Origin of the sequence: Streptomyces sp. NBC_00096 (assembly GCF_045041305.1) — a bacterium.
In the GTDB taxonomy this organism is placed as follows: Bacteria; Actinomycetota; Actinomycetes; order Streptomycetales; family Streptomycetaceae; genus Streptomyces.
In genome coordinates this window covers 1-56,282 of record NZ_CP108221.1, presented here as the reverse complement: position 1 = coordinate 56,282, position 56,282 = coordinate 1, and the positions used below count along the sequence as shown (strand labels likewise).

The following is a 56,282-nucleotide window of genomic DNA, read 5'->3' as shown; positions in this document are numbered from 1 at the left end:
GCGGCCGATGTGGGTGCGTGTCAGCGCCTGCACCGTGCGGACCCGGCCGAACAGCTCGTGCAGCAGGTACTCCCAGTGCGGGAACATGTCGGCGACGATGCCCCCGCCGTCCTGAGTCCGGTAGTTCCACGAAGGGCGCTGCGCGGGCTGCCAGTCGCCTTCGAAGACCCAGTACCCGAACTCGCCGCGCACGGACAGGATCTCGCCGAAGAAGCCGCCGTCGATGAGCCGCTTCAGCTTCAGCAGACCCGGCAGGAACAGCTTGTCCTGCACCACTCCGTGCTTGATCCCGGCCGCGTCGGCCAGCCGGGCCAGCTCCAGGGAGGACTCGAAGGTGAGGGCGGTGGGCTTCTCGCAGTACACGTGCTTGCCGGCCGCTATGGCCTGCCGCACGGCAGCCTCGCGGGCTCTGGTGACCTGGGCGTCGAAGTAGATCTCGACCTCGGGGTCGGCCAGCACCGCCGGCAGGTCCGTGCTCACGTGCTCCAGCCCGTGCTCTTCGGCGATGGCCCGAAGGGCCGCCTCGCGGCGGCCGACCAGCACCGGCTCCGGCCACAGCACCGTGCCGTCGCCGAGGTCGAGCCCGCCCTGCTCGCGCAGTGCGAGCAGGGAGCGGACCAGGTGCTGGCGGTATCCCATCCGCCCGGTGACGCCGTTCATGGCGATCTTGATCGTCCTGCGCTGCACGGTGTCCCCCTCCTTCGTCTTGTGCGGTGTCGCTTGTGCGGTATTGCCCGTGGGGTGTTGCTCGTGTGGTGTTGCAGGGAAAGCAGGATAGAAAGCGCTTTCACTGCCATCAGGCTAGGGCCGGGCAACATGACGGTGCAAGACTCGTACGGGTGATAGAAAGCGCTTTCTCCATCGGCGACTATGGAGATCCACACGCCGGATGAGACGATGACCCGGGACGGATCGGAAGGAGGGGACGATGGCGGTCACACTCGCCGAAGTGGCGGCGCACGCGGGCGTATCGCCCGCCACGGTCTCGCGCGTGATGAACGGCGGATACCCGGTGGCAGGCGCCACCCGTACCCGCGTGGAGCAAGCGGTCGAGGACCTCGGCTACATCGCCAACGGCCCCGCGAGGGCTCTCGCCGCCGCGACCTCCGACCTCGTCGGCGTCCTCGTCCACGACGTCGCCGACAGCTTCTTCGGGATCCTCGCCGGATCCCTGCAGAGCGCCCTCACCTCCGGCGGCCAGGGCGACGCGCGCCGGCTCGCCGTCGTCTGCAACACCGAGGGAGCCCCGGCCGCCGAGCTCGACTACCTCGCCCTCCTGGAGGGCCAGCGGGCCGGCGGGGTCGTCCTGACCGGCGGCGCCGTCGAGGAACCGGACCACACCCGGGCGCTCACCGCCCGGCTCGCGCGCATCGCGGCCACCGGCGCCCCGGTGGTGCTGTGCGGACGCCCGCCGCTGCCCCTGCCCGCGGGACTTCCCGTCGCCACCGTCATGTTCGACGACCGGGGCGGCGCCTTCCGGCTCACCGAGCACCTGCTGACGCTCGGCCACCGGCACATCGCCTACGTCGCCGGCCCGCCCGGACTGAGCACCACCCGGGAACGCCTCGCCGGACACCGGGACGCCCTGCGCCACCACGACCCCGAACTGCCCGGGCGATGCGCCGACCTCACCGTGCACGCGGGGTTCGAGCGCTCCGCCGGATACGACGCCACCCGTGAACTGCTCCGCCGGGGCGCCCCCGTCACCGCCGTGGCCGCCGCCAACGACACCGTCGCCACCGGGGTCGCCGCCGCCCTGCGCGAGGCGGGCCTGCGGATACCCGAGGACGTCTCCGTCGCCGGCTTCGACGACCTGCCCGTCTGCATCGACACCGCGCCCACCCTCACCACCGTGCGGATCCCGCTGCGCGAGGCGGGCGTGCTCGCCGCCCAGTACGTCACGGGTCGCAGAGCCCTGCCCCCCGGCGGCATCACCACGCTCCCCGCCGAGCTGATGGTGCGCGCCTCCACCGCACCGCCGCCCGCCGGGCCGCCCGCCGCGACCGGAGGGACCCGCCCGTGAGGTACGCCTTCTCCACCCTCGGTCTGCCCGGCACCCCGCTGGAGCGCAGCGCCGCCCTCGCCGCCGCCCACGGCTACCAAGGCCTCGAACTGCGGGCCCATCCCGAGGAGCCCCTGCACCCCGGCAGTTCCGCCGCCGACCGAGCGGCCGGCCTGCGCACCCTGGCCTCCGCCGGTGTCACCGTGCTCGGCGTCGCGGGGTACGCCCAGGTGGCCGCCGCCGGCGCCGACGAGCCCGTACTCACCGAGATCCATGCCCTGGTCCGGCTCGCCGCCGATCTCGAAGCCCCGTACGTCCGGGTCTTCCCCGGCGGTGGTGAACTGCCCCCGGCGGCCGCCGATGCCCATGCGGTCCGCCGGCTCCGGGCGGCCGCGCCCTTCGCCGAGCAGCACGGGGTGCGGATCCTGCTGGAGACCCACGACTCCCATCGCACCGGGGCCGCGACGGCCCGGGTGCTCGACCGGGTCGGGCATCCGGGCGCGGGCGCGCTGTGGGACGTACTGCACACCTGGCTCGGGGGCGAAACCTCCGCCGAGTCGGTCCGGGCCCTCGCCGGGCATCTGGGATACACGCAGGTCAAGGACGTGCGGTCCGCGCAGGAGCTGACCCCGCTCGGGCTGGGCGCGGGAGCGCTGCCGCTCGCCGAGGCCGTGGCCCTCGTGCCGGAACAGGGCTGGCTCTGCTGGGAGTACGAAAAGCGCTGGTATCCGGGCGCCGCCGAACTGCCGGGGCAGCTCGCGCGGGGCCGGGAACATTTGGAGGCACTGACCCGGGCGGCCTCGGCCGGGTAGGGGAGGGTGAGTCGTCCGGTCAGGCGGCAGGGCAGGCTGGGTAGGCCGGGTAGGGCAAGGCCGATCCGGGCCGGGCAGGGCCGGGCAGGGTCGAGCCGCGCAGGGCCGGGCAGGGCCGGGCGAGGTCGAGCCGCGCAGGGCCGGGCCGGGCGTGGGAGAGCAAGGTCGGGTCGAGCCGGGCGTGGCCGCTGTGGTTGCGTCATCTTGTGGGCGCGTTCAGGGGTCGGTGGCCGATCGGGTCCTCGTCGACGGTGAACGGCCACCGCCACCCCTCTTGCATGTTCTATGGCATACCCCATAAGTTACCGCCAGGTAGACCGCTCGGCGGGTCACATCGTCGTCGGGAAGGGGTGGGGCGGATGAGTCCGCGCAAGACTGACAGCCGCGACCGGATGGTCCTCAGCGCCGCCGTCCTCCTACGTGAGTACGGGGCGAGCGGAACCAGCATCGACCGGGTGCTCGCCCACAGCGGAGCCCCTCGGGGCTCGGTGTACCACCACTTCCCCGGCGGGCGGACACAGCTCATCGACGAGGCGGTGGCGCTGGCAGGGGACTTCATCGCGGGTCTGCTCGACGCCATCACACAGGCCGATGATCCGGTGGACGCCATCGACGCCTTCTTCGTGCTGTGGCGCGACCGGCTCGTGGAGAGCGGCTTTCGGGCCGGCTGCCCGATCGTGGCGGTGGCCGTGGAGACCAACGACGACGCACCCCAGCTCGCCCGCTCCGCCGCCGCGGTCTTCGCCCGCTGGCAGGATGCCCTCGCCGCCCTGTTCGTCCGGCACGGTCTGACCGGGGAACGCAGCCGGAGGCTGGGTTCCTTCATCATCGCCGCGGTCGAAGGCGCGGTGATCATGTGCCGGGCCGAGCAGAGCACCGCCCCGATCGAGGCGGCCGCCGCCGAGATCCACGATCTGCTCCGGTATGCCCTGCGGGACCGCCGCGAGGCCGGCCCCCTGCCCAGGCCGTAGCCCGCACCCGCTTCAGCTGCACCGTCCGAAGGAGTCGTCATGCCCTCGCTCGACCGCCAGGCCAACGGGCCGGACCTGGACTGGTTGTGCGCCCATGCCGACCAGCACCAGGACGACCACGTCGCCGCTGTCCCCTGCACCCCCGGCGTGGCCGCCCCCATCGGGACCCGGCCGCCGCCGCAGACCGCGTACGACGGCGTGCTCGCCAGCCGCCGCTACGGCGGCGCCGACACCGAGTCCACCGGCATCGTCGACCGGGCGCTCCCCAAGGGCGCCGTGCTCTCCACCACCGGCGAACTCGCCAAGGCACAGCGGGACAAGGCCGGCGACACCGCGGGCGGCATCAAGGCCCGCATCTACGCCCCCGCGCCGGTTGCCCCGGCCGCCCTGCGCGACACCGCGCGGCAGCCCCTCCCGGCCTGACGGACACCCCCGCACGACCATCCACCCAAGGAGAACGACCATGACCACCACTGACCTCGCCGCCATGACGGGCCTGGAACTGATGCGCTGGGTGCAGACCGAACGCCCCACCGACATCCCCTCCATCGGCCGGCTGCTCGGCATGCGTTTCGACGAGGTGGAGCACGGCCGCGTCGTCGTCTCCCTCGACACCCGCCCCGACTTCGCCAACCCCCTCGGCACCGTCCACGGCGGCATCGCCGCCACCCTCCTCGATTCCGCCATGGGCTGCGCCGTCCACACCACCCTTCCCGCCGGCACCGGCTACACCACCCTCGAACTCAAGGTCAACTACATCCGCGCCGCCCGCACCGACGGACAGGTGCTCACGGCCGAGGGCGCCGTCATCCACGCCGGCCGCCGTACGGCCACCGCCGAGGGCAAGGTGGTGGACGAGCGGGGCAAGCTGATTGCCCACGCCACCACCACGTGCATGATCTTTTAAGCGCCTGGCGGTTCCGGGTCAGGCCGAGTAGGGGAGCCGGGCCCGGTCGACGGGGTGGCGGAAGGCCAGGCCCCGGGCATAGCGCTCCAGTTCCTCGACGGCGGTCACCGCCAGTCGGTCCAGCTCCCCGCCCAGCGAACCCGCCACATGCGGGGTGAGCAGTACGTTCGGCAGGTTGTAGAGCGGGGAGACGGCAGGCAGCACTTCCGGTTCGGTGTGGTCGAGTACGGCGCACAGCCTGCCGGAGAGCAGCTCCGCGGTCAGCGCCGCGGTGTCGACGAGCGAGCCGCGCGCGGTGTTCACGAGGGTGGCGCCGTCCGGCATCAGGGCCAGCCGGGAGGCGTCCAGCAGGCGGCGGGTCTGCGGCAGCTCGGGCGCGTGCAGGCTCACCACGTCGCTGCGGGACAGCAGTTCGTCCAGCGGGACGGCCTCGGCGCCCAAGTCGGCGAGCTCAGCCGGATCCGCGTACGGATCGTGCACGAGTACCCGCAGGTCGAAGGGGCGCAGCAGTTCCAGTACGCGGCGGCCGATGAGGGAGGCGCCGACCAGGCCGACGGTGCGCCGGTAGTTGCCGACGGCGGGGTAACGGCCCAGCAGGTCCATGGGGCCGCGGGTCGCCCGGTAGGCGTGTGCGGACTCCAGAACGCGCTTGTTGGAGAAGAGGATCGCGGCGAGCGTGTACTCCGCCACCGGCAGGGCGTTCACAGCGGCGGCGCTGGAGACCAGCAGTCCGCGATCCCAGCAGGCCGGGGTGACATGGTGCTTGACGCTGCCGGCGGCGTGCACGACGGCCCGGAGCCGCGGCATCAGACCCAGGGCCTCCGCGTCCAGCGGAGGGCACCCCCACCCGGTGAACAGCACCTCGGCCGCGGCCAGCCGGTGGCGCAGGGCGTCCCCGGTGGAAGCGGAGCCGAAGTCCGTGACGAGCAGACCGGGATCCACGTCGGCGACCCGCAGCAGCTCGGGCAGGATCCGGCCGCCGAGTACGGCGTCCCGGGTGCCGGGGCTCATGGCCAGCACGGTGACGGGCCGGCGGGGAGCGGAGGCCGGGAGGCCAGGGGAGCCCGGGGAGTCGGGCGAGGGGGAAACGGAGCAGGAATCAGGGGCGGCGGACAAGGAGGAAGAAGAGGAGGAAGAGGAAGAGGAAGAGGAAGAGGCGGGGTGGGTCACGTGACGGCTCCTGCGGTGAGATCCGAAGTCCTGCCAGGCGGCCCGCGGCGGTGAGGCGGGGATGAACAGGAAGATGGTCACAAACCCCGGCCGCGGCGCCGGGAACGACACGTGGGCGAAGGCGCGCCGCCCCCGCGGGACGGGATGGGGCCCCGGGGCCGCCGCTCCCCAAAGAGGCGGCCCCGGTGCTGTTCAGGAGCCCCATCCTTGGCACGCATGATCATGTCGTCAAGAGCGAGTCGGCAATTCGATCGAAACGCTCATTCGGAGCCGGACGCTCCGCCCTTCTGCGGGCGGATCGTCAGCCGGGGCAGCAGCTCGAGATGCTGCCGCGGTCCCTCCCGCCCGGCCCCGGAACCCACGGCCTCCAGCCGGTCGAGCAGCAGACCTGCCGCCCTTGCCCCGACCTCGCGCTTTGCCGGAGCCACGGCCGACAGCGGTACGTCGGCCAGTCCGGCCACCTCGTCGTCGTACGTGATCACCGCCAGGTCCTCAGGGACCCGCACCCCCCGCGCCTGGAGCCGTGGGATCAGCATGATGGCGTCCGTGTCGCTGTGGATCAGGGCGGCGGTCACCCCGCCCTCCGTCACCGCCGCGCACAAGTAGTCCAGCGTCCGCACGAACGCCTCCGCCTCCGAGCCCGGCCCCGGCCCGAAGGCGCTGCCCGCCCCCGAGTCCGGGTCCCGGTCGGAGTTCCGGTCCGGGTCCCGGTCCGAGTCCGCACCCGGCCCGGCCGCGGGCCACGGCGGCGCCGGCTCGAGCCCGAGCGCGCTCACGGCCGCCGCGAACCCGGCCCGCAGCCGCCCCGAGGTCGGCGTCTCCCGACTGGCCAGCGCGATCCGCCGGTGCCCCTGCTCCGCCAGGTGCTGCACGGCCCGCGCCGCGCCGTGCGCGTGGTCGGAGGCGACCCGGTCCAGGGCCGCGGCCGGGTGTCCCGGCGGAGCCCAGCGTTCCACCAGGACGGTCGGCACCGGCAGTTCCGCCGTCCACGCCCCCTCGCCGGGCCCGGGCGACCCGGCGTTCCAGTTCGGGGTCAGCAGCAGCCCGTCCGCCCCCGTGGACAGCAGCCGGTCCGCCTGCGTCCGGTCCTCGCCCGCCAGATACCGGGTCAGCCCCACGGTGAGCCGCGCGCCCCGCGCTTCGACCACCTCGCGGGCGCCCCGCACGACGTCGGCGTAGTAGTACTCGGTGGTCGGCACGACCATCCCGATCACCAGCCCGCCGCCGCCCCGGGCACCCGCGCCGCCGCCCCGGGCACCCGCGCCGCCGCCCCGGGCACCCGCGACGCCACCCCGGCCACCGCCGTCACCCGCACGGTCCGCGCCGCCCGCTCCCGCCCACGCCCCGGTCGACAGGACACCGGCACCGGCGGCCGGAGCGGCATCCAGCCTGCTGATCACCCCGTGCATCCGCAGGATCTCGCCGCGCGCCGCCATCGCCTCCACGTCCCTGCGCAGGGTCACGGGGGAGACGCCCAGTTCCCGGGCGAGATCCGCCACGCGCACACTGCCCCGTGCCCGGACGAGCTCCAGCACCCGGGCCTGGCGCCGGTCGACATGTGGTCTCAAGGATCCCCCTGCGGTCTGCGAGGCGCGGTGCTCCCATCATAGGAGCCGGGTGGAGCCGGATCCGATCGATTCGATCGAATCCGATCAGCCGGTCATTGACGGCGCGGACCGCACGTTCATATATTCGGCCACGTCCCGCACCTCACGGCAGCATCTCGACCTCTCCCGGGGAGTCAGCGCATGCTCACGCACGACCAGGACGGCTTCCGGCGCGCAGACCGCCCCCACCGGATCGTTTCGGGGGCACTGCACTACTTCCGGGTCCACCCCGAACTGTGGGAGGACCGCCTCACCCGGCTGCGTGCCATGGGCGTCAACACCGTTGACACCCATGGCACGCAGCCGGGTGAGGCGGTCCTCCCACAGTTCGGGGTGGACCCGGAAGTAGTGCAGTGCCCCCGAAACGATCCGGTGGGGGCGGTCTGCGCGCCGGAAGCCGTCCTGGTCGTGCGTGAGCATGCGCTGACTCCCCGGGAGAGGTCGAGATGCTGCCGTGAGGTGCGGGACGTGGCCGAATATATGAACGTGCGGTCCGCGCCGTCAATGACCGGCTGATCGGATTCGATCGAATCGATCGGATCCGGCTCCACCCGGCTCCTATGATGGGAGCACCGCGCCTCGCAGACCGCAGGGGGATCCTTGAGACCACATGTCGACCGGCGCCAGGCCCGGGTGCTGGAGCTCGTCCGGGCACGGGGCAGTGTGCGCGTGGCGGATCTCGCCCGGGAACTGGGCGTCTCCCCCGTGACCCTGCGCAGGGACGTGGAGGCGATGGCGGCGCGCGGCGAGATCCTGCGGATGCACGGGGTGATCAGCAGGCTGGATGCCGCTCCGGCCGCCGGTGCCGGTGTCCTGTCGACCGGGGCGTGGGCGGGAGCGGGCGGCGCGGACCGTGCGGGTGACGGCGGTGGCCGGGGTGGCGTCGCGGGTGCCCGGGGCGGCGGCGCGGGTGCCCGGGGCGGCGGCGCGGGTGCCCGGGGCGGCGGCGGGCTGGTGATCGGGATGGTCGTGCCGACCACCGAGTACTACTACGCCGACGTCGTGCGGGGCGCCCGCGAGGTGGTCGAAGCGCGGGGCGCGCGGCTCACCGTGGGGCTGACCCGGTATCTGGCGGGCGAGGACCGGACGCAGGCGGACCGGCTGCTGTCCACGGGGGCGGACGGGCTGCTGCTGACCCCGAACTGGAACGCCGGGTCGCCCGGGCCCGGCGAGGGGGCGTGGACGGCGGAACTGCCGGTGCCGACCGTCCTGGTGGAACGCTGGGCTCCGCCGGGACACCCGGCCGCGGCCCTGGACCGGGTCGCCTCCGACCACGCGCACGGCGCGGCGCGGGCCGTGCAGCACCTGGCGGAGCAGGGGCACCGGCGGATCGCGCTGGCCAGTCGGGAGACGCCGACCTCGGGGCGGCTGCGGGCCGGGTTCGCGGCGGCCGTGAGCGCGCTCGGGCTCGAGCCGGCGCCGCCGTGGCCCGCGGCCGGGCCGGGTGCGGACTCGGACCGGGACCCGGACCGGAACTCCGACCGGGACCCGGACTCGGGGGCGGGCAGCGCCTTCGGGCCGGGGCCGGGCTCGGAGGCGGAGGCGTTCGTGCGGACGCTGGACTACTTGTGCGCGGCGGTGACGGAGGGCGGGGTGACCGCCGCCCTGATCCACAGCGACACGGACGCCATCATGCTGATCCCACGGCTCCAGGCGCGGGGGGTGCGGGTCCCTGAGGACCTGGCGGTGATCACGTACGACGACGAGGTGGCCGGACTGGCCGACGTACCGCTGTCGGCCGTGGCTCCGGCAAAGCGCGAGGTCGGGGCAAGGGCGGCAGGTCTGCTGCTCGACCGGCTGGAGGCCGTGGGTTCCGGGGCCGGGCGGGAGGGACCGCGGCAGCATCTCGAGCTGCTGCCCCGGCTGACGATCCGCCCGCAGAAGGGCGGAGCGTCCGGCTCCGAATGAGCGTTTCGATCGAATTGCCGACTCGCTCTTGACGACATGATCATGCGTGCCAAGGATGGGGCTCCTGAACAGCACCGGGGCCGCCTCTTTGGGGAGCGGCGGCCCCGGGGCCCCATCCCGTCCCGCGGGGGCGGCGCGCCTTCGCCCACGTGTCGTTCCCGGCGCCGCGGCCGGGGTTTGTGACCATCTTCCTGTTCATCCCCGCCTCACCGCCGCGGGCCGCCTGGCAGGACTTCGGATCTCACCGCAGGAGCCGTCACGTGACCCACCCCGCCTCTTCCTCTTCCTCTTCCTCTTCCTCCTCTTCTTCCTCCTTGTCCGCCGCCCCTGATTCCTGCTCCGTTTCCCCCTCGCCCGACTCCCCGGGCTCCCCTGGCCTCCCGGCCTCCGCTCCCCGCCGGCCCGTCACCGTGCTGGCCATGAGCCCCGGCACCCGGGACGCCGTACTCGGCGGCCGGATCCTGCCCGAGCTGCTGCGGGTCGCCGACGTGGATCCCGGTCTGCTCGTCACGGACTTCGGCTCCGCTTCCACCGGGGACGCCCTGCGCCACCGGCTGGCCGCGGCCGAGGTGCTGTTCACCGGGTGGGGGTGCCCTCCGCTGGACGCGGAGGCCCTGGGTCTGATGCCGCGGCTCCGGGCCGTCGTGCACGCCGCCGGCAGCGTCAAGCACCATGTCACCCCGGCCTGCTGGGATCGCGGACTGCTGGTCTCCAGCGCCGCCGCTGTGAACGCCCTGCCGGTGGCGGAGTACACGCTCGCCGCGATCCTCTTCTCCAACAAGCGCGTTCTGGAGTCCGCACACGCCTACCGGGCGACCCGCGGCCCCATGGACCTGCTGGGCCGTTACCCCGCCGTCGGCAACTACCGGCGCACCGTCGGCCTGGTCGGCGCCTCCCTCATCGGCCGCCGCGTACTGGAACTGCTGCGCCCCTTCGACCTGCGGGTACTCGTGCACGATCCGTACGCGGATCCGGCTGAGCTCGCCGACTTGGGCGCCGAGGCCGTCCCGCTGGACGAACTGCTGTCCCGCAGCGACGTGGTGAGCCTGCACGCGCCCGAGCTGCCGCAGACCCGCCGCCTGCTGGACGCCTCCCGGCTGGCCCTGATGCCGGACGGCGCCACCCTCGTGAACACCGCGCGCGGCTCGCTCGTCGACACCGCGGCGCTGACCGCGGAGCTGCTCTCCGGCAGGCTGTGCGCCGTACTCGACCACACCGAACCGGAAGTGCTGCCTGCCGTCTCCCCGCTCTACAACCTGCCGAACGTACTGCTCACCCCGCATGTGGCGGGTTCGCTGGGCGGGGAGCTGGACCGACTGGCGGTGACCGCCGTCGAGGAACTGGAGCGCTATGCCCGGGGCCTGGCCTTCCGCCACCCCGTCGACCGGGCCCGGCTCCCCTACTCGGCCTGACCCGGAACCGCCAGGCGCTTAAAAGATCATGCACGTGGTGGTGGCGTGGGCAATCAGCTTGCCCCGCTCGTCCACCACCTTGCCCTCGGCGGTGGCCGTACGGCGGCCGGCGTGGATGACGGCGCCCTCGGCCGTGAGCACCTGTCCGTCGGTGCGGGCGGCGCGGATGTAGTTGACCTTGAGTTCGAGGGTGGTGTAGCCGGTGCCGGCGGGAAGGGTGGTGTGGACGGCGCAGCCCATGGCGGAATCGAGGAGGGTGGCGGCGATGCCGCCGTGGACGGTGCCGAGGGGGTTGGCGAAGTCGGGGCGGGTGTCGAGGGAGACGACGACGCGGCCGTGCTCCACCTCGTCGAAACGCATGCCGAGCAGCCGGCCGATGGAGGGGATGTCGGTGGGGCGTTCGGTCTGCACCCAGCGCATCAGTTCCAGGCCCGTCATGGCGGCGAGGTCAGTGGTGGTCATGGTCGTTCTCCTTGGGTGGATGGTCGTGCGGGGGTGTCCGTCAGGCCGGGAGGGGCTGCCGCGCGGTGTCGCGCAGGGCGGCCGGGGCAACCGGCGCGGGGGCGTAGATGCGGGCCTTGATGCCGCCCGCGGTGTCGCCGGCCTTGTCCCGCTGTGCCTTGGCGAGTTCGCCGGTGGTGGAGAGCACGGCGCCCTTGGGGAGCGCCCGGTCGACGATGCCGGTGGACTCGGTGTCGGCGCCGCCGTAGCGGCGGCTGGCGAGCACGCCGTCGTACGCGGTCTGCGGCGGCGGCCGGGTCCCGATGGGGGCGGCCACGCCGGGGGTGCAGGGGACAGCGGCGACGTGGTCGTCCTGGTGCTGGTCGGCATGGGCGCACAACCAGTCCAGGTCCGGCCCGTTGGCCTGGCGGTCGAGCGAGGGCATGACGACTCCTTCGGACGGTGCAGCTGAAGCGGGTGCGGGCTACGGCCTGGGCAGGGGGCCGGCCTCGCGGCGGTCCCGCAGGGCATACCGGAGCAGATCGTGGATCTCGGCGGCGGCCGCCTCGATCGGGGCGGTGCTCTGCTCGGCCCGGCACATGATCACCGCGCCTTCGACCGCGGCGATGATGAAGGAACCCAGCCTCCGGCTGCGTTCCCCGGTCAGACCGTGCCGGACGAACAGGGCGGCGAGGGCATCCTGCCAGCGGGCGAAGACCGCGGCGGCGGAGCGGGCGAGCTGGGGTGCGTCGTCGTTGGTCTCCACGGCCACCGCCACGATCGGGCAGCCGGCCCGAAAGCCGCTCTCCACGAGCCGGTCGCGCCACAGCACGAAGAAGGCGTCGATGGCGTCCACCGGATCATCGGCCTGTGTGATGGCGTCGAGCAGACCCGCGATGAAGTCCCCTGCCAGCGCCACCGCCTCGTCGATGAGCTGTGTCCGCCCGCCGGGGAAGTGGTGGTACACCGAGCCCCGAGGGGCTCCGCTGTGGGCGAGCACCCGGTCGATGCTGGTTCCGCTCGCCCCGTACTCACGTAGGAGGACGGCGGCGCTGAGGACCATCCGGTCGCGGCTGTCAGTCTTGCGCGGACTCATCCGCCCCACCCCTTCCCGACGACGATGTGACCCGCCGAGCGGTCTACCTGGCGGTAACTTATGGGGTATGCCATAGAACATGCAAGAGGGGTGGCGGTGGCCGTTCACCGTCGACGAGGACCCGATCGGCCACCGACCCCTGAACGCGCCCACAAGATGACGCAACCACAGCGGCCACGCCCGGCTCGACCCGACCTTGCTCTCCCACGCCCGGCCCGGCCCTGCGCGGCTCGACCTCGCCCGGCCCTGCCCGGCCCTGCGCGGCTCGACCCTGCCCGGCCCTGCCCGGCCCGGATCGGCCTTGCCCTACCCGGCCTACCCAGCCTGCCCTGCCGCCTGACCGGACGACTCACCCTCCCCTACCCGGCCGAGGCCGCCCGGGTCAGTGCCTCCAAATGTTCCCGGCCCCGCGCGAGCTGCCCCGGCAGTTCGGCGGCGCCCGGATACCAGCGCTTTTCGTACTCCCAGCAGAGCCAGCCCTGTTCCGGCACGAGGGCCACGGCCTCGGCGAGCGGCAGCGCTCCCGCGCCCAGCCCGAGCGGGGTCAGCTCCTGCGCGGACCGCACGTCCTTGACCTGCGTGTATCCCAGATGCCCGGCGAGGGCCCGGACCGACTCGGCGGAGGTTTCGCCCCCGAGCCAGGTGTGCAGTACGTCCCACAGCGCGCCCGCGCCCGGATGCCCGACCCGGTCGAGCACCCGGGCCGTCGCGGCCCCGGTGCGATGGGAGTCGTGGGTCTCCAGCAGGATCCGCACCCCGTGCTGCTCGGCGAAGGGCGCGGCCGCCCGGAGCCGGCGGACCGCATGGGCATCGGCGGCCGCCGGGGGCAGTTCACCACCGCCGGGGAAGACCCGGACGTACGGGGCTTCGAGATCGGCGGCGAGCCGGACCAGGGCATGGATCTCGGTGAGTACGGGCTCGTCGGCGCCGGCGGCGGCCACCTGGGCGTACCCCGCGACGCCGAGCACGGTGACACCGGCGGAGGCCAGGGTGCGCAGGCCGGCCGCTCGGTCGGCGGCGGAACTGCCGGGGTGCAGGGGCTCCTCGGGATGGGCCCGCAGTTCGAGGCCTTGGTAGCCGTGGGCGGCGGCGAGGGCGGCGCTGCGCTCCAGCGGGGTGCCGGGCAGACCGAGGGTGGAGAAGGCGTACCTCACGGGCGGGTCCCTCCGGTCGCGGCGGGCGGCCCGGCGGGCGGCGGTGCGGTGGAGGCGCGCACCATCAGCTCGGCGGGGAGCGTGGTGATGCCGCCGGGGGCAGGGGCTCTGCGACCCGTGACGTACTGGGCGGCGAGCACGCCCGCCTCGCGCAGCGGGATCCGCACGGTGGTGAGGGTGGGCGCGGTGTCGATGCAGACGGGCAGGTCGTCGAAGCCGGCGACGGAGACGTCCTCGGGTATCCGCAGGCCCGCCTCGCGCAGGGCGGCGGCGACCCCGGTGGCGACGGTGTCGTTGGCGGCGGCCACGGCGGTGACGGGGGCGCCCCGGCGGAGCAGTTCACGGGTGGCGTCGTATCCGGCGGAGCGCTCGAACCCCGCGTGCACGGTGAGGTCGGCGCATCGCCCGGGCAGTTCGGGGTCGTGGTGGCGCAGGGCGTCCCGGTGTCCGGCGAGGCGTTCCCGGGTGGTGCTCAGTCCGGGCGGGCCGGCGACGTAGGCGATGTGCCGGTGGCCGAGCGTCAGCAGGTGCTCGGTGAGCCGGAAGGCGCCGCCCCGGTCGTCGAACATGACGGTGGCGACGGGAAGTCCCGCGGGCAGGGGCAGCGGCGGGCGTCCGCACAGCACCACCGGGGCGCCGGTGGCCGCGATGCGCGCGAGCCGGGCGGTGAGCGCCCGGGTGTGGTCCGGTTCCTCGACGGCGCCGCCGGTCAGGACGACCCCGCCGGCCCGCTGGCCCTCCAGGAGGGCGAGGTAGTCGAGCTCGGCGGCCGGGGCTCCCTCGGTGTTGCAGACGACGGCGAGCCGGCGCGCGTCGCCCTGGCCGCCGGAGGTGAGGGCGCTCTGCAGGGATCCGGCGAGGATCCCGAAGAAGCTGTCGGCGACGTCGTGGACGAGGACGCCGACGAGGTCGGAGGTCGCGGCGGCGAGAGCCCTCGCGGGGCCGTTGGCGATGTAGCCGAGGTCCTCGACCGCTTGCTCCACGCGGGTACGGGTGGCGCCTGCCACCGGGTATCCGCCGTTCATCACGCGCGAGACCGTGGCGGGCGATACGCCCGCGTGCGCCGCCACTTCGGCGAGTGTGACCGCCATCGTCCCCTCCTTCCGATCCGTCCCGGGTCATCGTCTCATCCGGCGTGTGGATCTCCATAGTCGCCGATGGAGAAAGCGCTTTCTATCACCCGTACGAGTCTTGCACCGTCATGTTGCCCGGCCCTAGCCTGATGGCAGTGAAAGCGCTTTCTATCCTGCTTTCCCTGCAACACCACACGAGCAACACCCCACGGGCAATACCGCACAAGCGACACCGCACAAGACGAAGGAGGGGGACACCGTGCAGCGCAGGACGATCAAGATCGCCATGAACGGCGTCACCGGGCGGATGGGATACCGCCAGCACCTGGTCCGCTCCCTGCTCGCACTGCGCGAGCAGGGCGGGCTCGACCTCGGCGACGGCACGGTGCTGTGGCCGGAGCCGGTGCTGGTCGGCCGCCGCGAGGCGGCCCTTCGGGCCATCGCCGAAGAGCACGGGCTGGAGCACGTGAGCACGGACCTGCCGGCGGTGCTGGCCGACCCCGAGGTCGAGATCTACTTCGACGCCCAGGTCACCAGAGCCCGCGAGGCTGCCGTGCGGCAGGCCATAGCGGCCGGCAAGCACGTGTACTGCGAGAAGCCCACCGCCCTCACCTTCGAGTCCTCCCTGGAGCTGGCCCGGCTGGCCGACGCGGCCGGGATCAAGCACGGAGTGGTGCAGGACAAGCTGTTCCTGCCGGGTCTGCTGAAGCTGAAGCGGCTCATCGACGGCGGCTTCTTCGGCGAGATCCTGTCCGTGCGCGGCGAGTTCGGGTACTGGGTCTTCGAAGGCGACTGGCAGCCCGCGCAGCGCCCTTCGTGGAACTACCGGACTCAGGACGGCGGGGGCATCGTCGCCGACATGTTCCCGCACTGGGAGTACCTGCTGCACGAGCTGTTCGGCCGGGTCCGCACGGTGCAGGCGCTGACACGCACCCACATCGGCCGCCGCTGGGACGAGGAGGGCAAGCCGTACGAGGCCACCGCGGACGACGCGGCGTACGGGATCTTCGAGCTGGAGGGCGGCGCGGTCGCTCAGATCAACTCCTCCTGGGCGGTCCGGGTCAACCGCGACGAGCTGGTGGAGTTCCAGGTCGACGGCACGCACGGCTCGGCCGTCGCGGGGCTGCGCGGCTGCCGGATCCAGCACCGTGCGGCGACTCCGAAGCCGGTGTGGAATCCGGACCTGCCGCTGACCGAGCGGTTCCGGGACCAGTGGCAGGAGGTTCCGGACAACAGCCCTGCCGACAACGGTTTCAAAGCCCAGTGGGAGCTGTTCCTGCGCCACGTCGTCCTGGACGAGCCCTGGCAGTGGGACCTGCTGGCCGGGGCCCGCGGGGTGCAGCTCGCCGATCTCGGGCTCCGCTCCTCCGCCGAGGGCCGGCGGCTCGTGGTACCGGAGGTGGCGTTGTGAGCATCCGACTGCCCTCGGTGGACGGCGGATTCCGGCTCCACTCGCCGGTCGCCGCCCCGCTGGCGCCGCTGGCCTGCGGCCCGGCCCGCAGCCGCACCTTCTATTCGGCCGCGCACGTGGTCGCCGACCCGCTGTTCGCCTCGTCCGAAGCGGAGCCGGTGATCGACTGGGAGAGCACGCTGGCCTTCCGGCACCGGCTGTGGGCCCAGGGCCTCGGGGTCGCCGAGGCCATGGACACGGCGCAGCGCGGGATGGGCCTGGACTGGCCGGTCGCGGCGGAGCTGATCCGCCGGTCGACCGCCGAGGCCCGCTCGGTGGACGGCCGGATCGTCTGCGGGGCGGGGACCGATCAGCTGGCTCCGGACACCGCGCATTCCCTGGCCGCCGTGACCGCGGCGTACGAGGAGCAGCTGGCGCACGTGGAGGCCTGCGGGGCACCGGCGGTGCTCATGGCCTCGCGGGCCCTGGCCACGGCGGCGCGCGGCCCGGAGGACTACCTGGAGGTGTACGGGCGGCTGCTGAGGCAGAGTTCCCGGCCGGTCGTCCTGCACTGGCTGGGGCCGATGTTCGACCCCGCGCTGGAGGGGTACTGGGGCCACGAGGACCTGGACGAGGCCACGGACGTCTTCCTGAAGATCATTTCGGAGTATCCGGAAAAGGTCGACGGGATCAAGGTCTCGCTGCTCAACGCGGGGCGCGAAGTGGAGATCCGGCGGCGGCTGCCGGCGGGCGTGCGCTGCTACACGGGCGACGACTACCACTATCCGGAGCTGATCGCCGGGGACGGGGAGCTGGCCAGCGACGCCCTTCTGGGCATCTTCGATCCGATCGCCCCGATCGCGGCGCGGGCCGCGCTCGCCCTCGACCAGGACGACGCCGCGGGGTTCCGCGAGCTGCTGGATCCGACGGTGGCGCTGTCCCGGCACCTGTTCGCGCCGCCCACCCGCTACTACAAGACGGGCGTGGTGCTGCTGGCCTGGCTGGCGGGATACCAGGGGCACTTCGCGATGGTGGGCGGACTGCACTCGGCCCGCTCCCTTCCCCATCTGTGCACCGCGTACGAACTGGCCGACGACCTGGGCCTGTTCCCGGACCCTGAGCTCGCCGAGGGCCGGATGCGGCAGCTGCTGGCCCTGCACGGGGTGACCTCGTGAGCCCGGCGCCGGCGCCCGACCGGTTCAGCCTGAACCAGGAGACGGTCCGGCAGTGGTCGCTGCCCGAGCTGGTCGCCGGCTGCACGGCGGCCGGGGTCCGCGCGGTCGGGCTGTGGCGCGATCCGGTACGGCGGTTCGGGGTGCGGGAGACCGCGAAACTGATTGCCGGGGCCGGCCTGCGGGTCAGCTCACTGTGCCGGGGCGGCTTCTTCACTGCCGCCGATCCGGTGGGACGGGCAGCCGCTCTGGAAGACAACCGCCGGGCCGTGGAGGAAGCCGCCGAGCTGGGCGCCGACACGCTGGTCCTGGTCTCGGGCGGGCTGCCGGACGGGGACCGGGACCTGAGCGGAGCCCGGGAGCGGATCGTCGGCATCCTGGGCGACCTGGCCCCGTACGCCGCCGCGCACGGGGTGCGTCTGGGGATCGAGCCGCTGCACCCGATGTACGCGGCGGACCGCTGCGTGGTCTCCACCCTGGGCCAGGCCCTGGACATCGCCGAGCGGTTCCCGGCGCGGCAGGTGGGCGTGGTCGTCGACGCCTACCACCTGTGGTGGGACGAGCGCTTCCCCTCCGAGGTGCTGCGGGCCGGCGAGGCCGGACGGATCGTGTCGGTCCAGGTGGCCGACTGGGTGACCCCGCTTCCCGAGGGCGTGCTGCTGGGCCGGGGGCAGCTGGGCGACGGCTCGATCGACCTGCGGGCCTTCCGTGAACTGACCGACGCAGCCGGGTATCTGGGGCCGGTGGAGGTGGAGATCTTCAATCCGGGGCTGTGGGCCCGGGACGGTGGGGAGGTGCTCCAGGAGGTGATCGACCGCTACCGCGAGCACGTCGCGTGAGGTAGCGGGGGGGGCGGACAACCCGGGGGGCCGGAGCGTTTCAGTCAAAGGAGACTGCGATGACAGATGTGTGGAGCCGCCGTGCCTTCCTCACGGCGGTGGGCGGAAGTGTGGTGCTGCTCGGCACTCCGGCCTTCCAGGCGGCCGCCGGGACGGTGACATCGGTCCACGAGGCCATGCGCACGGTGTGGCAGGGGCTCGTCCTGGGGGCTCCGTTCTCCCCCACAGCGGAGCCGTTCCGCACCCGGCTGGCGGCACTGGGCGCGCAGGCGGGGCAGTGGCGCTCCGCCATGGCCCCGGCCACCGGATCGCTCTGGCCCGACCAGGTGTTCACCACGGACCCCGAATGGCTGGCACAGAGCTACTACCGGCTGCGCGGCATGGCGGAGGCCTACGTCCGGCCCGGGACGGGGCTCACCGGCGACGCCGCACTGCGCACGGCCGTACTGACGGGGCTGGATCATCTCCACGCCCAGGCCTACAACGCCGGCCAGACGCGGTACGGCAACTGGTGGTGCTGGCAGATCGGCGCCCCACAGGCGCTGCTCGACACCGTCGTCCTGATGTACGGCCAGTTGTCCGCCTCCCAGCTCGCGGACTACTGCGCCGCCGTGGACCATTTCGTGCCCGATTCCTCGGTCGGCGCGTACACGGGGACGAGTACCGGAGCGAACCGGGTGGACCTGTGCCGGGTGCTCGCGCTGCGCGGCGTGGTCGGCGGGGACGACGCGAAGATCGCCCTGGCCCGGGACGCGCTCTCACCGGTCTTCCCGTACGTCACCACCGGTGACGGGCTCTACCGGGACGGATCCTTCGTCCAGCACTTCTACGTCGCGTACACCGGCTCGTACGGGGCGGTGATGCTCGGCGGACTGGGCATGCTTTTCGGCCTGTTGAAGGGGACGGCGTGGGAGGTCACGGACCCCGGCGCGCAGACCGTCTTCGACGCGGTCGAGCACGCGTGGGCGCCGTTCCTCTTCAACGGGCTGATCATGGACGCGGTGTCGGGGCGGGCGCCCAGCCGCGGCGTCCAGGTAGCCGATCCCCTCCGGATCCAGACGGACGACCACACCCGCGGGCACGCCGTACTCGCCGCGATCCTGCTCCTCGCCGAAGGCGCGAGCAGTGCCGAACGGGCCTGCTGGCGGGCCCTGGTGAAGGGCTGGGTGGCACGGGACTACTACAGTCCCCCGTCGGCGGATGCCACGCAGACCCTGTCGGCCCTGGCCAGGCTCTCCGAGGTCGCGGCGGACACCGCGGTGACGGCCGCGCCTGAACCGGTGGCGCACCGGCTGTTCCCCTCGATGGACCGGGCGGCGCACCGGCGGCCGGGCTGGGCGGCCTCCCTGTCCATGTCCTCGAAGCGGATCACGCACTACGAGACGGGCAACGGCGAGAACCTGCGCGGCTGGCACACCGGCAGCGGCATGCTCTGCTGGTGGGGCTCCAGCTACGGGAACGGCCAGTACTCGGACGCGTTCTGGCCCACGGTCGATCCGTACCGGCTGCCGGGGACGACCGTGTCGCGCAAGGTGCTCGCCGACGGCGCGGGCGGCGACTGGGGGGCCTCCCGGCCGGACGCCACCTGGGTGGGGGGTACGACGGACGGAGAGTTCGCCTCGGTGGGCCAGCACCTCAAGGGGCTGGGGAGCACCCTCACGGCCCGCAAATCGTGGTTCTTCCTGGACGACACGGTGGTCTGCCTGGGCGCGGGGATCAGTGCCACCGACGGCACCGCGGTCGATACGGTCATCGACAACCGGAATCTGGGCGCGGCCGGGAGTCACGCACTGACCGTCGGCGGCACGGTCCAGCCGGCCGCCCTGGGCTGGACCGCTTCCTTCCCCGGGCCCGGATGGGCGCACCTGGCGGGCTTCGGCGGGTACGTGATGTCGGGGTCTGGCACCTTCAGGGCGCTGCGGGAGGCCCGCACCGGCCGGTGGAGCGATATCAACCGGAGCTCCTCCACCACGGCCCTGACCCGGCGGTACCTGACCCTCTGGTACGACCACGGGACGGATCCGGCCGGCGGCAGTTACGTCTACCAGCTGATGCCCGGCGCCTCGGCCGCCCAGACCTCGGCGCGGTCCGCCGCCACGGGATGGCTCACGGTGCTCTCCAACAACGTGACCGCCCAGGGTGTGGCGGTGGGCTCGCTCGGCTTCACGGGGGTCAACTTCTGGCAGGCCGCGACGGTCGGCACCCTGTGGGCGAGCGCGCCGTGTTCGGTGACGGTGCGGGAGCCCGGCGACGGCACGGCAGCGCTCCGCGTCTCGGACCCGACCCGCACCCTGACGGCGCTGACCTTGGTGTGGAACCGGCCCGTGGCCCAGGTGCTGACCCGGGCGGCGAGCGTGGTCTCGGCAACCACCGGGGCCACGCTCCAGCTGGGCTTCGGCAGCCTCACCGCGCTGGAAGGGGCCGGCCAGGAGGTGGTGGTCCGGTTGGGGTGACTTCCAGGCTCCGGGCGCGCTCTCCTGACCGGATCCCCGGCCGAGCGCGGGGCGGTAGATGTGTAGGCCACACGGTGACATAGCGTGCCCTTCATGGATCAGGAGCACATAGCCGGGGACGGCGAAGGCGCGGGCAGGCGGCGGTTCCTCGCCCTGGCGACGGGGGCGGCGGCCACCGCCGCCGGGCTGGGGGCCGTGGCCGGCTGCGCGAACGGGGACGCCGGGGAGGCGGAGGGGGCGGGGCCCGGCCCGAGCCCCAAGCCTGCCGGCTCTCCGGAGAAGGACGGGCCGCACGGCTTCGACGTCAAGGCCGAGAACGCCCGCCCGGGGAACGCCGACTGGCAGGTCACCAAGGCCGGGCCGGCGCGGGCCATCGAGGGCTTCGCCGACAGGGTCAGCGTCCTGCCCGGCGAGCCCTTCGGCCTGCACGTCTCCACCACCGCGCCCCGGTTCACCGTCTCCGCCTACCGCATGGGCTGGTACGGCGGGGCCCGGGCCCGGCTGGTCTGGCGGTCCGAAGCCCTGCCCGGGGTGCGTCAGCCCGACCACACGGTGGATTCCGGGACCCGCATGGTCCGCACCCGGTGGACCCGTAGCGCCACCGTCGAGACGAAGGACTGGCCCGAAGGCTGCTACCTGCTCCGCCTCGACGCGCAGGGCGGAGAGGGCCAGCGCTTCGTCCCCGTCACCGTGCGGTCCGCCGGCGCGTCAGGACGTACCGTCGTCGTCAACGCGGTGGCGACCTGGCAGGCGTACAACCGGTGGGGCGGCTACGGCAGTTACGACGGCCCCAGCGGCGGCTACGCCTCCCGCTCGCTCGCCGTGACCTTCGACCGGCCCTACGAGTACGACGACGGCGCGGGCCTGTTCCTCGTCTACGAGGCCCCGCTGCTCGCGCTCGCCGAGCGGCTCGGCATCCCCCTGGGCTACACGACGACCACCGACGTGGCCCGGGAGAAGCGGCTGCTGGAAGGCGCTTCGGCGGTCCTGTCCCTCGGGCACGACGAGTACTGGTCGCCCGAGCAGCGCGCGCACTTCACCGCCGCCCGGGACGCCGGCACCAACATCGCGATCCTCGGTGCGAACTGCTGCTACCGCCGGATCCGGCTGGAGGCCTCCGACCTGGGACCGGACCGCACGGTGGTCTGCTACAAGTCCTCCTACGACCAGGACCCCGGTTTCAAACGCGGCCACCCGGCCACCGTCGACTTCCGTTCCCCGCCCGCCGCGGACCCGGAGAGCTCGCTGCTCGGCGTGATCTACGACGGCTACCCGGTGGACGCCCCGTACGTGGTGACCAACCCGGGCCACTGGCTCTTCGAGGGCACCGGCGCCAAGGCGGGCGACACGTTCGCGCACCTGGTCGGCGTGGAGTACGACAAGGTCAACACCGGTTTCACGACCCCCCGCCCGATCGAGATCCTGGCCCACTCCCCCGTGGTCTGCGAGGGCCGTCCCAGCCACCAGGACACGGCGTACTACACGGTGCCGAGCGGCGCCGCCGTCCTCGCGACCGGAACGATGCGCTGGGTCGAGGCCCTCGACGCGAAGGGCGACGGCCGCAGCGGCGCCAACCACGGCCTGGACGCACGCTCGGGCGCCCTGACCACACGGGTGACGGAGAACCTGCTGCGCGCCTTCGCCGCGGGCCCGGCGGGACGGACGCATCCGGCGCAGGACAACGTGAAGGCGGTGTACGGGGGTTCGGGGAGCTGATCCGGAGGCCCGAGGGCCGCTCAGACGGGTGCGGCGCCCGGGCCGGCACCGGCGTCGGGCAGGCCCTCGCCCTCGGGGAGGAAGGACGGATGACCGGCGGCGCCGCCCCCGCACCGGGGCGCCGCACCTCGCCGGGCGGTTCGGAAGGCCTGGACTCCATACGTAAGGGATGTTTAGGATCATGTCGCGGCATCGCGTGTCGGTCACCGGCTGGGTGAGACATGGAGGTGCCGGGACATGCCTTTCGGAGGCATCCACTCATGACGATCCAGCTCAACCACACGATCATCCACTCCCGTGACAACCGGGAGTCCGCGGAATTCCTGGCGTACTTCCTGGGCCTCGAAGTCGGGGCGCCCTGGGGCCCCTTCATCCCCGTCGAAACCGCCAACGGCGTCACCCTGGACTTCGCGACCGTCCCGGACGGGTCCATCACCCCGCAGCACTACGCGTTCCTCGTCTCCGAGACCGAGTTCGACGAGGCCTTCGCGCGGATCCAGCGGGCGAAGATCACCTACTTCGCGGACCCGCACGGCCGGCACCCCGGCGAGATCAACCACAACGACGGCGGCCGCGGCGTGTACTTCCAGGACCCCTCGGGGCACGGCATGGAACTGATCACCCGGCCGTACGGCGGTTTCAAGGAGTAGCACCGGAGCGGGGTCCGCCACCGCCCCGAGCGGATGCGGATGCGGCTCGGCGCCCGGCAGGTCAGCAAGTCGGCAAGTCGGCAAGTCGGCAAGTCGGCAAGTCGGCAAGTCAGTCGAGCATGCGCCGCATGACCCGCTCCGGCAGCGCCGGGTTCCGCGCCGCCGCCCTCGCCGTCTGCTCGTCGCCGAGCAGCCCGGCCAGGGCGGGCACCGGCAGTCGCGGGTGCCGGGCGGCGAGCTGTCGGACGCAGGGGTCCGGGTCGTCGAGCAGTCGCAGCACCGACTCCGCGGAAAGCCGGGGGTCGGTCGCCGCCCGGGCCCGGACCTCCTCGTCCCCGTCCCGGCTGAAGCGTTCCACCAGCTCCGCCGTCGAGTCCGGGTCGTCCAGCGCCAGCTGCCGCAGCCGCCGGTCGGGATCCCCGGCGTAGCGGAGGAGGTCCCGGCCGGGGAAGTTCGGGTGGCCGTAGGGCCGGTCGGGCGTGGACAGGCTCCCGGTCCACCAGTTCCAGACCTCCAGCAGCATGTCCGCCGGGGCGTCTTCGCACTCCTCCGCGAGGAAGAGCCGCACGACCCGGTCCTCGTCCCGGGCCAGCCGCTCCACGACATCGGCCGGCAGCCGCCGGGCCGTCGCCACACTGCTCCGCAGCACGGGATGGACGGAGGCGGCGAGCCGCCGCATCGCCCCGGGGTCGCCGTGCAGGGCCACCACCCACGGGACCGTGCGCCGCATCCCGTCCAGCTCCAAGCCCGCCAGGAGGCCGGCCCGCTGATCTTCCGTCAGCTCGGGCCGCACCGATGCGGCGAGGCGTACGCCGTGCTCCGGATCGGCGGCGAGTACGGCGACCAGGTCCGGGCCCAGGTACGGGTTCTCCGCGAGTCTCCGCCGCACGGAGGGCTCCTCGTCCGCGCAGAGCCGGGCCGCCAGGTCCGGTTCGAGCCGCAGGGCCTCCACCGCGGCGTACTTCCCGTGCAGGGTGTCGAACAGTTCGGCCGTGACCGGGACCTCCTCGTGGCGGGCCACCGCGACGGCCCTGCGCACCGTCTCGTGGGGGTCCGCGGCCAGCCGGTCCCGCACCTCGTCCCCGAGCTCCGCCCAGGCCGCCCCGCAGACCGCCGCGCGTACGGTCGCCGCCGGATCGCGGGCCAGGGCGGCGAGCAGCCGCTCCGGCAGGCCGGGCAGGCTCGCGGCGTCCGCCCTGACCGCGTGGGAGCCGGCAGTGGTCAGCGCCTCGTACGCCTCCTCCGTCAACGGCACCCCGGCGTCGGCCGCCAGGGCAGCCACCAAGTACCTCCGCTGCGAGCCTGCCTCTCCCAGCACGAGCCGGGACCACTGATCGGCGGTCAGCGGGACGCAGGTCCGGGTACCGGTCCTGGAGAACCGCATCGTGGCGCCCCGGTACTCGGCGAGAGCGCCGCGCACGCGCCGGTCCGGATGCCCGATCGCCGCCTCCAGCACCGCCTGCGGCAGGTCCGGCCGGTGCAGCAGCTGCTCGCTGGCGCCGATCAGCCCCACCAGGATCCCGTCGGGCGCGGCACGGTTCATGCTCAGACCCTCGCGACGGGCCCGGCGCAGCCGATCCCCCGCCGCCTCCCCGAACTCCAGCCCGTCCCAGTCCGGCACGTCAGTGCCCTGTTCGCTCCCCATCCTCCGGAAGGTAGACGATGCTCGGCGCGCCCGTCGTCGGGTGGGTGGCGATGCGGGTGCGCACCCCGTACACCTCTGCCAGCAGCGGCTCCGTCAATACCTGCGCCGGGGTGCCCGATGCGGCGACGCGGCCGCCCGCCAGGACGTACAGGCGGTCGCAGTACATCGCCGCCAGGTTGAGGTCGTGCAGGACCAGCAGGCCGGTGGCCGGCAGGGCGCGGACCAGGCCGAGGATCTCCAGCTGGTAGCGGATGTCCAGGTGGTTGGTCGGCTCGTCCAGGGCGAGCAGGCCGGGGTCCTGGACCAGGGCGCGGGCCACCAGGGCGCGCTGGCGCTCGCCGCCGGAGAGCCCGTCGAAACGGCGCCCGGCGAGCGCGGCCGCGCCGACGGTGTCCAGGGCCTCGGCGACGCGCCGTACGTCGTCCGGGCCGTCCTGCTCCCAGAACCTCTTGTGCGGGCTGCGCCCCATGGCCACCACCTCGCGCACGGTCAGCCCGAAGGTGCCGGCCGCGTCCTGGGGCACGACCGCCACCCGCCGGGCACGGTCCTTGACCCCCAGCGTGGCCGCGTCCGTGCCGTCCAGCACCACGCGCCCGCCGCTCGGGCGCAGGGTGCCGTAGACGCAGCGCAGCAGCGTGGTCTTGCCGCTGCCGTTGGGCCCGACCACGCCGACCGTCTCGCCGGGGCGGGCGGTGAGGTCGATCCCGTGCAGCAGCGGCTGCCCGTCGATCTCATAACGCACGTCCTCGACGACGAGTTCCACCGGACCGGAGACCGTACCGGACACCCGACCGGAGACCCGACCGGAGACCCGACCGGATAGCCGCCCCGAGACCGGCCCCGAGACCGGCCGCGCCGCCCCTGCCGCCCTACCCGCCGTCATCCCACGACCCCTTCGCTCCGGCTGGACCCGCGCAGCATCCACAGGAAGAACGGTCCGCCGACGAGAGCCGTGACCACACCGACCGGGATCTCCTCCGGCGCGGCGGCGGTACGGGCCACCAGGTCGGCCAGGGTCAGGAACACCGCCCCGCCCAGGGCGGCCACCGGCAGCAGCGCCCGGTGCCCGGCGCCGACGACCATGCGGGCGGCGTGCGGAACCATCAGCCCCACGAAGCCGATCGCCCCGCTGTAGGCCACCAGCACCCCGATGACCAGCGAGGTGAGGACGAAGACGGCGGCCCGGAACCGGCTGGTGTCCAGGCCGAGCGTGTGGGCGCCCTCCTCCCCCGCGAGCAGCAGGTCGAGCGGCCGGGCGAGGGCGACCAGCAGCCCGGTGCCGAGGAGCAGGGCGCCGGCGGGCAGGGCCAGTTCGCCCCAGCGGGCCCCGCCGAGTCCGCCGAGCGTCCAGAACAGCACGCTGCGGATCTGGTCGGGGTGCGCGGCCAGCACCAGGATGAGGCTGGTCAGGGCGGACAGGACGTACTGCACCGCGACTCCGGCGAGGATCAGCCGGCCGGTGGTCATGGCGCCGCCGCGCCGGGCCATCGCGTAGACGGCGACGAGTGCGCCCATCGACCCGGCGAAGGCGGCGAGCGGTACGGCGGCCCCGCCCGCGAACCCGAGGACCCCGGCGCCGAAGACGATCACCAGCACCGCTCCCGCCGAGGCCCCGGAGGAGGCTCCGAGCAGGAACGGGTCGGCGAGCGGATTGCGTACGAGGGCCTGGAGCACGGTTCCCGCGACGGCCAGTCCCGCGCCGACGACGGCCCCGAGCAGGACGCGCGGCATCCGGACGTCCCACACGATCGCCCCGAAGGCGCCCGCGCCCCCTCCCGGTCCGGGTCCCCCGAGCACGATGTCGAGCACCTGGCCGGGAGGGATCCGTACCGGCCCCAGGGCCAGCCCCGCCACGGCCGACGCGGCCAGCGCGCCGGCGAGTACGGCCAGGACGAGCGGTGTACGGGTGGACGCGCGGGCGAACCGACGCCTCACGCGGCGTCGGGGTGGAGCCCGCCGCCCAGCGACTCCACGGCGTCGGCCACGCGCACGCCGAGTACCGCGGAGGACAGCGGCAGTACGACGAACCGCTGGTTCCTGACGGCGGGAACCTGCGCCAGCGCCGGGTCGTTCAACAGGCGCTGCTTCTTGGCTTCGACGGTGGTGCCGCCGTAGTCGTAGATGAGGACGACCTCGGGCTTGCGCTCGATGACCTTCTCCCACGACACGTCGCCGAAGGTGTCCTCGAGGTCGGCGAACACGTTCGTCCCGCCCGCCAGCGAGACGATCTCGTTGCCGATGCCCTTGCCTCCCGAGGTGAAGGCGGAGGCCTCGCCCGAGTCGTAGACGAAGACGGCGGGCCGGGCCTTGTCCTTCACCCGCCCGCGAACGGCGTCGATGCGGCGCTGTTCGTCCGCGATGAGCTTGTCGCCGCGCTCGGGCACACCGAAGGTCCGCGCCACTTCGGTGATCTCGGTCCTGAGCTGTTCCAGGCCGACCTTCCCGTCGGTGCAGTACTCCACGCTGAGCCGGGAGTTGATGCCGGACTTCGCGAGGCCCTCGCGGTCGCGGCCCTGCGCCTTGTCGAAGGCGCTGGAGTAACCCCCGTACACGAAATCGGGGTTGGCGCCGAGCAGGACCTCCTTGGAGGGGTACTCCTTCGCCAGCACCTTGATCTTGTCGTAGGCGGGTCGGTAGGCGGGCAGCACGGCGTCGTCGAGGTAGGCCGTCCCGGCCATCTTCTCCTCCAGCCCGAGGGCCAGGAGGATCTCGGTGGCGTGCTGGTTCATCGCGACGGCGCGCCGCGGCGGCGCCTGATAGGTGCTGCTGACACCGCAGTTGGTGACGGTGTACGGGTACCCGGGCGCGGCGCCCGCCCCCGCGGCCGCGTCGTTCGCCCCGGCCGGGGATCCCGCCGGGGCCCCGCACGCGGTCAGCGGTATCAGGAGCGGGACGGGCAGGAGCGCGCGCAGAAGTGCGCGGGGGTACGACGGCATGACGAAGCCTCTCCGGGGGATCCGCGTCCCCTGGTCGAACCGAAAAGGCGGTGCGTCAGTGTCTGGCTCCGGTTCCCCTGGGGGTTCCGGTCACAGTGGCGGGACCGCACCGGATTCGCACCGGATTCCTGTCCTGCACCGCCTGGATGACCCGGTCCACTCTGCCATACGGAGTGCGATCATCCGTTCGGGTGCAGCGCGTCGGCCGTCCGGGAGGCGAGCGTCCGCAGGGCCTCTTCGGAGGGGGATCCCGGCTCGGCGGTGTAGAGGTAGAGGGCCTGGTCGGGGTCGTCCGGGAGGGTGAGGGACTCGTACTCCAGGGCCAGTTCACCGACGACGGGGTGGCGGTAGCGCTTGGTGCCGTGGGTGTATTCGAGCACGTCGTGCGCGGCCCACCACTGCCGGAAGTCCTCGTCGCTCTCCGACAGTTCGTCGACGAGGGGGCGCAGCGCGGGGTCGTACGGGTGCCGGCCCGCGTAGAGCCGCAGCGCGGCGACGGCTCCGCGCGCGCCGGTCTCCCAGTCGGCGAGGAGCTCGCGGGCGGCGGGGTCGAGGAAGATGAAGCGGGCGAGGTTGCGGTCCCGGTGGGCCAGTGCGTCGAAGTCGGTGTAGAGGGCCTTGGCGAGCCGGTTCGCGGCCAGGACGTCCAGCCGGTGCCCCATGATCATCGCCGGGGTGCCGTCCAGGGCGTCCAGCACCCGGTACAGCCCGGCCCGCACGCGCTGCGGTACGGCGGCTCCGGTGGATCCGGCGGCGCGGACGGTTCCGGGCGCGGATCCGCGTACGGGGTCGCTTCCCGGCTGGTGTCCGCGCCCATGCCCGAGCCCATGTCCTGGCCCATGTCCTGGCCCATCTCTGAGCCCATCTCCGAGCCCGAGCCCGAGCCCGAGCCCGAGCCCGAGCCCGTGCCCATGTCCGTGGCCGTTTCCGCCTCCGCCTCCGGACCCGCGCCCGTCGGCCCGCTGCGGCCGGGCCAGGTCGAAGAGGTGGCTGCGCTCGGTGGCGTCGAGCCGTAGCGCACGGGCCACCGCGTCGAGCACCTCGGTGGAAACGTGCAGGTTGCGGCCCTGCTCCAGCCGGATGTAGTAGTCGACGCTGACCCCGGCCAGCTGCGCGACCTCCTCGCGGCGGAGCCCTGGCACCCGTCGCCGGCCCGCGTGCGCGGCGGCGCCGATCTCCTCTGGAGCGATCCGGGCGCGCCGGGAGCGCAGGAAGTCCCGCAGGTCGGGATTGGGCTCGCGCCCGGCAGTGACGGTCATCCCTCCAGGCTAGGCCGTCCCTTCCGAATCTTGCCGGGGGCGCCCGGGCAGGAATGGAAGCGGCCGATCCGCTGTAAGGGGGGGGTCTTGCGTACCCCTGGTACGACTCCACCCCCGGGGCGGCCGGTGGAGCCCGCCGGACGGTGCTCTCCTGGAGAGGTAGCCCGCTCGCCCTGCGTCCCCGCTCCACCCCTCCGCCCCTCCACCCCTCCCCCGTCTCCCCTCCCCGCAAAGGATCAAGATCACCATGGCGAAGCCCCTCGTCGTCGTCACCGGCGCCAGCTCCGGCATCGGCGCGGCCACCGCCCGCCTGCTGTCCTCCCAGGGACACCCCCTGCTCCTGCTCGCCCGCCGGCTGGACAAGCTGGAGGAGCTCGGACTGCCCGACACCCTGTGCCTCAAGGTCGACGTCACCGACCGGGCGGCCGTGGAGGCGGCGGTCCGCGCGGCCGAGGAGCGGTTCGGCCCGGTGGACCTGCTGGTCAACAACGCCGGCGCGATGCTGCTGGGGCGGATCGCCGACCAGCCGGTGGACGAGTGGGAGCGGATGATCGACATCAACGTCAAGGGCCTGCTCTACGGAACCCGCGCGGTCCTCCCCGGCATGATCGCGCGCGGCGCAGGCACGATCGTGAACATCAGCTCCGTCGCGGGCCGCAAGACCTTTCCGAACCACGCGGCGTACGTCGGGACGAAGTTCGCCGTCCACGCGATGTCGGAGAACCTGCGCGAGGAGGTGGCCGCGACCGGGGTCCGGGTGGTGACCATCGCACCGGGCGCCGTGGAGACCGAGCTGCTCTCCCACACCAGCGACGAGCGGATCAAGAGCGACTACCAGGCGTGGAAGGAGTCCGCGGGTGGTGCGCTCGCGCCCCAGGTGGTGGCGGAGGCGATCGCGTACGCCTACGGGCAGCCCCGCAACGTCACCATCCGCGAGATCGTGCTCGCCTCCACCGGCCAGCAGGCCTGACCCACCTCTTCCCCGCCCCGCCCCGAACCAGGGGCACGGCCCCCACCCCGCGTAAATGCAATGGACAGGCCTCCGGTTCCGGGCGAGCATCTCCGCGATGAACAACGAACTCCTCCCCACCCCCCGACGCATCCGCTTCCTCGAGCTCAGCGAGAGGGCGCTGCGCGCGCTGGCCGACGGCGACCTCGCCGGCGGCAGCGCCGAGGCCGGGGCCGTCCTTGACGAACACTTCGTGGGTGAACGGGCCCGCTGGATCTTCGGCTACCGTGCCGACCAGCTCGCCAGGGATCCGTCCGCCGCACCGTGGACCGTTCGGGCCGCGGTCTCCGAGCCGGACGGGACCGTGGTCGGCGACGCCGGGTTCCACGGCCCGCCGGACGGGGCCGGCATGGTCGAGGTCGGCTTCACCGTCGTGCCCGGGTACCGCCGCCAGGGCTATGCCCGCGCCATACTGGCCGCGCTGCTCGCCAGGGCCGCCGCCGACCCTGACGTCCGGACCGTGCGGGCCCGTATCAGATCCGACAACACCCCTTCCCTGGCCACCATCGCAGGCTTCGGCTTCACCCGCGTCGGCGAGCAGGGGAACGAACAGGAGGGGATCACGCTCGTCTTCGAGATCCCCGCGGCCACGATCCGGACCGCGTAGCCCCACGCCCCGGCGGACACAGGAAAGCCCCCCGGCCTAGTACGGCCGGGGGGCGAGCAGACTCGCGTCTGCCATCTGATCTTGCAGGGGTGGCAGGAGTCGAACCTGCGACATCTGGTTTTGGAGACCAGCGCTCTGACCAGCTGAGCTACACCCCTTCGGTGGGACCAACCATGTCATGGCGCACGCCGAAGATCCACTGAATTCGGCGATCAGCCGCGAGAAAATTCCTCGCGGGTCCTGGCGCCCGAGGACCGGAGCCAGCCGAGCAGCGGCTCGTCTTCGCTGGTCAGGGCGGCGTCGAGCGGGGTCAGCCCGTCGTAGCCGATCCAGTTGATGTCCGCGCCTTGAGACAACAGGTATTGCGCAATGGACAGTTGACCCCCGTGACACGCCCCCCAGAAGGCGCTGTTGACCTCCCCGGGGGCGGCGCCCGCGGCGACGAACTCCTCGACCGGGGACAGCAGTCCGAGGGTGGCCGCGTCCTGGAGGGTGGGGCGCGCGCCGAGCTCGAGGAGTCTGCGCGCCGCCCGCCACTGTCCGAAGCCGCTCGCGTCGGCCAGTGGGCCGCCGCCGCCCAGCACCGAACCCGGGGCGTCGACGTCCGCACCCGATTCGACGAGGGCGTCGATCGCGGTGACGTCGTCGTTGCTCGCGGCCCAGTGCAGCGGGGTCTCGGCGTGCGCGCCGATGAACGGGGCCCCCGGGTCGGCCCCGGCGGCGGTACGGATCACCTCCGCGGTCCGGGGGCGGTGGCCGGGCCAGTCCACGGCGATGTGCAGCAGGCTCCGCTCACCCTCCGCCTCGCCCCGCTTCACGATCCGGCCCCCGGCGAGCCCGGGGTGTTCTGCCAGCAAGCGCTGGAGTCCGTCCAGGTCGCCGCCGCGGATCGCCGCCGCGACGGCGACGGCGAGCGGGTCGTCCGATGCGAGAGAGAGCATGCCGCCCAGGCTACGAGTTCGCCGGCCGCGGCCGGCGTCGACATCACGGGGCACGGGCCGGTGCCGGTACCGGTGCGGGAGCGGGTGCGGGAGCGGGAGCGGGAGCGGGAGCGGGTGCGGGAGCGGGAGCGGGAGCGGGTGCGGGAGCGGGAGCGGGAGCGGGAGCGGGAGCGGGAGCGGGAGCGGGAGCGGGTGCGGGAGCGGGTACGGGAGCGGGTGCGGGAGCGGGTACGGGTACGGGACGGCCCTGAGGCGGTGTTGCCGGTCAGCAGGTGGTGCGCTGCCCGAAGCGGGCGAGGCAGTGCCAGACCTTCTTGAGGTCCTGAAGCCCGTATCGGCCCGTACGGGCGGCGTCCCCGATGACCTTGGGATCGAGCGAGCCGTCAACGGCGATCTCAGCACCCAGATCGACGCATTCCTGTCCGCGGAAGCTCGGGTGGCGTCGCAGTTCAGCCACGCCGAGCCGGAACCCGGGATGCCATTCGATGGGGCACGGGAGGTCATGAGCCGCAGATTCGACGTCCGTGCCGCGGTAGCTGGGATCCAGCACCAGCGCCTCCACGTCACGGTCGAACCCGACCGGTCCGTGGATCTGCGCCTCGATGTGATCGTCCAGGGCATCCAGGGCGTCGCCCTCGGCAAGCTCGATGAGCGAGCAGCTGTCGGCCGTGCCGAAGTCGGACGGTTCGGTACAACTGTCGGGATAACAGAACGTGGTGCGAGCGAGGGTCCCGGCGTTGAGCCTGAAGTACGAGGAGCCGAACCGCGGTGCGCCACCGACCGGATGGCGGCGGTGGTTCAACGCGCCGTATACGGGGCGCTGATCAGCGGGGACGTCGTCGTACGCGCCGCCGAAGATGCGGCACTCCCAGCGCCATCGGTCACCACCGGGATGAGCGGTCAGCCCACCGTTGCTCGTGCCCGTCACGAACTGTGACCGGTAGAAACCGTCTTCCGCCATCCGGGCCAGGGTCAGCCGGTCCCCCGCGAGGCGATCGGGATGGAAGTGCATCGTGACCCGCAGGTCGCGGGCGAGCGGCCCTCCCCTGCCCGAAGCCGCGACATGCCGCAGAGCCTTCTCCTGGGGCGATACGGCAGTGTCAGCATCCATGCGGGGAGTGTGCACGGACGGCACTGTTCGACGCACGTGGGTTTTCGACGAGCCCGCGGCCCTGGACGCTGCCGTGGACGCAGCCATGCCCGCAGCCGTGGACGCGGCCGCAGACGCCGCCGGCACACGACTCAACGGCACGGCCCCGCCGAGTCGGATCGTGACGGATCGTGGCGGATCGCGCCGCCCCCCTTGACCCACTGTGGTCCAGACCAATAGTTTCCGCATGCACAGCGCACGCGCCCCGGCACCACTCCCCGCATCCGCAAAGGAAGCCCATGCGCCGCAGCATGCTCGGCAGGCTGGCCGTCGCCGCCTGCTCCCTCTCCCTGCTGACCGCCTTCGCGCCCGCCCACGACGGCGTCGGGCACGACGACTCCGGGCACGGCCGCTCGTACAAGAAGGTCGGCTACTTCACCCAATGGGGTGTCTACGGGCGGGACTTCCAGGTCCAGGACCTGGAGAAGAACGGCAGCGCGAGCAAGCTCACGCACATCAACTACGCCTTCGGCAACATCGGCGCGGACGGCAAGTGCTTCACCGGCAACGTCCCCGGTGAGGCCGACGCCTGGGCCGACTACGTCCGCCCGCTGGACGCCGAGAACTCCGTGGACGGGGTCGCCGACGACTGGGTGCAGCCGGTCGCCGGCAACTTCAACCAGCTGCGCGAGCTCAAGGCCAAGCACCCCGGCCTCAAGGTGCTGCTCTCGCTGGGCGGTTGGAGCTGGTCCACGCACTTCTCGGACGCCGCGCTCACCCCGGCCTCCCGCAAGGCCCTGGTGGCCTCCTGCATCGACCTGTACATCAAGGGCAACCTCCCGCAGGACGGCAGCCGCGGTGGCGCGGGTTCGGCCGCCGGGATCTTCGACGGGTTCGACATCGACTGGGAGTGGCCCGGTTCGGCCGGTGACTCCGACACCACCTACCGCCCCGAGGACAAGAAGAACTTCGCGGCCCTGGTCGGCGAGTTCCGCGCGCAGCTCGACGACTACGCCCGGAGCCAGAAGCGGAAATCGAAGTACGAGCTGTCCGCCTTCGTCCCGACCGCCCCCGCCAAGATCGACGCGGGCTTCGACGTCCGCCGGATCATGCGCGACCTCGACTTCGTGACCCTCCAGGGCTACGACTTCCACGTCTCCGGCGAGAAGACCACCGCCCAGCAGTCCGCGCTGTACGCGAGGAACGACTTCAGCGTGGACGGCACCGTGGACGCCTGGCTGCGGCGCGGCGCGCCCGCGGACAAGCTGGTGATGGGCATGCCGTTCTACGGGCAGGGCTGGACCGGTGTCGGCGGCGGCGGGGACGGCATGGGGCAGCCCGCGACGGGTCCGGCGCCGGCCACCTGGTCGGCCGGGTACGAGGACTACAAGGCGCTGAAGAAGCTGGCCGATTCGGGCGCGTACAAGGTCTACCGGGACCGGCGGGCCGGCAGCGCCTGGCTGTTCGACGGCACCACCCTGTGGACGTACGACGACCCGACGGTGCTGCGCACCAAGACCCGGTACATCCGCGAAGAGGGCCTCGGCGGCGCGATGTTCTGGTCCCTGGACGCGGACACCGCCGACGGCGAGCTCATCACCGCGGTCGATCAGGGCCTGCGCGGCCACTGACCAGCCCCCGAACAGCGCCGCCGGGCCGTGGAAAATGACCCGTCCCGGCGGCGCCCCAACCCTTACGCTCCCCCGCATGAAGGCGACAACGGTACGGGCGGTCAACTCACTCACCTCGCGCTGGGCCGGGCACGCGGCCACGGACGGCGCGGGCACGGCGTTCACCGCCGCCGGGGTCTGGCCGCTGCTGGCCCTCCTCGCCGACGGCGCCGGCGGCCCGGCCCGCACCGAGCTGGAGCAAGCCCTCGGCATACCCGCCGGGGAGGCGGCCGGGGCCGCGCGGGAGCTGCTGAGCGCGCTGGACGGCGTACGTGGCCTGCGCGCGGCCACCGGCCTGTGGGCGCGGCGGGACCTCCCGCTGGAGGAGCGGTGGTCGCAGGGGCTGCCCGCCGGCACCCGGGGCACCCTCACGGGCGACAGGGACACCGACCGCAAGGCCCTGGACGCCTGGGCGGCCGATCGTACCGGCGGCCTCATCGAGAGGATGCCGGTACGCGTCGACGAGGACACGCGCCTCGTCCTCGCCTCCGCGCTGGCGCTCGGTCTGCGGTGGATCCGGCCCTTCACGTCCCGGGCCACGTGGCTGGACGAAGGCCCCTGGGCCGGGGGTCCCGTACTCGGGCTGTCCCGCACCACGACCCTCCTGGACCGGGTCCGCGTGGCGCAGGCACCCACGGGGCCGGTGACCCTGCTGGAGGTGGTGGGAGACGGCGGGGTGGACGTCCACCTCGTCCTCGGCGAGCCGCAGGCTCCGCCGGGCCAGACCCTCCGTGCCGGTATCGCGGCCGTCACCCGGGCCGTTCCCTCGACGGGCGCGGGCGCGCTCCCCGATGGCGGCCCGGGGCCGGGGCTGCACATCGAGCAGGTGCCCTCGGCCGACCGCCGCGACCGGCTGCACATCAAGACGGTGGCCTTCGAGGTGACGGGCGAGCACGATCTCCTGGCGCGCCCCGGGCTGTTCGGGCTGGCGAGCGCCGCGGACACGGACAGGGGCCGTTTCCCGGGCATCAGCGCCGACCCGCTGGCCATCGGTTCGGCGCGGCAGTCGGCCATGGCGCGCTTCCACGCCGAAGGCTTCGAGGCCGCCGCGGTGACGGCGCTCGCCGCCGTCGCCGGCGCCGCGCCCGGCTCCCGGCTGAGGTACCGCGTCCGCCGGGCCGGTGTGGCCTTCCACCGCCCTTTCGGCTTCCTCGCCGTCCACCGGACCTCCCGTCTGGTCCTCGCCGGGGGCTGGGTGGCGCAACCCGTCGGGTACGAGGAGGAGGACCACGCGGCGCGGGAAGCGGAGGACTGGGCCGACGCGGATGCGCAGGAGTGGGGCGGAACCCCCCGGGGCACCGCCGGCTGACGCCCTGCCCTCGGGCTCTCCTCGGGACGGGCCCACGGAGAGGGATACGCTCACCCGATGACTTCGCACCAAACCCCCGCCCACGGGATCGCGGACGGCACCACCGCGGCCGACTCCGGCACCTGGCGGCTCGGCGACCTCACCGTCCGCCGCGTCGGCTTCGGCGCGATGCGTCTCACGCACCTCGCCGACGGCACGCCCAGCGACCGGGACCGGGTGACCGGGGTACTGAGGCGGGCGGTCGAGCTGGGGGTCAACCACATCGACACCGCCTCCTTCTACTTCTCCCCGACCCGCTCCGCCAACGAGCTCATCAACCGGGCCCTCGCCCCCTACGCCGATGAGCTGGTCATCACCACCAAGGTGGGGCCGGGCCGCGATCCGTCCGGCAACTGGTGGTGGGCCACCCCCGGGCAACTGCGCGGGCAGGTCGAGGAGAACCTCCGCCAGCTCGGCCGCGACCACCTGGACGTCGTCAACCTGCGCGCCCCGCGATCGCAGACGCCCGGTTCGATCGCCGAGCACTTCGGGGTGCTCGCCGAACTGCGCACGGCCGGGCTGATCCGCCACCTCGGCGTGTCCAACGTACGGCCGGAGCAGCTGGCCGAAGCGCGGGCCATCGCGCCCGTGGTGTGCGTGCAGAACGCGTACGGGATCGGCTCCCCGGCCGGGGAGCACGCCTTCCTCGACGCGTGCGGCGAGCAGGGGATCGCCTTCGTCCCCTTCTTCGCGATCGCCGGCGCGGGAAGGGAGGCCGGGGTGGTCACCGAGGACGGTCCGGCGGTACTCGAACTCGCGCGGGCCCGCGGCGTCTCCACGGCCCAGCTGCGCCTGGCGTGGACCCTGAGCCGGGGCGCGCACGTCCTGGCCATCCCGGGCACCGGGAACCCCGGGCACCTGGCCGAGAACGTCGCCGCCGGGGCGCTGCGGCTGTCGCCCGAGGAGATCGCGCTGCTCGAAGCGGCTTAGGCCGCCCCTTTCGGATCCTGCCGGGCCACCCGAACGCGCGGGGGCCCGGCCCGGGAACGCGCCCGGCTTCACGCCGTACGTGTAGGTGCCCGCCCCGTCCGCAGGCGCAGGACGTGCTCGCGGTGCGCGGCCGCGAGGGCGGCCGTCTCGGTGAACCCGGGAACGTACCCGGTGCCACCGCGGCCGGACACGGAGAGCGAGGCGGCGGCCGTGGCGTACGCGACGGCGTCCGCGAGGGTGTCGCCCAGCGCGAGGCGGGCGGTCGCGGTGCCGGTGAAGCAGTCCCCGGCGCCGGTCGCGTCGACGGGGTCGGGGTCGACGGGGACCGGGACGTACCCCGCCCCCGCGCCGGTGTCCAGCAGCAGCCGGTCGGCGCCCGCGGTGACCACGACGGTACGGGCGCCCAGTGCCCGGTACCGGGCGGCGGCCTCGGCGGGGTAGTCGGTGCCGACCATCGCCAGCGCGTCGGCCGGGCAGGAGGTCTTCAGCAGTCCGGTGAGCGGGGCGATGCGCGCCAGCAGGGAGCGGGCCTCGCCCCGACCGGTGAGCCGGGAACGGAAGTTGGGGTCGTAGGAGAGGTGTCCGCCGGCCCCGTGGACGGTCTCGGCGGCGAGGAGCACGGCGTCGCGGCTGCCCGGTGACAGGGCGCCGGTGATGCCGCTGGTGATGAGGGCCTTGCAGCCGGTCAGCAACTCCCGCCAGGACTCGATGTGTTCCACCGAGAGGGTGGAGCCGGCGCTGCCGGTGCGCCAGTACACGAACTCGCGGTCGCCCTCGGTGTCGGCGCAGAGCAGGTAGGCGCCGTTGGGGCGCGGGGCCCGGCGTACGTGGGAGACGTCGACGCCGAGCTCGGTGGCGCGGGCCAGCAGCGGGAGGCTCAGCTCGTCGTCGCCGACGACGGCCAGCAGGGCGGTGCGCGCCCCGGCGGCCGCGGAGGCGGCCGCGGCGTTGAGGGCGTCGCCGGAGTAGGAGACGCGGGCGGTGGTGCCGTCGGCCGCCTCCCGCAGGGCGGTGTCCGCGTGGATCTCGACGAGCACCTCGCCGAGGACGAGGACGTCGTAGCCCTCCACGGGAGCCGAAGGGGCCGATGGGGCCGAAGGGGCCGAGGTGGCGGATCGGGTCACGGCCGGCGCTCCGTACCCGTGCGCTCCGTACCCGTGCGCTCCGTACCCGTGCGCTCCGTACCCGTGCGCTCCGTACCCGTGCGCTCCGTACCCGTGCGCTCCGTACCCGCCCGGTCCGCGCAGCGTGGGCAGCAGGGCCGGGCGAGGCCGGCGAAGACGGCGGCCAGTTCACCCGGGTCGGCCGGCAGGCCGTCGCCCATCCCGACGGCCGCGGCTCCCGCGTCGAGCCAGTCGCCGACCTCGCCCGGCCGGATCCCGCCGGTCGGGATGATCAGGGCTTCGGGGAGGACGGCCTTGAGGGAGCGGATGAACCGGGGGCCGCCCACATGGGCGGGGAACACCTTCGCGGCGCCGCCGAACCGGACGGCGGCGGCGATCTCGCCCGGGGTGAAGCCGCCCTCGATGAAGACGGCTCCGCGTTCCCGGGAGACCTCGCGGACCTCGGGGGCCGGGTGGGGGGAGATCAGGAAGGCGGCGCCCGCGTCGAGTGCGGTGCGCGCCGCCCCGGCGGTGGTGACGGTGCCGACTCCGATGAGGGCGGGGCGGCCCCGTGCGTCGGTGAGCGGCACGGTGCGGGCCACCGCACCGGCCCAGCCGGGGGTGGAGGTGGTGAGTTCGACGACCCGGCACCCGGCAGCGAGCAGGGCCGCGGTCTGGCGGACGGCCTCGTCGGCGTCGGCGTTGCGCAGGACCGGCAGCAGTCGCTGCGCGGCGATGGCCGCATACGGGTGGCAGGACAAAGGATCCTCCATTTGTTCCACGTAGTGGAACTTGGTATCGTGTAGCGGAACTCCCGCTCCAGACCATACCCAGCTTTGGAGATCACGTGTCCACGGACGAAGGACTTGAGAGTGCGGAGGCGGCCGGCGCCGCCCGCGGCGGCCGGACCTCCGCCGCGGGCACGGCGCTGGAGAAGTCGATGCGGATCCTCGAAGCCGTGGCCGCCCCCGGTGGCCCGCACCGGCTCACCGACGTCATGGCGGCCGCCGCCGTGCCGAAGTCGAGCACCTTCCGCATCCTGGCCTCGCTGGTCGAGCAGGGCTTCGTACGCTCCGAGGGCGACAGCCGCTACGGCGTCGGCCCCCGGCTGCGCGCACTGTCCGCCCTGGTCAGCGGCGGGGAGCCGGCGAGCATCGAGCAGATCCTGCGCGAGCTCCAGCAGGCCACCGGCCAGGCGGTCCATCTCGCCCTGCACAGCGGCGAGACCATCACCTACATCCGGAAGCTGGAGAGCGAGCAGCCCTTCCGGACCGCCTCGCGGGTCGGCATGCGGATGCCGCTGCACACCACCGCGATCGGCAAGGCCATCCTGGCCGGCCTGCCGCGGGCCGAGCTCCGCGAGCTGGTCTCCGCCACGGGGCTGCCGCGGCGCACGCCCCGCACGCTCACGACGCCGGAGGGCCTGGAGGCGGAGCTGGAGACGGTGCGGGCGCGGGGGTTCGCCCTGGACGACGAGGAGAACGAGGCGACCATCCGCTGCATCGGGGCCGCGATCCCGGGACCGCAGGGCCGTCCGGTCGGCGGCGTCAGCGTCACCACCGTCACCTTCCTGGTCACGCGCACGGAGATCGAGGCCTACGCACCGGCCCTGCTGGCGGCCACGCGGGCACTGGCCCCGCTGCTGTAGCACGCCCGGTAAGGGCGTACGCGCGGGCCCTGGGATCACAGGACCCCCGGGGTCAGTAAGTGACGAAGACCCGCCGGGCCCGGCCGTCCACCCGGATGAGGCCCCCCACGGGGATCACGACCTGCGGGTCGGTGTGCCCGAGGTCCACGTCGAAGACGGCCATGGTGTCGGGGGCGTACTCGCGCAGGGCCCGCAGCACGGCCTCGCGCTGCTCGCGCCGGTAGCGCTCCCGTTCCCCCGCGGCCAGGCGGTTCTCGAACGACCAGCTCTTCGCCCGGCCCATCAGCAGGGCGGGGAACTGCCCCAGCAGTCCGCGCTCACCCATGGCGCGCAGGATCCAGTAGACCTCCCGGGCGCGCGGCATGTCCTCCGAGGTCTCCAGGAAGAGCACGCCGCCCGCGTACTCCCCGGCGGGCCGCACCGCGCGGTCGGCCATCAGCAGCCAGGAGATGATCTCCAGGTTGCCGCCCCAGCCGAGGCCCTCGACCACCCGGTCGGCGTTGTGCCAGGTCCAGCCGGCGGTGGGCTCCAGCTCCGGTTCGCCGTCGAAGGTGCGCGGGTCGTCCCAGGGGCCGTTGACGTCCCCGCTGGCGGCTGCGGGGGTGAGTTCGCACTCGCCCGAGGTGAACAGTGCCGCCCGCAGGGAGCCGGCCGTCATCGGGTGCAGCGCACCGGGCCGTCCGAGCTCGACCATCACCGAGCCCCCGTGGTAGCCGACCAGCCCCAGCTCCCGCAGGTACAGGAGCAGGTTGGTGTTGTCGCTGTATCCGAAGAACGGCTTGGGGTTGGCGCGCAGCAGATCCGCGTCCAGGTGCGGGAGCACGGTGATCTGGTCGTCTCCGCCGATGCTCGCGATCACCGCCTTGATCCCGGGGTCGGCGAAGGCCGCGTGGATGTCGGCTGCCCGCGCCCGGGGCGTCGCACCCGTCGCGCGGGTCGTCGGGTACTCCACCGGATTCAGCCCGAACTCGTCCCGGAGCCGCCGCAGCCCCAGTTCGTAGGGGTGCGGGAAGAGCGCGGGCAGACCGGCCGAGGGGGAGAGGACCGCGACCGCGTCTCCGGGTCGGGGCTTGGCGGGGTAGCGGGGAACCGTCATCTCGCGATCGTAGGAGAGCCCCGGGCGACCGCCACGGCGATTTGTTCGGGGGCTTCCGGACCGTCACCCCCATCGAGAATTCCCTAACCTTCCCCATCACTCCTCATCCGCACCTCAAAGAGGTAGGATCCGGATCTATGAGTAACGAAGGACGCGAGCTCTACACCGTCGGCGAGGTCGCCGAACTGCTCGGACTGCACGTCCGCACCGTCCGGAACTACGTCCGCGAGGGCCGGCTGAAGGCAGTCCGGATCGGCAAGCAGTACCGGATCAGCCGCGAGGACCTCGAGGCCCTGACCAGCCTCCCCGCACCGGCCGCCGCGGAGGCCTCCGCTGGCGGCGAGGGGCGGGGGCCACACCTGGAGGTGTCGAGCATCGTGCAGATCGACGCGATCGGCCCCGACGCCGCGAGCCGGCTCGCGAACCTCGTCACGGCGACCGCCCAGTCCCCGCGGGAATCCCCGGCCGCCCTGCGCGTCCAGACCGTCTACGACAAGGAGCGGGCCCGCATGAAGATCGTGATCCTCGGCGACGCCGCCACCACCGCCGACCTGCTGCAACTGGTCGACGGCGTGCTCGGCCCGGACAACGGCATGGGGACGGTGCGCCGTGGCTGACCTCATCGTGGAGCGCCACGGCGTACCCGTCCTGCTCTGCTCCGCCGACGGCCCGCCCGTCGCCAGCGCCCAGGACGCGCTCGACCAGCTGATCGGCGCGGCCTTCCACCGGACCGATGTGGTCGCCGTCCCGGCGGAGCGGCTGGACGAGAGCTTCTTCGACCTCAGCACCGGTCTCGCCGGGGCGGTCATGCAGAAGTTCGTGAACTACCGGGTCAGGCTCGCGGTCCTGGGGGACCTCACGGACCGCCTGCGGGCCGGGTCGGCACTCGCCGACCTGGTACGGGAATCGAACGGGGGCCGCCACATCTGGTTCCTGCCCGACCTCGACGCCCTGGCCGCCCGCCTCGCTCCGGCCGCGGCTCCCGCCCCCGCCCGGGGCCCGGTGGCACCGGATTCCACTTCCCCTGATTCAATCGGCGGATAAGTGTTATCGGAGTCCCCCTCGACGGTCTCCCAGGTATTGGGCATCATCGGCCGCCGGTAGGGACAGGGAATTTCACATGAGCACTCAGCACACGGCAGCGCTGGTCGCAGCGGCCCGCGCGGGCGATGCCCGCGCACAGGACGACCTGGTCAGCGCGTATCTGCCCCTGGTCTACAACATCGTCGGCCGGGCCCTGAACGGGTCCGTCGACGTGGACGACGTGGTCCAGGACACGATGCTGCGGGCGCTCGACGGGCTGGGCGGCCTGCGCGACGACCACAGCTTCCGGTCCTGGCTGGTCGCCATCGCCATGAACCGCGTACGCGCCCACTGGCAGGACCGCCGCAGCGCCCCCGGTGAGAGCGGCCTGGAGGCTGCCTGGGAACTGGCCGATCCGGGCGCCGACTTCGTGGACCTGACCGTGGTGCGGCTCCAGCTGGAGGGCCAGCGGCGCGAGACGGCCCGGGCCACGCGCTGGCTGGAGCCCGACGACCGGGCGCTGCTGTCCCTGTGGTGGCTGGAGTGCGCCGGGGAGCTGACGCGTCCGGAGCTGGCGCAGGCGCTGGAGCTGTCCCCGCAGCACACCGCGGTACGGGTGCAGCGGATGAAGGCGCAGCTGGAAGCGGCCCGGGTGGTGGAGCGGGCGCTGGCCGTCCAGCCCCCGTGCGAGGACCTGCGGGCGGTGGCGGCGGGCTGGGACGGCCTGCCCTCCGCGCTGTGGCGCAAGCGAATAGCCCGGCACGCCCGCGAGTGCCTGCGGTGCTCCGGGCTGTGGAGCGGTCTGCTCCCCGCCGAGGGACTGCTGGCCGGGCTGGCGCTGGTACCGGTCTCGGTGGCACTGCTCGCGGGCGTACGGTCGGCCCTGGCGGGCGGCTTCGCCTCCCCGGGCATGACCACCGCCGCTGCGGCGTTCGACGCGGGCCCGGCCGCCGACCCCACCGCGGGCCTGGGCTCCGGTCCCGCCACGGGCTTCGGCCCCGGCGGCGACGCGGGCTCCGGTCCCGCCGCTGACCTCGGCCCCGCCGGCGACGCGGGCTTCGGCCCCGGCGGCGACGGGCTCGATGCCCACGACACCGCCACGCAGCTCGCCCCGGCGGGAGATGCCGGCGCCAGCCGCGCCTCCCTGCGCAGGCTCCGCCGCACCCGGGGCCGGCGCCGGGTGATCGGCGGTGCGGTGCTCGCCGCCTGTGTCGCGGGAGGCGGGCTGACCTACCTCGTCACCCGGCCCGGCGCCGTCTCCCCCGAGGCGCCGGCGGCCGCGCTGGCGGCGCCCGGGTCGGGGCGCGCGCTGCCCCCGGAGTCGCCCTCGCCCACCCCGAGCCCCTCGGTGTCCGCCTCCCCGAGCGGCAGCCCGAGCGCGAGCCCGAGTGCCGCTCCGACGCCCCCGGCCTCCGCGCAGCCGAGCCCGAAGTCGACCCCGCCGAAGAGCCCCGCTCCCGCCCCGCAGGGCGGCGGGGCCGCCGCGCAGGTGATAGCGCTGGTCAACTCCGAGCGCGCGGCGGCCGGCTGCGGGCCGCTCAAGGAGGACGCGCAGCTGCGTACGGCCGCTCAGGGACACTCCGACGACATGGCGCGGCGGGACTACTTCTCGCACACCGACCCGGACGGCGCGGACCCGGGCAAGCGGACGACCGCCGCCGGGTACCGCTGGTCCACGTACGGGGAGAACATCGCGAAGGGGCAGCAGACCCCCGCGCAGGTCATGGACACCTGGATGAAGAGCCAGGGACACCGCGAGAACATCCTCAACTGCTCCTTCAAGGACATCGGCGTGGGCGTCCACCAGGGCCCCGGCGGCCCCTGGTGGACGCAGAACTTCGGGGCGCGGATGTAGCCCTCCCCGCCGGGCCCGCCGCGGACCGCCACGAATCGCCCGAACCCGCTCCGCCGATCTTCCCACCGTGATTCAAAACCGGGGCAAGATAGGGGCTGGAAGCGAACGGGCAGTTCACGGGGGAGGTGGTCCGCATGGTCAGGCAGAAACTCCGTCCGCACCAGCGTGAGGCCGTCGACGCCGCGGTGCGGGCGCTCGAGCTGCCCGCCGGGCGCCGGGTGCCGCGGGCGGGGCTCCGTACACAGGTCATCATGGCGACCGGATCCGGCAAGTCGCTGGTGGCCGTGCACACGGCCGACGAGCTGCGGGCCGGGCGGGTCCTGGTGCTGGTGCCCTCGCTCGACCTCCTCGTGCAGACCGCGGCGGCCTGGCGCGAGGGCGGCCGGACCGGCCGCGCCTTCGCCGTGTGCTCGCTGCGCGGCGAGGACGCGGGGGTGCCCACCACCACGGACCCGGCCGAGCTGGCCGGCTGGGCGGGCCCGCCCGTCGACCGGGTGACGGTGTACGCCACGTACGCCTCGCTCGGTCTCGGCACCATCGAACGCGCGCACCGGGAGGGGCTGCCCGGCTGGGACCTGATCGTGGTCGACGAGGCGCACCGGACCTCCGGGCGGATCGGCAAGCCCTGGGCGGTGGTGCACGACAACACCCGGATCCCCTCGGTCCGCCGGCTGTACATGACGGCCACGCCCCGGGTCTGGCAGGACGGCGAATACGCGGAGGGCACAGAAGGCGCGGAGGGTGCGGAAGGCACCGAGGGTGCGGAAGGCACCGCGTACTCCGACGACGCCGGCGGCTCCGAAGGCGCCGACCGTCAGCGGGAGGCGCGCGGCCGGGGCGACCTCGTGGCCTCCATGGAGGACGACGCGGACGGACCGTTCGGCGCCCGCTGCTACACCCTGACCCTCTCCGAGGCCATCGACCGGGGCATCTGCGCTCCGTACCGGGTGGTCTGCGTGGACGTCAGCGATCCCGAGTTCCAGGCGGCCGTGCTGCTCGGGCCGGAGGGACGCTCCGACGCGGTGCGCGGAGTGCGGCTCGCCGCGCTGCAGACGGCGCTGGTGACGGCGGCCGTGCGGCAGGGGTTCCGGCGCACGCTCGTCTTCCACCACCTGACCAAGGAGGCCGAGGCCTTCGCGGCCGGGCTGCCCGCGGTGGCCGCCCGGCTGCGCGCCACGAGCTGGGCCCCCCGGCCGGTGTACCCGCGCACCGTCTGGGCGGACTGGCTGTGCGGCCAGCACACCGCGGCGCACCGGCGGCGGGTGCTGAGCGCCTTCGCGGACGACCGGGTCGCCGACAAGGCCTTCCTCGGCAGCGTCCGGGTGCTGGGCGAGGGCGTGGACACCAAGGAGTGCGACTCGGTCTTCTGGGCCGACGTACGGGGTTCCATGCCCGACCTGGTCCAGGCCGTCGGCCGGGCGCTGCGCATCCGGCCCGGCGAGGGCAAGGTCGCCTCCCTGGTGGTCCCGGTGCTGCTGGGACCGGGCGAGTCCCCCGAGACGATGCTGACCTCACGGGCGTACGGGGACCTCGCGCGGCTCCTGGAGGCGCTGCGGGCCCACGACACCCGGCTCGTCGAGTCCCTGGCGCAGCCTCAGGCACCGAGCCGGCGCGGCGCGCGGGGCTCCGCCGGAACGGAGAGCGTGAGCGGCCCCGGGCTGCGCGACGGCGCGCAGTCCCTGCTCAGCTTCTCCACGCCGCGCGACCCGGCGCTCCTGGCGGCCTTCATCCGGCTCCGGGTCCTGCACCCGGAGCACGAGCACTGGCGGCGCGGGGTGGAGGCGGCACGGGTCTACGCCAGGGCCGTCGGGGACCTGAAGGTGCCCTTCGCGTTCAAGGTGCCCGAGGGCCCGGACGCCGGGGATGCGGCGCCCGGGGAAACGGGGCGGGCCGGGGAAGCCGGGCGGGCCGTCCTGGCCGGCCAGGCCGCGCACGCCGTCCGTCCCGGCGACGCCGGGGTCGCCACCGGGACGGGTGGGCCCGCCACCGGGACGGAGGGGGCCGGGCAGGAGTGGCCGGCCGGGCTGGCCCGGTTCCCGCTCGGCCAGTGGATCGCGGACGTGCGGCGCACGTACCGCCGTGGCGCGCTGGGCCGGGAGCGGGTGGCCCAGCTCGACGAACTGGGCATGGTGTGGAGCCACTTCGACGTGGCCTTCGAGGAGGGGCTGGCGGCGGCGAGCGGCTGGGCGGCCGAGCACGGGCACCTGCTGCCGCCGGTGGAGGCCACCTGGCGGGGCGCCCCGGTCGGGGTGTGGGTCAAGAACCAGCGCGCGGCGGCCCGCCGGGAGGGCCCGGGCGCCCTGTCGGAGGAGCGGCGGGAGGCCCTGGAGGCCGTCGACGCGTCCTGGTGTCCGGACTGGGAGATCTCCTGGCAGCGGGCCTTCCACCTCACGCGGGTCCACCTGGACGCGGGCGGCCGGCTCCCGGCCCGCCCCGGGGAGGCCGTCGTCCAGGGCGAGGACCTCGGCGTGTGGGTGCGGGGCCAGCGCACCGGCTGGGAGCGGCTCGCCTGGGCACAGCGCTGGCTGCTGGAGCACGCCCTCGGGGTGACCCCGCCCGGGGAGGCGGACCGGCCGAAGCCCCGGGTGGGTCACGCGGCCGCGTGGGCGACGCACCTGGAGGCGGCCCGGCAGTTCCACGGCCGCGAGCGGCACCTGCGGGTGCCCCGTACGCACGTGGAGCGGGTCGGTGACCGGGAGGTGCGGCTCGGCGCCTGGATCGCCAACCAGCGCTCCCGCGCCGCGTCCCTCACCCCGGAGCGGACGGCCGCGCTGACGGAACTGGGGATGCGCTGGCCGGCCTCCTGACCGTGCCGCGCCGGGAGGGCCGCCGGGAGGCGTGCGTCCCGGCGGCCCCGCGCACCCGGCCCCGCGTACCCCCGCCCGGCGGCCCCGCGCCCCGGCGGCCCCGCGCCCCGGCGCCCCGCGTCAGTGGTGGAAGCCGGACCGGGGCGCGGCGTCGGTGACGGGCTGCGGATGCGCGGCCAGGTGCTCCACGGACCGGCGCAGATCGGCGACGAGCAGCGCGATCTGGTCCCGAGTCACCCCGTGCCGGACCAGGACGCGCTGGATGACCGTGTCCCCGCGGTCGGCCGGCAGCGGGTACGAGGGAACCTGCCAGCCGCGCATGCGCAGCCTGTCGGAGAGGTCGTACAGGCTGAACCCGGCGCCCTCCGGGTCGGTGAGCCGGTAGGAGACGGCGGGCAGTGCTCCCCGCCCGTCGTACAGGAGGGTGAAGGGGCCCATCTTCCCGATCTCGCCGGCCAGGTACTGGGCGGTGTCGGCGCAGGCCTGCTGGACCCGGCGGTAGCCGCCCCGGCCCAGCCGCAGGAACAGGTAGTACTGGGCGATGATCTCGCCGCCGGGGCGGGAGAAGTTGAGGGCGAAGGTGGGCATGTCCCCGCCGAGGTAGTCCACGGAGAAGACGAGGTCGGCGGGGAGCAGGTCCGCGGTGCGCCAGACGATCCAGCCGACGCCGAGCGGGGCGAGGCCGTACTTGTGCCCGGAGGTGTTGACGGAGGCCACGCGCGGCAGCCGGAAGTCCCAGACCACCTCGGGGTGGAGGAAGGGCGCCACGAAGCCGCCGCTCGCGGCGTCGACGTGGATGGGCACGTCCCAGCCGTGTTCGGCCTGGATCCGGTCGAGCTCGGCGGCGATCTCGGCCACCGGCTCGTAGACGCAGGTGTAGGTGACGCCGAGGATGGCGACGACACCGATGGTGTTCTCGTCGACGTGCGCGGCGAGCTGTTCGGGGAGCAGTCCGTTGGCGCCCGGCGCCAGCGGGACCTGGCGGAGCTCGACGTCGAAGTAGCGGGCGAACTTCTCCCAGCAGATCTGGACCGGCCCGCACACCAGGTTCGGCCTGTCGGTGGGGAGTCCGGCGGCGCGGCGGCGTTCGCGCCAGCGCCACTTGAGGGCGAGGCCGCCGAGCATGGCGGCCTCGCTGGATCCGGTGGTGGAGCAGCCGGTGCCGGTGCTGCCGGCGGGGGCGTTCCACAGGTCGGCCAGGATGTTCACGCAGCGGGACTCGATCTCCGCCGTCTGCGGGTACTCGTCCTTGTCGATCATGTTCTTGTCGAGGCACTCGTTCATCAGCCGGTGGACCCCGTCGTCCGACCAGGTGGTGCAGAAGGTGGCCAGGTTCTGGGCGGCGTTGCCGTCGAGGAGCAGCTCGTTGTGGAGGAGCTCGTAGACCACCTCGGAGGACGAGTGGTCCTCGGGCATCCGGTACTTGGGCAGGACCTCGCCGCTGAGGGCGGACGCGAACACGTCCGTGTCGGCGTCGCGGGAGCGTGCGTCCTTCGTCTCGTGGAGAGCCATATCGGGACTATAGGTGACGGATCGTCGAGAAGTCGGTTTCAGGATCCTTCGGGGACGGTTCGGGCGGGGCCGTGAGAACGGGCCCGCCTCGACGCGGGGCGGTCCATCGCGGTCGCGCGCGCGGGGGTGTGCCGAGCGCCGGACCGGGCCTCGGAGGTCATGATTCCGGCTGCGGCTTCCAGCCGACTCGGCGGTGTGATCCCCTCCATACCTTCCCCGCATGACCGCAGTATTTCTTGTCAGTTAATCTTTTTCGGGCAGGTCTTCCCGTTCGGGCCACCGGAGCCGGTCCGGACGGGAAGATCATCCAAATAGTTCGATGGGCAACTTATCCTTTGATGTCCGGATACAGGTCCCCTGCCCCTCGCGCCCTGATACCTCTCGGGCCATGAAGAAGATCACCCGCCGTCAAGCTCTAGGCAGCACTGTCGGCGCACTCGCCGCTCTCGGCCTCGCCGGCGCCACCGCGCACGCGGCCGTCACCGGATCCCGCCCCGCCGAACCCGCCACCCCTGCGGGCACCATCGACGAGGTCTACCAGGGCCGTCACATACGCATAACCCCCGCCGCCACGGGCATGGACCACCACACCGGCCACCACGCCGGACACGACATGACCGGCATGCCGACCGTCCTCATCGACGGCCGCGCACTGCACGTCATGCAGAACGCCGACGGCACCTGGATCAGTGTCGTCAACCACTACGAGACCTTCGCCGATCCGCTTCCGCTCGCCCGTGCCGCCGTGCGCGAGCTCCAGGGTGCCGACCTCGTCCCGATGGCAGGCATGTGATGGCCGTTCGCAAGAACCAGGCCAAGCTCACCGCCGAGGAGAAGCGCGCCTTCGTCGCGGCGATCCTCGAACTCAAGCGCACCGGCCGCTACGACCGCTTCGTCACCACCCACAACGGCTTCATCACGAACGACACCGACACGGGCGACCGGGTCGGCCACCGCTCCCCCTCCTTCCTTCCCTGGCACCGCCGGTTTCTGCTGGAGTTCGAAGCGGCGCTGCAGTCGGTGGATCCGAAGGTGACCCTGCCGTACTGGGACTGGACGACGGACCGGACGCCCCGCTCCTCCCTCTGGGGCGCGGACTTCCTCGGAGGCACGGGACGGTCCCGCGACGGCCAGGTCATCGACGGGCCGTTCGCGTACTCGGCGGGCAAGTGGGAGATAACCGTACGGGTCGACGGGCGCAACTACCTGCGCCGTGACATCGGCGCCGGCGTGGCCCAGCTGCCCACGCGGGCCGAGGTGGACTCGGTCCTCGCGATGCAGGTGTACGACGCGGCGCCCTGGAACAGCTCCTCCAACGGCTTCCGCAACAACCTGGAGGGCTGGCGCGGGGTCAACCTGCACAACCGGATCCACGTCTGGGTGGGCGGCCAGATGGCCACCGGGGCCTCGCCCAACGACCCCGTGTTCTGGCTGCACCACGCCTTCGTCGACAAGCTGTGGGCGGACTGGCAGGCGCTGCACCCGCAGTCGCCCTACCTGCCCGCCGCCGGCACCGCGAACGTCGTGGACCTGCGCGACACCATGCGGCCGTGGAACAACGTGACGCCGGCGGACATGCTGGACCACCGGAAGTTCTACACCTTCGACACCGAGCCGGCCGCGGCCTGAGCCTCGGCCAGCCAGCGGTAGTGCAGTTCTGGGCGGCCGACCTGGCCGTACCGGGGGGTCCGGTCCGCGCGGCCGGTGTCCACCAGGTGCTCCAGGTACCGGCGGGCGGTGATCCGCGAGATCCCGGCCGCCCCGGCCGTCGCTGCTGCGGTCAGCCCCTCGGGGGCCGCCCGCAGCAGTGCGGCGACCCGGACCAGGGTCGGCGCGCCGATCCCCTTGGGGAGTTCGGCCGGACGGGGTGGACGCAGGGCCGCCATGGCCCGGTCCACGTCGTCCTGGCCGGCCGCCTCTCCCGCCGCCGTCGCGCGGAACTCGGCGTAGCGCAGCAGCCGTTCGCGCAGGGTGGGGAAGGCGAAGGGCTTCAGTACGTACTGCACGACCCCGAGCGAGACGCTCTCGCGGACCACCCCCAGGTCCCGCGCCGAGGTCACCACGATCACATCGGCGGGATGCCCGGCGGCCCGCAGGCCGCGCGCGAAGCGCAGCCCGTGGCCGTCGGGCAGGGTCAGGTCGAGCAGCAGCAGGTCGATCCGGGTCCGCTCGAGGACCCGGGTGGCCTGCGCCAGGGAGTGGACGGCCGCCACGGCGGTGAAGCCGGGCACGCGGCCGACGTACAGCACGTGCGCGTCGGCGGCCACCGGATCGTCCTCGACCACCAGGACCCGCACCTCGGCTGAGCTCACGCGCCCGCCTCCCCGCGCGCGGGCAGCCGTACGGTGAACCGCGCGCCTCCCCCGGGCAGTTGATCGGCGTCCGCGCTGCCACCGTGCCGCTGGGCCACCTGCCGCACGAGCGCGAGGCCCAGGCCCCGCCCCTCACCCTTGCCCGACCAGCCGCGCCGGAACACGTCCGCGCCCTCGGGGAGTCCGGGGCCGTTGTCGGCCACCCGGAGCAGCAGGCCGCTTCCGTGGGGGCCGGCCGGGCCGTCGGGGCGGACGGTGACCTGGACGCGGCCGCCGGGGATGCCGGTGAGCGCGTCGACGGCATTGTCGATGAGGTTGCCGAGGACGGTGACGAGGTCCCGGGCGGGCAGGCCGCCGGGCCCGGTGTCGATGGCCCCGCTGTCCGGGGTCACGACCAGTTCGACGCCCCGTTCGTGGGCCTGCGCGGCCTTGCCGAGCAGCAGGGCGACGAGCACCGGCTCGCCGACGGCGGCGATCACCTCGTCGGTCAGGGCCTGGGCGAGGGACAGTTCGGCGGTGGCGAACTCCACCGCCTCCTCGCTGCGGCCCAGTTCGATGAGGGACACCACGGTGTGCAGCCGGTTGGCCGCCTCGTGGGCCTGCGCGCGCAGCGCCCGGGTGAATCCCCGCTCCTGGTCCAGTTCCCCGGCCAGGGAGAGCAGTTCGGTGCGGTCGCGCAAGGTGATCACCGTGCCCCGGCGGCCGCCGCCGGCCACGGGCGAACTGTTGAGCACGAGCACCCGGTCGGCGGTCAGGTGGACCTCGTCGACACGGGACCGGTCGGCGAGCAGTGCCCCGGTGAGCGGGGCGGGCAGGCCCAGCTCGGCGACCCCGGTTCCCCTGATCTCCCCGCGCAGCCCGAGGAGTTCGCGGCCGGCGTCGTTGACGAGGGTGATCCTGCGCTGGCCGTCGAGCATCAGCAGTCCTTCGCGGACCCCGTGCAGGGCCGCCTGGTGGTAGTCGTACATCCGGCTCAGCTCGCCCGCGTTCATGCCGTGCGTGTGGCGGCGCAGCCGGGCGTTGACGATGTACGTGCCCGCCCCGCCGAGGGCGAGGGCCCCGCCGGCCACCCAGGCGAGTGCGGAGAGCTGCGCGGCGAGCCGGGCGCTGACCGCGCGGACGGTGATGCCGGCGGCGACCATGCCGACGACGCGGCCGCCGTCCACGAGCGGGGTGACCACGCGGAGGGAGGGGCCGAGGGTGCCGGTGTAGGTCTCGCTGAAGGTCTCGCCCCGCAGCGCGGGGGCGGTGTTGCCGAGGAAGGGCTCCCCTATGCGCAGCGGGTCGGGGTGGGTCCAGCGCCGCCCGTCCGGAGCCATGATCGTCACGAAGTCCACGCCCGCGTCGAGCCTGACCCGCTCCGCGTAGGACTGCAGGGCCGCGGAGGGGCCGCCGGACGGATCGCCCCCGCTCGCCGCCCCGCGTAGCGCCCCGGCGGCCGGACCGCTCGCCGCCCCGCGCGCCGCCTCCCGTACCGCGTCCCGTACGGACGGCGAGTCGGCGACCGCGCGGGCCACCGCTCCGGCCTGGCGCCGGGCGGCCTCCTCCGCCTGGCCGCGGGCGGTGGCGTAGGCGAAGACGGCGCAGCCGGCGACGACCACGGCGACCAGCACCACCTGCATGACGAAGAGCTGGCCGGCGAGGCTGCGCGGCGGCCGGGGGAAGCGGAACATGGCGCTCAGTGTGCACCGGAGCGTGAACTCAATGAACGCAAGGGTGACCGGGGTCACAGCGGTGGGCGATGGTCTCCCGGGACGCCTTCACCACCAGGAGGCACGTGGGTGCATCACCGGGAGGCATCGTGGCCGCCAGGCGCGACAAGACGCATTATCTGTACATCGCCGTGATCGGCGCGGTGCTGCTCGGCATCGCCGTCGGTTTCGCCGCACCCGGCACGGCCGTGGAACTGAAGCCGCTGGGCACCGGGTTCGTGAACCTGATCAAGATGATGATCTCGCCGATCATCTTCTGCACGATCGTGCTGGGCATCGGCTCGGTCCGCAAGGCCACAAAGGTCGGCGCGGTGGGCGGGCTGGCACTCGGCTACTTCATGGTGATGTCGACGGTGGCACTGGCCATCGGGCTGCTGGTCGGCAACCTGCTGGAGCCGGGCAGCGGGCTGCACCTGACCGAGGCGGCCCGGCACGCGGGCGAGGCACAGGCCAAGGCGGGCGGCGCGCAGAGCACGCCGGAGTTCCTGCTGGGGATCATCCCCACCACCCTGGTGTCGGCCTTCACCGGGGGCGAGGTGCTGCAGACCCTGCTGGTGGCGCTGCTGTGCGGGTTCGCGCTGCAGGCGATGGGCGCGGCGGGCGAGCCGGTGCTGCGCGGGATCGGGCACGTGCAGAAGCTGGTGTTCCGGGTGCTCGCGATGATCATGTGGGCGGCTCCGGTGGGCGCGTTCGGCGCGATCGCGGCGGTGGTCGGGGCGACCGGCATGGACGCGCTGAAGTCCCTGGCGGTCATCATGATCGGCTTCTACACGACCTGCCTGCTCTTCGTGTTCGTGGTCCTGGGCACCCTGCTGCGGGTGTGCACGGGGATCAGCGTCTTCGCCCTGCTGCGCTACCTGGGCCGGGAGTTCCTGCTGATCCTCTCCACCTCCTCCTCGGAGTCGGCGCTGCCCCGGCTGATCGCCAAGATGGAGCACGTCGGGGTCTCGCGGCCGGTGGTCGGCATCACGGTCCCCACGGGTTACTCCTTCAACCTGGACGGGACCGCGATCTACCTGACGATGTCCTCGCTCTTCGTCGCGGAGGCGATGGGCAAGCCCCTGGCCCTGGGTGAGCAGATCTCGCTGCTGCTGTTCATGATCGTGGCCTCGAAGGGCGCGGCCGGGGTGACGGGCGCGGGCCTGGCCACACTGGCGGGCGGGCTCCAGTCGCACCGGCCTGAACTGGTCGACGGCGTCGGCCTGATCGTGGGCATCGACCGGTTCATGAGCGAGGCGCGGGCGCTGACGAACTTCGCGGGGAACGCAATCGCCACCGTGCTGATCGGGACCTGGACGAAGGAGTTCGACCGGGCCCGGGCCACCGAAGTCCTCGCGGGCCGACTGCCGTTCGACGAGACCACCCTGAGCGATGAGGGGCCCGAACGGACCGCCGCCGTACCCGTCCAGTCCGGCGGCGCCAAGGACGGCGTACCCGCCTAGCGCGTACGCCCCGCGGACCGGCCGGCCAGGGCTCGCCCCCACGGTGCCCAGTCCGGCCGGTCCCGACACCTCGAGCCAGGGTCATTTTCCAGCCAAGATCACATGAACTGTCCTGCTGTAAAAGGTACTTCCATAGCGGGGCGTGCTTCTGACATCTTGCGTCCACCACTCGTTTCGTACGGCCCTGTAGGTGCCATCCGCACCGCGGGGCCGTCTTCGGAGGACGCATTGATACCCCACATATCCAGCCGACCTCGACGTACCCTCGTGCTGGCGGCCGCCCTCGCCGCCCTGGCCTTCGGTGCTCCGGCCGCGCTCGCCGGCACCGCGCCCGTTTCCCCGGCCGGGACCCCGGTCACCTCCGCACCCGCCAAGGCCCCGGCCGCGGCGCCGTCTTCCCAGAGTGCGACCTGGGCTGCCGGCACCCGCGCCTACCTGGTGATCACCGCCGCCGGTGACAGCTCGGCGGTCCGGTCCGCCGTCACGGCCAACGGCGGCACGGTCTTCTCGTACTTCGACTCCATCGGCGTGATCGTCGCCCACTCGACCTCCTCGACCTTCGCCGCCACCATGCGCGGGGTCAGCGGAGTCCAGAAGGTCGGCGCGACGCGCACCTCGGACGTCCCGGCCGACGCCTACAACCCGGCGCTGCCCGCCAACCCGGCGCAGTCGACGACCCCGGCGGGCGAGCCCGTACGCGCCGACATGAGCCAGATCAAGGCCGACCAGGCCTGGGCCGTGACCACCGGCTCGGCCTCCGTCAAGGTCGGCATCCTGGACACCGGTGTGGACGACCAGCACCAGGACCTGGCGCCGAACTTCAATGCCGCCGACTCCGCCTCCTGCGCCTACGGCAAGCCGGACACCCGGGTCGGCGCCTGGCGCGACGTGGACACCCACGGCACGCACGTGGCGGGCACCGTGGCCGCCGCCAAGAACGGCAAGGGCGTCGTCGGCGTGGCCCCGGGCGTGAAGATCTCCTCGGTCCGCGTGGCCGAGCCCGGCAACTCCTTCTTCTTCGCCGAGAACACCATCTGCGCCTTCGTCTGGTCCGGCGACCACGGGTTCAAGGTCACCAACAACAGCTATTACACGGACCCCTGGCAGTACAACTGCCCGGACAACATCGACCAGGCCGCCATCATCGAGGGCGTCAAGCGCGCCCAGGAGTACGCGGAGAGCAAGGGCTCGCTCCAGGTCGCCGCGGCGGGCAACGAGAACTACGACCTCGCCCACAAGACCACGGACACCGCGAGCCCCAACGACTCCACCCCGACCACCCGCACCATCACCAACGCCTGCCTCGACATCCCGACCGAGCTCCCGGGCGTGGTCACGGTCGCGGCCAACGGCACCGGAGTCACCAAGGCCTCGTTCTCCAACTTCGGCCAGGGCGTCATCGACGTCGCGGCGCCGGGCAGCAACGTGTACTCCACCGCTCCGGGCGGCGGGTACAGCACCAAGAGCGGCACCTCGATGGCCACCCCGCACGTCGTCGGCGTCGCGGCGCTCATCGCCAGCGCCAACCCGTCCTTCACCCCGGCGCAGATCCGCACCGCGCTGGCCACCCAGGCCAACGACACCGCCTGCCCGTCGGACAGCCGCTGCACCGGGACCACGGCCAACAACGGATTCTTCGGCGAGGGCCAGGTCGACGCGCTGAAGGCGGTCGGCGGCACGACCACGCCGCCCACCGGCAAGTACTTCGAGAACCTCACCGACTACGCGGTCAACGACAACGCGACCGTCGACAGCCCGATCACCGTCAGCGGGGTGACCGGCAACGCGCCGGCCACCCTCAAGGTGGGCGTGGACATCAAGCACACCTACATCGGTGACCTCAAGGTCGACCTGGTGGCTCCGGACGGCTCGGTCTACACCCTGAGCAACCGGGCCGGCGGCGGCACGGACAACATCGTCCAGACCTTCACCGTCAACGCCTCCTCCGAGGTCGCCAACGGCGTCTGGATTCTCCGCGTGAACGACAACGCCAACGCGGACACCGGCAAGATCGACGCCTGGAACCTGACCTTCTAACCGGCCGGGCAGCACGTCCCCGCACCGGATCAGTGGTGCAGGACGTCCGCCAGCCAGTCGAAGACGAGGTCACAGTGCTGTTGCGGGGCCATCGGGGAGCAGTGCAACTGCGCCCCGGTGGCCTGCGTCAGTTTCACGTACTCGCGCCGCGACCGGAGCAGGTCGTACATCTGCTTCGGCTGGCCGGGGTAGAACTGCTCGAAGTCGTAGTCCAGGACCAGGGTCGGAGCCTTGATCTTCGGGACGACGGTGGTGACGTCGAGGCCGATGGCCAGCTGGGCCGGGGTCCACAGGTCGGTGAGGACCCGCCCGGCGCGGGCCTCCCGCAGCGCCTCCTCCGAGAAGATCTCGAACCGCTTCCTGACCGTGTACGCGAGCTGCGGGGTGAGCTCGGGGACCACCTCCTCGTTCCACACCCGGTTGGTCTCCGCCTTGTCGGCGGTGACCACGTCGCGCAGCTCCTTGTCGAAGCCGAGCCACGGGCTGACGCAGCCGGGCTGGCAGACCAGGGCCGCGATGCGGGGTTCGAAGGCGGCGGCGCGGGCCACGAGGTTGCCGCCCATGCTGAGGCCGGTGAGCGCGATGCGCGAGCTGTCCACGTCCTCGCGCCGGTCCAGCCAGTCGATCAGCGGGCCGACCACCTTCTCCCAGCGGGGCGTGAACGGCAGCTCCTGGACGAAGAGGAGCTCCCCCTGGCCGGGGCCGTCGTAGACCAGGGCGTTCCAGCCCCGGTCGAGGGCTGCGGACACCCCGTACGTCCACATGTCGACGTTCTGGCCGTCGCTGCCGTTGGTGAGGATCACCGTGGGGCGGGGTTCGGCCGGGCCGTGGCCGCCGGGACGGAAGAACCACACCGGCAGCCGGGTCCTGCCGTACGGGACCTTCGCGCGCGGACGGCGGCCGGGGAGCAGAGCTGGGTGAAGGTGTCCCAGGCGCGGCGCCCCGCGAGGTAGACCTCCTTCTCGTCCCCCGGCCGGTCGGTGCCCAGGACGTAGAAGAGCGCCTGCGCGTAGTACTGCGCGGCCCGCAGCGAGCGGAACCTGTGGGTCTGCGAGGGGGACCCGCCACCGTGCCGGCCGGCGGCCGGGGGCGCGGCGAGCCGGTCTCCCCAGGCGCGGAAGGTGTCGGTGAAGGTCTGCTCGGACAGCCCGGCGGTGTTGATCGCGTTGACGGCGGTGAGGACCTCGCCGACCTCGGAGGCGCGCATGCCGGCGGCCCCCAGGGCGAAGAGGCCGGCGAAGTTGAAGCCGGGGTCCGCGAAGAGCTTCATGGCTCCGGGCGCGGGCCCGGGGCCGCGGCCGCCGTGGCCCGCAGGGCCTTCGGCGCGGGCGCCGGGAGGGCCGCGGCGGGCACGGTCGCCGCTCCGACGGCGAGGGACCCGGTCCCGGCGGCCAGCCCGGGTCAGGGCGGCGCGGCGGAGATCCCGGACGCGTCGGGAGCGCGGGGCGGGCGGGGCGAGCGGGGTGGGCCGGGCGAGCGGGACGGGCGGGGGCCGGGGTACCGGCTTGATCGTGCGTCATGGCAGGG

At 73.4% G+C, this 56,282-nt stretch carries 50 protein-coding genes, 1 tRNA gene, 2 pseudogenes and 1 riboswitch (1 of these 54 running past the window's edge); of the genes and pseudogenes, 28 read left to right on the top strand and 25 right to left on the bottom strand.

Annotated features, from left to right (window positions below; genetic code table 11):
- Nucleotides 1-660, bottom strand: the 5' portion of a protein-coding gene (locus tag OG904_RS00265; RefSeq protein ID WP_405497672.1) for a Gfo/Idh/MocA family protein. Its footprint begins 465 nt before the window's first position; only the first 660 of its 1,125 coding nucleotides appear in the window; it begins with the start codon at nt 658-660; its stop codon lies off the left edge, out of view.
- A gap of 268 nt (nt 661-928) precedes the next feature.
- On the opposite strand from OG904_RS00265, the gene OG904_RS00260 reads away from it, so the two are divergent.
- The 5 genes from OG904_RS00260 to OG904_RS00240 all read left to right on the top strand — a co-directional run bounded on the left by OG904_RS00260 (nt 929) and on the right by OG904_RS00240 (nt 4,692).
- Nucleotides 929-2,023, top strand: coding sequence for a LacI family DNA-binding transcriptional regulator (locus OG904_RS00260; RefSeq protein WP_405486128.1), 1,095 nt, complete (start codon nt 929-931; stop codon nt 2,021-2,023).
- Nucleotides 2,020-2,814: a sugar phosphate isomerase/epimerase family protein gene (locus OG904_RS00255; protein ID WP_405486116.1), complete on the top strand. Its 795-nt coding sequence runs from the start codon at nt 2,020-2,022 to the stop codon at nt 2,812-2,814. The genes OG904_RS00260 and OG904_RS00255 overlap by 4 nt, the downstream gene beginning before the upstream one ends.
- 359 nt (nt 2,815-3,173) lie before the next feature.
- Nucleotides 3,174-3,785 (top strand): TetR/AcrR family transcriptional regulator, encoded by a 612-nt coding sequence (locus OG904_RS00250; protein ID WP_405486118.1) that lies wholly within the window; start codon nt 3,174-3,176, stop codon nt 3,783-3,785.
- A 39-nt stretch (nt 3,786-3,824) separates the two neighbouring features.
- A complete protein-coding gene (locus OG904_RS00245; protein ID WP_405486120.1) occupies nt 3,825-4,208 on the top strand; it encodes a hypothetical protein in 384 nt (127 codons plus the stop codon).
- A gap of 40 nt (nt 4,209-4,248) precedes the next feature.
- Nucleotides 4,249-4,692, top strand: a complete 444-nt coding sequence (locus OG904_RS00240; RefSeq protein WP_405486122.1) for a PaaI family thioesterase — start codon at nt 4,249-4,251, stop codon at nt 4,690-4,692.
- An 18-nt stretch (nt 4,693-4,710) separates the two neighbouring features.
- Here the strand turns inward: OG904_RS00240 and OG904_RS00235 are convergent, their stop codons facing one another.
- Nucleotides 4,711-5,703 carry a hydroxyacid dehydrogenase gene (locus OG904_RS00235; RefSeq protein ID WP_405486124.1) on the bottom strand — a complete coding sequence of 331 codons (993 nt, stop codon included), beginning with the start codon at nt 5,701-5,703 and terminating at the stop codon, nt 4,711-4,713.
- 419 nt (nt 5,704-6,122) lie between these two features.
- Nucleotides 6,123-7,430: a substrate-binding domain-containing protein gene (locus tag OG904_RS00230; RefSeq protein ID WP_405486126.1), complete on the bottom strand. Its 1,308-nt coding sequence runs from the start codon at nt 7,428-7,430 to the stop codon at nt 6,123-6,125.
- A 180-nt stretch (nt 7,431-7,610) separates the two neighbouring features.
- On the opposite strand from OG904_RS00230, the pseudogene OG904_RS00225 reads away from it, so the two are divergent.
- Nucleotides 7,611-7,748 (top strand): annotated as a pseudogene (locus tag OG904_RS00225) (beta-galactosidase); the annotation flags it as partial.
- Nucleotides 7,749-7,796: 48 nt separating this feature from the next.
- On the opposite strand, the pseudogene OG904_RS00220 reads toward OG904_RS00225, so the two are convergent.
- Nucleotides 7,797-7,889, bottom strand: a pseudogene (locus OG904_RS00220) (hypothetical protein); the annotation flags it as partial.
- A 180-nt stretch (nt 7,890-8,069) separates the two neighbouring features.
- Here OG904_RS00220 and OG904_RS00215 point away from each other — a divergent pair.
- Both OG904_RS00215 and OG904_RS00210 read left to right on the top strand, forming a co-directional pair.
- Entirely contained in the window at nt 8,070-9,377 is a 1,308-nt protein-coding gene (locus OG904_RS00215) for a substrate-binding domain-containing protein (RefSeq protein ID WP_405486126.1), read from the top strand.
- Nucleotides 9,378-9,796: 419 nt separating this feature from the next.
- Nucleotides 9,797-10,789, top strand: coding sequence for a hydroxyacid dehydrogenase (locus OG904_RS00210; protein ID WP_405486124.1), 993 nt, complete (start codon nt 9,797-9,799; stop codon nt 10,787-10,789).
- Between the two features lie 18 nt (nt 10,790-10,807).
- Here the strand turns inward: OG904_RS00210 and OG904_RS00205 are convergent, their stop codons facing one another.
- From OG904_RS00205 to OG904_RS00185, 5 genes are all read right to left on the bottom strand, one after another.
- Complete coding sequence (locus OG904_RS00205) at nt 10,808-11,251, bottom strand: PaaI family thioesterase (protein ID WP_405486122.1); 444 nt, start codon at nt 11,249-11,251, stop codon at nt 10,808-10,810.
- A gap of 40 nt (nt 11,252-11,291) precedes the next feature.
- Complete coding sequence (locus tag OG904_RS00200) at nt 11,292-11,675, bottom strand: hypothetical protein (protein WP_405486120.1); 384 nt, start codon at nt 11,673-11,675, stop codon at nt 11,292-11,294.
- Nucleotides 11,676-11,714: 39 nt separating this feature from the next.
- Entirely contained in the window at nt 11,715-12,326 is a 612-nt protein-coding gene (locus OG904_RS00195; protein ID WP_405486118.1) for a TetR/AcrR family transcriptional regulator, read from the bottom strand.
- Between the two features lie 359 nt (nt 12,327-12,685).
- Nucleotides 12,686-13,480: a sugar phosphate isomerase/epimerase family protein gene (locus tag OG904_RS00190; protein ID WP_405486116.1), complete on the bottom strand. Its 795-nt coding sequence runs from the start codon at nt 13,478-13,480 to the stop codon at nt 12,686-12,688.
- Entirely contained in the window at nt 13,477-14,571 is a 1,095-nt protein-coding gene (locus OG904_RS00185) for a LacI family DNA-binding transcriptional regulator (RefSeq protein WP_405486114.1), read from the bottom strand. Before OG904_RS00185 ends, OG904_RS00190 begins: the two co-directional genes overlap by 4 nt.
- A 268-nt stretch (nt 14,572-14,839) precedes the next feature.
- Here OG904_RS00185 and OG904_RS00180 point away from each other — a divergent pair, with 268 nt between their 5' ends.
- The 6 genes from OG904_RS00180 to OG904_RS00155 all read left to right on the top strand — a co-directional run bounded on the left by OG904_RS00180 (nt 14,840) and on the right by OG904_RS00155 (nt 22,773).
- The gene (locus tag OG904_RS00180; RefSeq protein ID WP_405497672.1) at nt 14,840-15,964 is read left to right on the top strand and encodes a Gfo/Idh/MocA family protein; all 1,125 of its coding nucleotides are present in this window, start codon (nt 14,840-14,842) and stop codon (nt 15,962-15,964) included.
- A complete protein-coding gene (locus OG904_RS00175) occupies nt 15,961-17,118 on the top strand; it encodes a dihydrodipicolinate synthase family protein (protein WP_405486112.1) in 1,158 nt (385 codons plus the stop codon). The genes OG904_RS00180 and OG904_RS00175 overlap by 4 nt, the downstream gene beginning before the upstream one ends.
- Nucleotides 17,115-17,954 carry a sugar phosphate isomerase/epimerase family protein gene (locus OG904_RS00170; protein WP_405486110.1) on the top strand — a complete coding sequence of 280 codons (840 nt, stop codon included), beginning with the start codon at nt 17,115-17,117 and terminating at the stop codon, nt 17,952-17,954. The genes OG904_RS00175 and OG904_RS00170 overlap by 4 nt, the downstream gene beginning before the upstream one ends.
- A gap of 59 nt (nt 17,955-18,013) precedes the next feature.
- Entirely contained in the window at nt 18,014-20,407 is a 2,394-nt protein-coding gene (locus OG904_RS00165) for a polysaccharide lyase 8 family protein (protein WP_405486108.1), read from the top strand.
- Between the two features lie 93 nt (nt 20,408-20,500).
- Entirely contained in the window at nt 20,501-22,123 is a 1,623-nt protein-coding gene (locus tag OG904_RS00160) for a N,N-dimethylformamidase beta subunit family domain-containing protein (protein WP_405486106.1), read from the top strand.
- Between the two features lie 260 nt (nt 22,124-22,383).
- Entirely contained in the window at nt 22,384-22,773 is a 390-nt protein-coding gene (locus OG904_RS00155) for a VOC family protein (protein ID WP_405486104.1), read from the top strand.
- 109 nt (nt 22,774-22,882) lie between these two features.
- Here the strand turns inward: OG904_RS00155 and OG904_RS00150 are convergent, their stop codons facing one another.
- The 5 genes from OG904_RS00150 to OG904_RS00130 all read right to left on the bottom strand — a co-directional run bounded on the left by OG904_RS00150 (nt 22,883) and on the right by OG904_RS00130 (nt 28,613).
- A complete protein-coding gene (locus OG904_RS00150) occupies nt 22,883-24,418 on the bottom strand; it encodes a PE-PGRS family protein (RefSeq protein WP_405486102.1) in 1,536 nt (511 codons plus the stop codon).
- Nucleotides 24,396-25,181 carry an ABC transporter ATP-binding protein gene (locus tag OG904_RS00145; RefSeq protein WP_405486100.1) on the bottom strand — a complete coding sequence of 262 codons (786 nt, stop codon included), beginning with the start codon at nt 25,179-25,181 and terminating at the stop codon, nt 24,396-24,398. The genes OG904_RS00150 and OG904_RS00145 overlap by 23 nt, the downstream gene beginning before the upstream one ends.
- A gap of 116 nt (nt 25,182-25,297) precedes the next feature.
- Nucleotides 25,298-26,353, bottom strand: coding sequence for a FecCD family ABC transporter permease (locus OG904_RS00140; RefSeq protein ID WP_405486098.1), 1,056 nt, complete (start codon nt 26,351-26,353; stop codon nt 25,298-25,300).
- The gene (locus OG904_RS00135; protein ID WP_405486096.1) at nt 26,350-27,354 is read right to left on the bottom strand and encodes an ABC transporter substrate-binding protein; all 1,005 of its coding nucleotides are present in this window, start codon (nt 27,352-27,354) and stop codon (nt 26,350-26,352) included. The genes OG904_RS00140 and OG904_RS00135 overlap by 4 nt, the downstream gene beginning before the upstream one ends.
- Nucleotides 27,355-27,389: 35 nt before the next feature.
- Nucleotides 27,390-27,531: riboswitch (cobalamin riboswitch) on the bottom strand.
- Nucleotides 27,532-27,533: 2 nt separating this feature from the next.
- On the bottom strand, nt 27,534-28,613 hold the full coding sequence (locus OG904_RS00130; protein WP_405486094.1) for a helix-turn-helix domain-containing protein: 1,080 nt from the start codon (nt 28,611-28,613) through the stop codon (nt 27,534-27,536).
- Between the two features lie 247 nt (nt 28,614-28,860).
- On the opposite strand from OG904_RS00130, the gene OG904_RS00125 reads away from it, so the two are divergent.
- Nucleotides 28,861-29,583 (top strand): SDR family oxidoreductase, encoded by a 723-nt coding sequence (locus tag OG904_RS00125; protein WP_405486092.1) that lies wholly within the window; start codon nt 28,861-28,863, stop codon nt 29,581-29,583.
- A 97-nt stretch (nt 29,584-29,680) separates the two neighbouring features.
- The gene (locus OG904_RS00120; protein ID WP_405486090.1) at nt 29,681-30,229 is read left to right on the top strand and encodes a GNAT family N-acetyltransferase; all 549 of its coding nucleotides are present in this window, start codon (nt 29,681-29,683) and stop codon (nt 30,227-30,229) included.
- Nucleotides 30,230-30,313: 84 nt separating this feature from the next.
- Here OG904_RS00120 and OG904_RS00115 read toward each other — a convergent pair.
- The 3 genes from OG904_RS00115 to OG904_RS00105 all read right to left on the bottom strand — a co-directional run bounded on the left by OG904_RS00115 (nt 30,314) and on the right by OG904_RS00105 (nt 32,182).
- Nucleotides 30,314-30,387, bottom strand: a tRNA-Trp gene (locus OG904_RS00115).
- 54 nt (nt 30,388-30,441) lie between these two features.
- Entirely contained in the window at nt 30,442-31,170 is a 729-nt protein-coding gene (locus tag OG904_RS00110) for an ankyrin repeat domain-containing protein (protein ID WP_405486088.1), read from the bottom strand.
- 265 nt (nt 31,171-31,435) lie between these two features.
- Nucleotides 31,436-32,182 carry a DUF3626 domain-containing protein gene (locus OG904_RS00105; RefSeq protein WP_405497670.1) on the bottom strand — a complete coding sequence of 249 codons (747 nt, stop codon included), beginning with the start codon at nt 32,180-32,182 and terminating at the stop codon, nt 31,436-31,438.
- A 377-nt stretch (nt 32,183-32,559) separates the two neighbouring features.
- On the opposite strand from OG904_RS00105, the gene OG904_RS00100 reads away from it, so the two are divergent.
- The 3 genes from OG904_RS00100 to OG904_RS00090 all read left to right on the top strand — a co-directional run bounded on the left by OG904_RS00100 (nt 32,560) and on the right by OG904_RS00090 (nt 36,208).
- Entirely contained in the window at nt 32,560-33,891 is a 1,332-nt protein-coding gene (locus OG904_RS00100) for a glycoside hydrolase family 18 protein (RefSeq protein WP_405486086.1), read from the top strand.
- Nucleotides 33,892-33,967: 76 nt separating this feature from the next.
- Nucleotides 33,968-35,239 (top strand): serpin family protein, encoded by a 1,272-nt coding sequence (locus OG904_RS00095; protein ID WP_405486084.1) that lies wholly within the window; start codon nt 33,968-33,970, stop codon nt 35,237-35,239.
- 57 nt (nt 35,240-35,296) lie between these two features.
- Nucleotides 35,297-36,208, top strand: coding sequence for an aldo/keto reductase (locus tag OG904_RS00090; protein WP_405486082.1), 912 nt, complete (start codon nt 35,297-35,299; stop codon nt 36,206-36,208).
- 68 nt (nt 36,209-36,276) lie between these two features.
- Here OG904_RS00090 and OG904_RS00085 read toward each other — a convergent pair whose 3' ends face one another.
- Entirely contained in the window at nt 36,277-37,332 is a 1,056-nt protein-coding gene (locus OG904_RS00085) for a PfkB family carbohydrate kinase (protein ID WP_405486080.1), read from the bottom strand.
- Nucleotides 37,329-38,084, bottom strand: a complete 756-nt coding sequence (locus tag OG904_RS00080; RefSeq protein WP_405486078.1) for a bifunctional 4-hydroxy-2-oxoglutarate aldolase/2-dehydro-3-deoxy-phosphogluconate aldolase — start codon at nt 38,082-38,084, stop codon at nt 37,329-37,331. The genes OG904_RS00085 and OG904_RS00080 overlap by 4 nt, the downstream gene beginning before the upstream one ends.
- 74 nt (nt 38,085-38,158) lie before the next feature.
- Between OG904_RS00080 and OG904_RS00075 the strand changes: the two genes are divergently transcribed.
- Nucleotides 38,159-38,959 (top strand): IclR family transcriptional regulator, encoded by an 801-nt coding sequence (locus OG904_RS00075; RefSeq protein ID WP_405486076.1) that lies wholly within the window; start codon nt 38,159-38,161, stop codon nt 38,957-38,959.
- A 52-nt stretch (nt 38,960-39,011) separates the two neighbouring features.
- Here OG904_RS00075 and OG904_RS00070 read toward each other — a convergent pair whose 3' ends face one another.
- Nucleotides 39,012-40,055 (bottom strand): S66 peptidase family protein, encoded by a 1,044-nt coding sequence (locus OG904_RS00070; protein WP_405486074.1) that lies wholly within the window; start codon nt 40,053-40,055, stop codon nt 39,012-39,014.
- A 137-nt stretch (nt 40,056-40,192) separates the two neighbouring features.
- Here OG904_RS00070 and OG904_RS00065 point away from each other — a divergent pair, with 137 nt between their 5' ends.
- From OG904_RS00065 to OG904_RS00050, 4 genes are all read left to right on the top strand, one after another.
- The gene (locus OG904_RS00065; protein WP_405486072.1) at nt 40,193-40,672 is read left to right on the top strand and encodes a helix-turn-helix domain-containing protein; all 480 of its coding nucleotides are present in this window, start codon (nt 40,193-40,195) and stop codon (nt 40,670-40,672) included.
- Nucleotides 40,665-41,099 (top strand): DUF4180 domain-containing protein, encoded by a 435-nt coding sequence (locus tag OG904_RS00060; RefSeq protein WP_405486070.1) that lies wholly within the window; start codon nt 40,665-40,667, stop codon nt 41,097-41,099. The genes OG904_RS00065 and OG904_RS00060 overlap by 8 nt, the downstream gene beginning before the upstream one ends.
- A gap of 76 nt (nt 41,100-41,175) precedes the next feature.
- Nucleotides 41,176-42,933, top strand: a complete 1,758-nt coding sequence (locus OG904_RS00055; protein WP_405486068.1) for a sigma-70 family RNA polymerase sigma factor — start codon at nt 41,176-41,178, stop codon at nt 42,931-42,933.
- A gap of 134 nt (nt 42,934-43,067) precedes the next feature.
- Complete coding sequence (locus OG904_RS00050; protein ID WP_405486066.1) at nt 43,068-45,740, top strand: Helicase associated domain protein; 2,673 nt, start codon at nt 43,068-43,070, stop codon at nt 45,738-45,740.
- A 120-nt stretch (nt 45,741-45,860) separates the two neighbouring features.
- On the opposite strand, the gene OG904_RS00045 is transcribed toward OG904_RS00050, so the two are convergent.
- Entirely contained in the window at nt 45,861-47,252 is a 1,392-nt protein-coding gene (locus OG904_RS00045; protein WP_405486064.1) for a glutamate decarboxylase, read from the bottom strand.
- A gap of 388 nt (nt 47,253-47,640) precedes the next feature.
- Here OG904_RS00045 and OG904_RS00040 point away from each other — a divergent pair, with 388 nt between their 5' ends.
- Both OG904_RS00040 and OG904_RS00035 read left to right on the top strand, forming a co-directional pair.
- Nucleotides 47,641-48,045, top strand: coding sequence for a tyrosinase cofactor (locus tag OG904_RS00040; protein ID WP_405486062.1), 405 nt, complete (start codon nt 47,641-47,643; stop codon nt 48,043-48,045).
- On the top strand, nt 48,045-48,881 hold the full coding sequence (locus OG904_RS00035) for a tyrosinase family protein (RefSeq protein WP_405486060.1): 837 nt from the start codon (nt 48,045-48,047) through the stop codon (nt 48,879-48,881). Before OG904_RS00040 ends, OG904_RS00035 begins: the two co-directional genes overlap by 1 nt.
- On the opposite strand, the gene OG904_RS00030 is transcribed toward OG904_RS00035, so the two are convergent.
- Both OG904_RS00030 and OG904_RS00025 read right to left on the bottom strand, forming a co-directional pair.
- The gene (locus tag OG904_RS00030) at nt 48,848-49,564 is read right to left on the bottom strand and encodes a response regulator (protein ID WP_405486058.1); all 717 of its coding nucleotides are present in this window, start codon (nt 49,562-49,564) and stop codon (nt 48,848-48,850) included. The genes OG904_RS00035 and OG904_RS00030 overlap by 34 nt on opposite strands.
- The gene (locus OG904_RS00025) at nt 49,561-51,237 is read right to left on the bottom strand and encodes an ATP-binding protein (protein ID WP_405486056.1); all 1,677 of its coding nucleotides are present in this window, start codon (nt 51,235-51,237) and stop codon (nt 49,561-49,563) included. Before OG904_RS00025 ends, OG904_RS00030 begins: the two co-directional genes overlap by 4 nt.
- Before the next feature lie 68 nt (nt 51,238-51,305).
- Between OG904_RS00025 and OG904_RS00020 the strand changes: the two genes are divergently transcribed.
- Both OG904_RS00020 and OG904_RS00015 read left to right on the top strand, forming a co-directional pair.
- Nucleotides 51,306-52,718 (top strand): cation:dicarboxylate symporter family transporter, encoded by a 1,413-nt coding sequence (locus tag OG904_RS00020; protein WP_405486054.1) that lies wholly within the window; start codon nt 51,306-51,308, stop codon nt 52,716-52,718.
- Nucleotides 52,719-52,985: 267 nt separating this feature from the next.
- Nucleotides 52,986-54,755 (top strand): S8 family peptidase, encoded by a 1,770-nt coding sequence (locus OG904_RS00015; RefSeq protein WP_405486052.1) that lies wholly within the window; start codon nt 52,986-52,988, stop codon nt 54,753-54,755.
- Between the two features lie 29 nt (nt 54,756-54,784).
- Here the strand turns inward: OG904_RS00015 and OG904_RS00010 are convergent, their stop codons facing one another.
- Both OG904_RS00010 and OG904_RS00005 read right to left on the bottom strand, forming a co-directional pair.
- Complete coding sequence (locus tag OG904_RS00010; RefSeq protein WP_405486050.1) at nt 54,785-55,609, bottom strand: alpha/beta hydrolase family protein; 825 nt, start codon at nt 55,607-55,609, stop codon at nt 54,785-54,787.
- Nucleotides 55,555-56,025 carry a hypothetical protein gene (locus tag OG904_RS00005; RefSeq protein WP_405486048.1) on the bottom strand — a complete coding sequence of 157 codons (471 nt, stop codon included), beginning with the start codon at nt 56,023-56,025 and terminating at the stop codon, nt 55,555-55,557. The genes OG904_RS00010 and OG904_RS00005 overlap by 55 nt, the downstream gene beginning before the upstream one ends.
- Nucleotides 56,026-56,282 lie beyond the last annotated feature (257 nt).

Bases quoted from the DNA above. Each gene is read 5' to 3' on its own strand.
- OG904_RS00105 (WP_405497670.1), bottom strand. From the start codon at position 32,182: ATGCACTTCCATCCCGATCGCCTCGCGGGGGACCGGCTGACCCTGGCC.
- OG904_RS00040 (WP_405486062.1), top strand. From the start codon at position 47,641: ATGAAGAAGATCACCCGCCGTCAAGCTCTAGGCAGCACTGTCGGCGCA.
- OG904_RS00160 (WP_405486106.1), top strand. From the start codon at position 20,501: ATGGATCAGGAGCACATAGCCGGGGACGGCGAAGGCGCGGGCAGGCGG.
- OG904_RS00155 (WP_405486104.1), top strand. From the start codon at position 22,384: ATGACGATCCAGCTCAACCACACGATCATCCACTCCCGTGACAACCGG.
- OG904_RS00245 (WP_405486120.1), top strand. From the start codon at position 3,825: ATGCCCTCGCTCGACCGCCAGGCCAACGGGCCGGACCTGGACTGGTTG.
- OG904_RS00200 (WP_405486120.1), bottom strand. From the start codon at position 11,675: ATGCCCTCGCTCGACCGCCAGGCCAACGGGCCGGACCTGGACTGGTTG.
- OG904_RS00150 (WP_405486102.1), bottom strand. From the start codon at position 24,418: ATGGGGAGCGAACAGGGCACTGACGTGCCGGACTGGGACGGGCTGGAG.
- OG904_RS00205 (WP_405486122.1), bottom strand. From the start codon at position 11,251: ATGACCACCACTGACCTCGCCGCCATGACGGGCCTGGAACTGATGCGC.
- OG904_RS00185 (WP_405486114.1), bottom strand. From the start codon at position 14,571: ATGGCGGTCACACTCGCCGAAGTGGCGGCGCACGCGGGCGTATCGCCC.
- OG904_RS00020 (WP_405486054.1), top strand. From the start codon at position 51,306: ATGGTCTCCCGGGACGCCTTCACCACCAGGAGGCACGTGGGTGCATCA.
- OG904_RS00130 (WP_405486094.1), bottom strand. From the start codon at position 28,613: ATGACCGTCACTGCCGGGCGCGAGCCCAATCCCGACCTGCGGGACTTC.
- OG904_RS00135 (WP_405486096.1), bottom strand. From the start codon at position 27,354: ATGCCGTCGTACCCCCGCGCACTTCTGCGCGCGCTCCTGCCCGTCCCG.
- OG904_RS00210 (WP_405486124.1), top strand. From the start codon at position 9,797: ATGAGCCCCGGCACCCGGGACGCCGTACTCGGCGGCCGGATCCTGCCC.
- OG904_RS00110 (WP_405486088.1), bottom strand. From the start codon at position 31,170: ATGCTCTCTCTCGCATCGGACGACCCGCTCGCCGTCGCCGTCGCGGCG.
- OG904_RS00080 (WP_405486078.1), bottom strand. From the start codon at position 38,084: ATGGAGGATCCTTTGTCCTGCCACCCGTATGCGGCCATCGCCGCGCAG.
- OG904_RS00095 (WP_405486084.1), top strand. From the start codon at position 33,968: ATGAAGGCGACAACGGTACGGGCGGTCAACTCACTCACCTCGCGCTGG.
- OG904_RS00050 (WP_405486066.1), top strand. From the start codon at position 43,068: ATGGTCAGGCAGAAACTCCGTCCGCACCAGCGTGAGGCCGTCGACGCC.
- OG904_RS00180 (WP_405497672.1), top strand. From the start codon at position 14,840: ATGAACGGCGTCACCGGGCGGATGGGATACCGCCAGCACCTGGTCCGC.
- OG904_RS00260 (WP_405486128.1), top strand. From the start codon at position 929: ATGGCGGTCACACTCGCCGAAGTGGCGGCGCACGCGGGCGTATCGCCC.
- OG904_RS00240 (WP_405486122.1), top strand. From the start codon at position 4,249: ATGACCACCACTGACCTCGCCGCCATGACGGGCCTGGAACTGATGCGC.
- OG904_RS00035 (WP_405486060.1), top strand. From the start codon at position 48,045: ATGGCCGTTCGCAAGAACCAGGCCAAGCTCACCGCCGAGGAGAAGCGC.
- OG904_RS00120 (WP_405486090.1), top strand. From the start codon at position 29,681: ATGAACAACGAACTCCTCCCCACCCCCCGACGCATCCGCTTCCTCGAG.
- OG904_RS00235 (WP_405486124.1), bottom strand. From the start codon at position 5,703: ATGAGCCCCGGCACCCGGGACGCCGTACTCGGCGGCCGGATCCTGCCC.
- OG904_RS00065 (WP_405486072.1), top strand. From the start codon at position 40,193: ATGAGTAACGAAGGACGCGAGCTCTACACCGTCGGCGAGGTCGCCGAA.
- OG904_RS00070 (WP_405486074.1), bottom strand. From the start codon at position 40,055: ATGACGGTTCCCCGCTACCCCGCCAAGCCCCGACCCGGAGACGCGGTC.
- OG904_RS00100 (WP_405486086.1), top strand. From the start codon at position 32,560: ATGCGCCGCAGCATGCTCGGCAGGCTGGCCGTCGCCGCCTGCTCCCTC.
- OG904_RS00165 (WP_405486108.1), top strand. From the start codon at position 18,014: ATGACAGATGTGTGGAGCCGCCGTGCCTTCCTCACGGCGGTGGGCGGA.
- OG904_RS00025 (WP_405486056.1), bottom strand. From the start codon at position 51,237: ATGTTCCGCTTCCCCCGGCCGCCGCGCAGCCTCGCCGGCCAGCTCTTC.
- OG904_RS00045 (WP_405486064.1), bottom strand. From the start codon at position 47,252: ATGGCTCTCCACGAGACGAAGGACGCACGCTCCCGCGACGCCGACACG.
- OG904_RS00195 (WP_405486118.1), bottom strand. From the start codon at position 12,326: ATGAGTCCGCGCAAGACTGACAGCCGCGACCGGATGGTCCTCAGCGCC.
- OG904_RS00055 (WP_405486068.1), top strand. From the start codon at position 41,176: ATGAGCACTCAGCACACGGCAGCGCTGGTCGCAGCGGCCCGCGCGGGC.
- OG904_RS00090 (WP_405486082.1), top strand. From the start codon at position 35,297: ATGACTTCGCACCAAACCCCCGCCCACGGGATCGCGGACGGCACCACC.
- OG904_RS00005 (WP_405486048.1), bottom strand. From the start codon at position 56,025: ATGAAGCTCTTCGCGGACCCCGGCTTCAACTTCGCCGGCCTCTTCGCC.
- OG904_RS00125 (WP_405486092.1), top strand. From the start codon at position 28,861: ATGGCGAAGCCCCTCGTCGTCGTCACCGGCGCCAGCTCCGGCATCGGC.
- OG904_RS00250 (WP_405486118.1), top strand. From the start codon at position 3,174: ATGAGTCCGCGCAAGACTGACAGCCGCGACCGGATGGTCCTCAGCGCC.